Consider the following 57,182-nt stretch of genomic DNA (forward strand, 5'->3'; position numbering starts at 1 on the left):
CGTTGCGGCGTGAGTGTGGCCAAACCGACGGAAACGGCCTGGGGGACGACCTTCAATACTATCGGCGAACGCTCCGCCAACGTACCGATCTGGTGGTTTCTAGTGCATGCCTTGAGCAAAGGGGTAACCGCCGCAGCCACCGCCTCCATTCCCTGCGCACCGGATATTCGGCAGATGCGCATGGAGATCGACAGCTCGCGTATCAACAGCCAGGTACTGCTGCAGGAAGTCGCCGACTTCACCCGCGACTGTTATGGCTATTCCCGTTCTCGGTTGTTTACCAATCGCCCGCAACTGGACAAGGCACAAAGTCACGACGCGTCCTGGATCGGCTCAAGCTATCTTCTCGACACGCCCGGCTACTACGACACGGATCGTTCACGCACACCGCGAATCAGTTGGCCGTATGACGAAAGCCGCGATGTTTCCTTGCCGCGGCTGGAGAATGGCGCGGGCTACCCCACTTGCAAGCAGTGGTGGAGCGACAGCGGTGTTGGCTTGCGCGAGCGGTTGATCCAGCAGGTTGATCCCTCTCTGCTGACTCAGCTGAAAGGTTGGCTGACTGGCCGCTCGAGCAACGAGATCGAGGATGCCACCCTGCGCGAACTGGTCAGTCCGCGCCAGCAATCGATGTCTATGTCGCCCGGACAGGTGTACCAGGACTATGGTTCCAGCGCTCGTGGCGGCTCGATCAATCAGGGGCTTAATAACCTGGCCACCAATACCGGCTTGGCCCTCGGCTCCTTCAGCAACTTCCCGGCGATGAATGCGCTACGCGCCGCCCTGCCGATGGTGCAGGCTTTCCTGATCATGGGCATCATCATCAGCTTGCCGCTGATCTTGCTGGTCAGTACCTATCAGTTGAAGACCGTCATGACCGTGACGTTCGCGCTGTTCACCTTACACATGCTGACCTTCTGGTGGGAACTAGCGCGTTGGGTCGACTCCAGCATGCTCGATACCCTGTACAACCAGGTTTCGGCTTCCAATCAGGTGCTGTTGTCGCTGCCCACATCCGGGTTTATGGATGGGACTGTCACCGCGCAGGTGATCGAGTACGTGATGGGGGCGATGTTCATCGTGCTGCCGTTGGTTTTTCTAGCCACCATGAGTTGGGCCGGATATAGCGTAGGTTCAGGCGTAGAAGGAATGCTCAGCAGGGGAACCCACGCAGCACAGACAGCGAGCTCTAACGGAACCTCTCAGTTGATGAACGGTGCAAGAATTGTTTCGGGTAAATCGAGCTCAAAATAACCAAGAGACTACTTCAGAGAACCCCATTTATCGTACCGCTCAGGCCAAGACGTTCTATGCATTGGATTATCGATATCGTCAATACCTGGAGTGTCTGAATCTTGAATTGGGATAGCTGCTAATACGACGATTGTGCACATCAGCACAAACAACCAGAAGCTAACAAAAATAAATGCTCCGAGCAGAGCCAACTTGGCAGCCAGAAAACTCCCGCGAACAAGAATTTTACCTGCGGGCATACCTACTGTCTCCGCACGCTCAACCACGCGGGATTCAAACGTTTTCAACCTGCGGTAACCACGCTTCACCGACATACCACAGACGTACGCCCAGCGGTGGGCACGTGAACGCTGAACAGGTTGCTGAATCGGCATGGTCTCGCCCTCTTCTGAGCGTTTTCATGGTTGAGACAAGAGCAATAGCGTACTACTGAAATCGGCCCGTGCCTGACCGTTTATCAGTTTGCCCCAGCCGAAAAATCTTCACTGGAAGACAGAAGACAAGCTCCGTGAAACAGCGTCTCTACAGTCATTGACCCATACAAATCGTCCAGTTAAATACAAGGTACGGATCGCTGTTATCGACAGCACTTTCCCAGGTAGTCAGAGCCTTCAAGGCTACGTCACTTCGATGATGGCTCTCCCCAAGTGCGATTAGCGTTCGGTAGCTCGCACGGTGACCGTTTCTACGGTGATGAACGCCTACTGCTCTCCTGAGCGCCTTTCGAGCTCTGCTCGTCAGGAAACCCCTCTTGATTTTCTTCAACCCACTGCGGGGAAATCTTTTCCCGCACGGGACAGGTTTCTTCGCGTTTTCAACGGAGACATACCATGCCCGACTCACTTACGCCGGAAACACTGAACACCCTTCGGTTGCCCATCGTGTTCACACCTGACGCGTGGCAACGCGCAGTACAGCTCGAGCGTTCCGATCACGCTGGGAAGCTGCAGGTCGATCGGTTGAGCCATGTATTGCGCGCAGCCTTCGAAGCCCACCTGGCCTATCCACAAAAGCCCTATGTGCTGTTCGAGGTAGTCCACATTGAACCAACCGATCACTTCGACCACGACCCGTTGCTGCAATTGAGTCTCAGCCTACTCCAAGAACCGGGTCAGCCTGGCGCCTTACTGATAGCGCTTGCAGGAGAACACCAGCGCTAAGCGCAATTGGCGGCGCCCACCTCCACATTCGGATGGCATGCAGGCCTGCATCAATCCAGCCCATCACCCACCGGGGAACCCTCCCCCGGCGGGCAAGGCGTTCCTCCATTTTTTTCTCGAGGAAATTGCCATGCGCGATATCTACCAAGACGTAACTGACAAGATCGTTACCGCGTTAGACCAAGGCGTTGCTCCCTGGATCAAACCCTGGTCCTCAAGTGGCTCCGCTTACATCGGCCATCAACCCTACCCCATCAATGCCATCACGCGACGTCCGTATTCGGGCATCAATTTACCGCTGCTCTGGGCCGAGGCCAGGTTGCAGGGGTTCACTCAAGATCGTTGGCTGACCTTCAACCAAGCTAAAAAGGCCGGTGGGCACATCCGTAAGGGTGAGCACAGCACTCTGGCTGTGCTCTACAAGCCGATGGAGCGCGAGGAACAGACTGAGTCAGGCCAACCCGTACTCGATGAAAACGGTCAGCCCAAGGTCGCTCACTTTGGCATTCTCAGGACGCATTTTTTGTTCAACATCGAGCAAACGGAAGGGCTCGAAACGTTCAACGAAACCTTGCTCGAAGCGGGCCCGACCGCCCCCTTCCTAGCCAACAGTGCTGCAGAAAATCTGCTCTTAAGTACTGGCGCAAACATCGTTCATCGATCTGCCGACGAAGCCTTTTACCACCCGATCAGGGATCTCATCCAACTGCCGACAAAAGCGCAATTCCACGATGAAGGTGGGTACTACGCCACCGCACTTCACGAGCTGACGCACTGGACCGGGCATCACGCTCGGTTGCAGCGCGAAGGCGTGACGTCATCCTGTCCGTTCGGCTCGCCAGGCTACGCGTTTGAGGAGTTGATCGCCGAGATGGGCGCTGCGTTTTTATGTGCTTACGCCGGCATTCAGGGAGAGCTGAGGCACGAGGGCTATATCGATTCCTGGCTCAGCCTGCTCAAGGCTGACAAGCGCGCGATCTTTCGTGCCAGTGGCCAGGCCCGAAGCGCCTCGGAGTATGTACTCAACCTGGAGCAGCAACTGAAGCAAGCGGTCTTGGATGACTCGCTGTGCATGAACGATGGAGCTTGATCGTTACCTCACCGCTGCAAACGCTTCACAGGGCCCAACGCGAGTTGAGCCCTTTTTTCTGTTTCCAGAAAACAGACGACATTACGCTGCGGGCCCCTCACGCAAAGAACAACAGAGGGGCGCACACGCGCAGCATGTCATTCCGTATCCAGGTTCTGCGCCAGAAAATCCACCAGCTCGAGCGGACTCCGGCTGTCGATCACCTTGTAGATCAGATCGCGTTTACTGCGTGGTAACTTCTTGACCACGCTCTTCGCCGAGGCCCTCACGGCTTCGTCGGTCCCATGGATACGTGCCGCGAGCAGCAGCACGAGCGTGGCATCAGTGAGGTTCATGACAAGACCCAAATAATATGCACCGCAGTGTACCGACTCTTGTCTTTGTCGTACTAGCCCCAACAAAACGATGCCTAGCCGTATCAATATTCCGATTGCCGCACAAAAGGACAGGCGCCAAAAGGATGGGTAAGGGTTGGAAGGGAATGGAGATTCAAGGGTAAGAGCCCTATCCGAAAAGGCTAAAAGGCCACTGACCCAGCCACCTCCCGGAGGTCACGATGCTCAGTCTGTTTCGCCACAAAAGGCAGAAGCTCCCTCCGCCACCGATCGTAAGCGTCGCGGAAGGCTACCTGCCTATAGAGTCGGCCCACAGCTTGTTAGCCGCGGAGCACCGCCGCCAGTTGCTCGATCGCATCTGGCAGTACACCGCCCTCTCCCACGCGCAGTTCAGCCAGCTCTATTTAAATCCGATCCATCGTTATGCCAAACAGGTCCAGCAACTCCCGGCCAGCGAAACACACCACCATGCGTATCTCGGCGGCATGCTCGACCATGGGCTGGAGCTGGTCGCTTGCAGTTTGAAACTGCGCCAATCCTATCTGCTTCCCACCGGCGCCGCGCCCGAAGACCAAGCCGCCCAGACCGATGCCTGGTCGGCTGGCATCGCCTATGGCGCCCTGCTGCATGACATCGGCAAGATCGCCGTGGACCTGCAGGTCGAGCGTCGGGATGGCCGTATTTGGCATCCTTGGCACGGTCCCCTGGATCAGCCCTACCGCTTTCGCTATGTCAAAGGTCGCGACTATCACCTGCACGGCGCCGCTGCAGGTTTGCTCTACACCCAGATTCTCGACCGTCCGATCTTCGATTGGCTTAGTGGATTTCCGTCGCTGTGGGCCTGCCTGCTGTATGTCCTGGCGGGTCAATACGAACGTGCCGGCGTGCTGGGCGAATTGGTCATTCAGGCCGACCGCGTCTCCACCGCGCAGAACATCGGTGGCAACCCGAGTAAGGCGCTGCAAGCGCCGATTCATTCGCTGCAACATCACTTGATCAGCGGACTGCGTCATCTGGCTCAGTACGAGCTGAAACTCAACCAGCCGGGTGCCGCGGGATGGCTCACTCAAGATGCACTCTGGCTGGTCAGTAAGACGGTCACCGACAAGCTGCGAGCCTATCTGCTGTCGCAAGCGATTGAGGGTATTCCCTCGTCCAACCTCGCGGTGTTCGACGAACTGCAGTCGCATGGGCTGGTCGAGTCCACGCCAGAAGGCAAAGCCATCTGGACTGCGCTTGTTGCGCAGGGGAACTGGCAGCAGAGCTTTACGTTTCTGCGTCTTCAACCGGCGTTGATCTGGGGGAACGAAGACCGTCCCGAAACTTTCAGCGGAACAGTGAGCATTGCAGTCCATGACCACCCGACTGACGCCCCGGCATCACCAGCAGCGTCAGAGACTGTCAGTACAGGATCGCGTCAAAGCCCATCGCAACCCGATCCCATGGCGATGGAGGATGCCGACTACCTCGACACGTTGTTGGATATGTTCGAGCTGAAAGAGTCTGAGGTCAGCAACGCATCGTCAGCTGGCACCCTCGAAATCTCAAATCCTTCATCGGACAACCCTGGTCAGGCATTCCTGAATTGGGTCAAGGAGGGCATCCTCAGCCATAAGCTGATCATCAATGACAGCAAGGCCAAAATCCACACGGTGTGTGGCAGCGTATTTCTAGTCACACCTGGCCTCTTCCAACGCTACGCGCAGGAGTTTCCCGGTATTTCTCAAGGCTCCTGCCAAGAGGCCGAAGAATGGCGTTGGGTGCAGAAGCAATTTGAGAAACTGAAGATTCACAGAAAACGTGACGATGGCTTGAACATATGGATCTGTAAGATCGAGGGTCCTCGGAAGAAAGCAAATCTCAAAGGTTATTTTCTCGATACTCCAGCGTTGTTATTCAACATTATGCCTTCCGACAATCCCTTTCTTAAAATCGAAAAAAAATAATTTCAATGGCCTCCCATGTTGAAGATCGGATCGCAGAGTTGGCTTTGGGCTTCACGCACGCTGCGTTATGGTTTTACTAGCTATCCTGAGGCGCTCCCCCTCTTTTCGTCGACAGCAATCCCGGATCGACCGCAGCCTTCGCGACAGGTAACAATCGGCCAAGAGCGACGTCTGGTTTGCCTCCTAACTGCAACTAGCCCACCAAGTTACGATGAATCTGATTATCAAAAATGCTGCGCAATGTGCAGTCTTGCTTCTAAGCCGAGTATCAGTGCACTTGCAAGCGCTCTGGCCCCAAAAAGCCATCGTGTGCCATTTGCGTCGGCTTTATCGATACAGGACGCCAATGATGGAAACAGCATCAAGCACTCTTCTCAGCCCAATATGTTCAGAGTCGATAGCAAGAACATCCGCTAAACCCAGCCCACCAATAGATTCAAATTGGCGAAGATGTTGCAGCGGTGCAGGGAGCTTGGCCCCTACCCGCTTAAATAGGCTGCTGCCATCGTCGAGGTGCAACGCAACATATTCGTCGAGATGCGCATCGAACTCGTCCATGGCAATGGCTGCACCACCCAGTGCGATTTGATCAGGGAGTGCGAGGGGTACAGCGCTATCCTCTTTGATACGGTACGCAGACTGGATTTTCTGAATCTGAGGAACCGCAGGAACCTGCACTGCTTCATTTTTGGAGCTGGGCACGAAGTCTAGGCTACCGAAGAACATTCCTACAATCGGATGCAGCAGCAACTGGTTTTCGTGTAGCAACTGAGTCGGCGGACTTTTGCGTGGATCAGGCGTTTCGGCGGCTAGAGCGACAAATTCTGAGTGCTGGGGCTTCAGCAACCGGCGAGCAAAAACATCTTTCCCCATGCGTGCAATGACAATTTGTCGATCCGTTGGGGCAGAGGCCTCTATCTCAACAATCGCCACGCTGCCCTGTGGCCCCGCGAACCCTAATGTGTTCGACCTGATGTAGAAGAACGCTTTGGACTGGAACCAGTCGGAGGTAATTTCCTCAAACTCAACTTCCTGAGAGTCGCCCACCGTGGCACCTCGCACAAACGCTTTCAGGGAGGCTCTGATGGAAACTCGAAACTCCGATACTTCAGCAGGACATAAAGCGGCCATAGTGGTGGAAGGTATGGCTAATGGCTCGCGGCGGTTGAAGGTTCGAAACTCCTCATGCGCACGTTCTACGCCCTTACGTAGTCGCTCAAGATGCTCCTTGATATCAGACACGTCCTTTGGGCGAATTCTTTCTTTATCTCTGTGATGGGATTTATTGAGCAGTCCTAGAGTTGGGGAACCCTCGTTCAGCGCGTGATCGTTGACGAAGCCCTTGATGATCGGGCTCTTGAACAACTCATTAGGTGGGTTCTTGATCAGGCCGCGCAATCGGCTTAGATGGTCGCCGAGCGTAGGCGCAAAGCTGACCGTCGCGGCTGCGGGGTACGCACGGTCATCAAACAGGTCCCCCATACGCCCCTCCAGAAATACACGACATTCTGCTAGATAGTCCTGCGCCGCCCTAGGATCGTCGGGGTGAGCCTTAAACTGTTCAAATGCCGTCTGAACTCTGGAAACGCTGGGTGTCAGGAAGATAGTGCCTCTGGTGGCCGTAGCAGGGTGTACATACTGATGGTTAAAGGGGACTGACTTGCCCTGCAGACGTCTGGCTACTGCGATGGCGAAGCGCGTGTCATGTGTGGTGATGATCAATTGCGCACGAGCTTTGTATATTTCATATAAAGCTTCAGCAAGCCTATCGCGGTTATCCCCATCAAGCAGTTCTTGGGGATCATCCAGCAGGAGCAACTGCAAGCCTCCGCGTTCGCTGAGCATGTACTGCCAGTAAGCAAGATAAAAGCCCAGGAGGCTTGCGCGTAGAGCTGACGCGTTCGACACGTGCTGCGCGGGTGCGGCGAGCCTGTTAGCACCGACTAGCAGTTGCAATTCACCGTTGCTGCTCATTCGGGTGTCGACAAGCTCCAAGCTGGTTGAGGGAAAGGAACTGGCATAAATCTTCTGGCGCCAAGCGGTAGCGCTGCTACGTAGCTTCCGTTGCAGCAACAGAACTTGCTGCTCTGCCAACTCACCTACGGTGACACACTCTTTCAGCGCCAAGCTTGCTTCGCCATAGGCTTTCAGTCGTTGTTCAAAACTCCGACGTTTCTTGAGCTCAGCCACCAGCCGCTTTTGCTTTACGGCGGCCTCGTCGACAGGGGCTATCGCTGCGACCACAGCTTGCAAATTTTGCAGTAGTCCCATGAGTGAACTTGGTACTGTCTCGCGCTCGGCAGTCGCCTCTTGGCCAACGACCTCCGACATGAAGCTGTTCGTCGCCAACGTGGCATGTTTGCGCCATGCGGGATAGGCCAACGCGCGCTCAACCCGATAGATAAGTTGATTGAGCGTTTTGAGTTCAGCGCGCCCCCCTCCCAGTTCCGGCGAAGCAGTAAAATTAAATTTAGGAAACGACGCTAAGCTATGATCGCAGGCTTCGGCAACGCTCTGTTTAAGCGGCGCTAGACTTTCGATAAAGGCTGTATCAAGAAACAGCTCGTCCACAATCGCTTGACGTAGTAGTGAAGCCGGGCTTTCTGAAAGGTCGCGCCTTACCTCTGCTGCGATAGCAACCGGGAGTCGCGTCGTGATTTGACCGATGACGTGATTCGCCCAAGCAGTAAAGGTTTGCCCTGCATAGTCCCCCTCCTTGGCCGCTCCATTTATGTGGTCTTTAATCTTTAGCCCTGTGAGCTCATCCACGACGTCGATTAAGCTGTGGCCACAGATCGCACAACTGTTCTCGTCGTGCAGTCCGGGGTGTTCCCGTATCCAAGTTGCAACCCGCGCGTAGAGCCGCACACGCGCTGCCTTGTTTGGCTCGGCAGCAATCTCAACAAGTTCCTCTGCTTCTTTGCGCACTGCAGCGATGAAATCCCTAACGGGCGCCGCTTCATCATCCGAGAGCTTGGTCAATCCACCCAGCCGCGCAATTGAGGGAAGCGTGCCCAGTTTGCCAACCGCACTCAGTGCCGGTGCGATGCTTTTCATCAAGTCGCTCCGTTGTCTCTCATCCTGAGCATCGAATGTGCCGCCTAATACCTGTTTCGCGTGATCAAGGCCGGACGTCTTGAGCATTTCAAGCTCAGAGGCAAGGTGATCGAGCTTGGTCGCAAGGCTCGCATCGTCTGAAGGTAGTGGAACGGCTTCTTCGTCAATGGCTAACGTGTGTTGATGGATCAAATCTATTAGGTCGCTACGGGTGACGATGTAGGCCTCATCAGAACCCTCTAGTTCGCTGCGTTTAATTTTTGTCAGGTCGCCATCAATTTTCTTTTTGGCTTTATTAGCGTGGTTAGCCAATTGGACCAGAGGCGCCATACCCGTGAGCTCTGATACCGCCTTGCCCAATGCGGAGGTAGAGCCAACCTGCACATAGGGAAGGATACCGGGAATCGTCGTACCAACCCGCGTGCTGATTGGGTCGAGGCCCATTTCGTCCAGACCAGAGACTTCTTCCTTCAAGGTATTTCGCGCGACGCGCCTGAGGCTCCTACGAACTCGGTAACGCTGCTTATCTTGGTCTTCAAACACCAACTCCACCCAGGTATCGACCGGAATCGCCTGCGCGGTTAGCGACTCAAGCGTCGGGTCAGGCAGCGGTACTACTGGTGGAGCTGCATGTGTGGCGACTTCATCAACTTCAAAATCAAAATCCTTGCTGCCGGACTCTGGTGGTCGCTGTGGTCGTAATACCTCCCCAGTCAACGCCCAGATGATGGAGTTGATCAGGGATGTCTTGCCGCAGCCGTTGTAGCCTTCGAAGAGCGTCACACCACTTTCGATGTCAAAGGCGAAGTCGTTTGGTTTGGCTTGGGTGGTTCCAGCATGATGGAGACCGGCGAACTGGTGCGCTTGGATCGAGGCGAGCGAAAATATGCGTGGAGAGTCTGGTCGGCTGACATGTACAGCCGTGTGCTGGGAAGCCGGCAAAGCAAGAGCGGCGTCGACTATGGCCTCCACGTCAGTGGTTTGAACGTTGGCCGCCCATCGTGTTTTATTTTTGGTGTACCAAAAAAGCACGCCACGCGCCGTGCTGGATTTAAGCTGGAAGGTACTTCCATCATCGCCCACACCGACAGATAAACCTGCTATTAGGTCTGCGCAAAGGCTATCCAAGGTATGTAGGTGAAGTGGGCGAGTCGCCGTCGTCATGTCCTATTCCCGTTTTTTTGTGCGGTGAGAATAGACCTGATAGTAGCTATACGCCACGTCCTACCCATCCGTGCAGTTGCAGCCGTCTCTCGCGACAGGGTCCTACTAGAGTAGCGCGGTCTATAGCACTCACACCTCAAAATATCGGTTAGGAAGTTCGTCTGTCATAGAAGAAGGCGAACTTACAGCGCCAATGGCTGCTTCTGCCCGACTTCTGCCGATCAAGGTCACCCAATGCTGATCAAATCCGATGCAAACGCCTGGGTCAGTTCGAGGAAATTGACTGAGTGGCAATGCAATCAGGTGGTCAAGTGGAGTGCAGTTACGCGCCTGCGCTCAGCCGGTGTGTCGTTACAGCCAATGAGCTAATCGGAGATTGCCGACAACGCACTGTTTGAGAAGCGGGCATCCCAACAATCAGGCTTGATCCAAGGTATCCTGCCCAATATTGCGGGCAGCTTGAGGGGAGCATCCGCCCTGACCGGAGAGAAAAATGTACCTCCCAGAGATAGAGCTGTGGCTAGATCAATTCAACAAAGACCCTGCCGACCGCCCGCTGGCAGAACTATTGCTCTCTAAAGTCAATTACATGAATCACACCGACGTAAGAGTGGCCTTGAGGAAAAGGATCACCCGTGTGTGCAAAAACAGCCCCTCCTCCGCTATTTACGTCGAGCGAGAGCTTCAGCGCACAAGACATAAAAAGGGTCTACCGCCTCCCATGTACAGGGAGGAGAAAGTACCGAGCCAGAAACCCAGGAGGCGAGTTGCCCTGAGAGCCGTAGGCGCGGCAAAACCTGCAGTACAGTCATTGAAGAACAAGCGCCAGGTGATTGGCAGCGAAGGGGTATTGGCACAGGCCCTTTCTTCCTTATGCGTCCAGCATGCTCGTAAACTTATGTTCCATCCGTCAGCGGATGAGATACGGGACAATGGTGTGAGAAAACTCATCATCGTGACCGATTTCATTGGCAGCGGTGACCGGATCAAAAGGATGCTGAGTTCTTTCTGGCGAGTCAGGAGCATCCGTAGCTGGAGGTCGTATGGGCTTGCTGAGCTAGTCGTAGTCGCCGTCAGCGGCTCGAAGCCCGGCATTGACGCGGTGAAGCGCCACCCCAGCAAGCCAACCGTCCTAACTTGTTACCCTTGCCCCACGATTTTCGATTCATTCGACCCGAGTGAAAGCGATCAGATACTGACGCTTTGCGCTGACTACGGAAGCTTCTCTGGAGATCCTCTCGGTTACGGGGAGGTAGGGGCGCTGATGGCCTTTGAACATTCCGCGCCGAACAATATGCCCGCGATCTTTACGGAACAAAACATTAGCAATGTCAGACCTTGGAGCCCTTTGTTTATCAATCGCTCTACAGAAGCGTTTTGGTTGAATCCACCGTACGATGAGAAATCAGTAGATCTGAAATTTGAGACACTGGGGTTGCCCACCATCCACCAGTCAATGACTTACAGACAGTTCAATAATGCACAACGCGCAGCTGTCTTGATTACTGCTGCGGTTTCTAAGGGCAGAAGAAGTCACATTGAGTTGATTGCCGTCACAGATTTCCCTGTGAAAGTTCTGTTCCAGTCAATGGAGATGGCTGAAGAGCTCGGCTTGATCAACCACAGAACACGCCTCACACAAAAAGGGCGTGCATTGCTCGACAGTTTGAGTCCACCCCGAAGCGAGACGCCCCTAGTCTATGGATCGAAAACCCACTACTATCCAACTCAGCTGAGAGCTCCGATTTAGCGGAATCTAGAATCCTCTGCAATTGGTAGAGGCTGTAGGAAGCAGGCTATGCTGTCCGATGGAAGAACATTCGCATTACAGGAGGTTGGGTACCTCGCATCTTCGCCGGCGAAGTCTTGCGGGCTTCGAGGCACCCATCCGCCAGAGCGGAATCTAAGGTAGATGAATCGCTGGAGCTCTCAGCACTACATTCGAATTGGCAACGATCAAGGCGTTGCTCCGGCCATCCTCAAAACGGCGGTCGAAACAGCTAAGCATTTGCATAAATGCAGCCCGAATCTCCCCCCGATTTTTACACTACGGCATTTGGCGCATTACACAGGTGTACCTTACGGTTTCCTGCGAATGGTAGTGGCGAGAAACAAGCAGGTAGAACCTTACCGGGTCTTCAAGCTGAAGAAGCAGGTGAGGAGTTTTGGCCGTGAACGGTTTCGCTTCGTGTGCGCCCCTCACCCCTACCTTCTGAAAGCTCAGCGGTGGATTAACAGGGAGATCCTGGCAAAGATCCCTGGCCACGAAGCAAGCTATGCCTACAGCCCAGGGAGTAGTGTCTACGACGCTGCCAGCATGCACGCTGGCTGTAGATGGCTTATCAAGCTGGACGCCACGAACTTTTTTGAGTCAATTCTAGAGCCAAAGATTTACGAGATATTTAGAACCATTGGGTACCAGCCTTTAGTGGCTTTCGAACTGGCTAGGGTATGCACGCGTACACGCCCTTCTGGCAATCCGGTGTACTTGAACCGGGCAGATCCAAATAAGAAAGGCTTGCCATACAACTCTGTGCAGATAGGCCATCTGCCGCAGGGCGCGGCCACAAGCCCCCACCTGTCTAACCTGGCAGCCCGTGACCTAGATGAGAGCCTGAAAAATTTCGCACTTCTCAACCAGCTCATATACACCAGGTATGCTGATGACCTTACGTTCTCTTCAATTGAAGAGTTTGTCAGAGAAGATGTTGTAAAAAAAATCCATAAGATCTATGGATTCATGCGTGCTAATGGCTTGTGGCCGAACAAAAGCAAAACGCAGATCGTACCGCCAGGTGCGCGGAAGATCGTTTTGGGACTCTTGGTCGACGGAGCCCAACCCAGGCTAACCAAGGAGTTCAAACAAGAAATTCGCACCCACCTCCATTTCCTCCAAAGATCCGATATAGGTGTCCGAAAACATCTGAAAGCCCGAGGCTTCGATTCCTTTTGGGGATTGCGAAACTTCCTGATCGGCAAACTCTCGTATGCAAAATCGGTTGAGCCGGAATGGGAATCTAAAATGAATAGGCTGTTCGTTAAAATCAACTGGGACACTTGAAGCGTTCAGTGACCGCTTTTAGCGACCGACAGAAATATTCTGGCACAGCCACTCATGACGGGCTGCAACGGGTCCTTTACCAACCTTCAGCATAGGCAGCAATCGGCCAACAACTGCCGCGGATGGAGGTGACGCTCTCGTTGAAGGGCGTCGGTCAGTCATTTAATATCTCCCGTAAGTCTTCCGGCTGTAAGCGTCCGCCGAAGTCACCTTGCATGACTCAGGCAGATACCCACTGATGCGGCAGCAGTTGGTCGATCTCACTCGCCCGCTGCGTCGGCAGCCGCGTCAGCACATCTTTGAGATAGGCATACGGATCGTGCCCATTCATACGTGCCGACTGGATCAAACTCATAATCGCCGCTGCCCGTTTGCCGCTGCGAAGCGATCCAGCAAACAACCAGTTCGAGCGTCCAAGTGCCCACGGCCTGATCTGGTTTTCGACTGGATTGTTGTCTATGGGCACCGCCCCATCGACCAGGTAGCGCGTCAGCGCTACCCAGCGTTTAAGGCTGTAATCCAAGGCTTTGGCCGTTGCTGATCCATTGGGCACAAGATCGCGCTGGGCCAACATCCAGTCGTGCAGTGCTTTGGCCAGCGGCGCTGCTTTTTCTTGCCGTATTCGACAGCGATCTTCGTCACTCATGTCTCGCACTTGCCGCTCAACTTCGTACAAACCGCCAATCGAGTGCAGCGCCTGTTCTGCCAACTGACTTTTATTCGCGACATGCAGATCGAAAAACTTGCGGCGGGCGTGAGCCATGCAGCCGATTTCGATCATGTCTTTCTCAAACCCAGCTTTGTAACCAGCAAAGTCGTCGCACACCAGCTTGCCATTCCACGCGCCGAGGAAGTTACGCGCATGCTCACCGGCGCGGCTCGGGCTGAAGTCATAAACCACTGCCTTAAGCGCCGAAAACGGCGTGGTGCAGTAAGCCCAGACATAAGCGCGGTGAGTTTTCTTCTCTCCGGGCGCAAGCATCTGCACCGGCGTCTCATCGGCGTGGACAACTTGCTGCGCCAGGACGGCTTCTCGCAAGGCATCAACTAATGGCTGAAGCTGTACACCTGTTTGTCCAACCCATTGAGCTAGTGTGGAGCGTGGGATCGCTAAACCAGCGCGCCCGAAGATTTTCTCCTGCCGATACAGCGGCAAGTGGTCAGCGAACTTCGCCACCAACACATGCGCGATCAGGCCCGCAGTTGGGATGCCCTTGTCGATCACTTGGGCCGGTACCGGTGCCTGGATCAGTGTTTCGCACTGACGGCAGGCCCACTTCCCACGCACATGCTGTTCAACGGTGAACACGCCCGGCGTGTAATCGAGCTTCTCGCTGACGTCCTCGCCGATGCGCTGGAGTTGGCAGCCGCAAGTGCACAGGGTGGTGTCGGGCTCGTGATAAATCACGGTACGCGGAAACTGCGCAGGCAAGGAAACACGCTTGGGCTGCTGGCGTGGTTCGGCCGGCGCAGCCGGCGGATTCAACGCCTTCAGCTCGGCTTCGATGGCCACGATGTCGGTGTCGAGCAGGTCGTCGAGCAGGCTGCCTTGGGCAGGGCTCAATTGCTCACTGCGCTTGGCAAACTTGTTACGTTTGAACCAGGCGATTTCGTGGGTGAGCTGCTCGATGATGGTTTGGTCGCGGTCGTTCTTCTTGCCCATCCGGTCGACCTGCTGCCCGAGAGAATCAATCTGGGACAGCAACTGCGCCGCGAGGGCGCGCAGTTGGTCAGGGGACATTTGGTCGAGATTGGGCGATGAAGTCATACTGCGAATTTTGCCAGAGCAAGCCGTTTGCGGCGATAGACCAATGGGCTAATGGCGGGCGTTAAAGCAGTGTGATTGCACCGCCAGCCCCAACGCGTTGCCAAGGCAGACCGAGCACCAAGGCCTGAAGTTGCTCGGTATCCAGCTCCATCTCGCAGCCATTGCGAATACCGGGCCAGTGAAACTTGCCTTGGTTCAACCGCCGTGCCGCCAGCCAAACACCAATTCCGTCATGAACCAGGACTTTCATTCGGTTAGCCCTGCGATTGGCAAACAGATAAGCACAGTGCGGCTTCGCCGCACCGAATACTGCGATCACTCTGGCCAGCGCAGTCTCGGTACCCGCGCGCATATCCATGGGCTCGGTGGCGAGCCAGATGGCGTTTATGCGGATCACTTGGCAAGCTCTCGAATAAATCGAGCGCACCTGGGCAATTGCATGAACTTGACCAGCCATTTGCATTCGACTTGACCAGTCGTTTGCATCCGACTTGACCAGTGCGCATGATGCCAGTGTGAATCCTGCCCGGGTGGCAATGACGGCTGCCGGGCTTCTGTCCTATCAAATAATCAGCACGCGCTTAGGAGAGGAACATGAAAGGTTTTCTGGTCACTTTCTTTACTCAACAGAATCGTCGCTATCAGGGAAAGATGCTCGGCGACTGGATCGTTGATTTGGCGAAAGAAATGGGACTGCGGGGTGCGACTCTGTCCACAGGTATCGAAGGCTTTGGGCATACCGGCCGGCTGCATTCCTCGCATTTTTTTGAACTAGCGGATCAGCCTACCGAAATTCGTATGGCCATTACCGAGGACGAATCTGTGCAGTTATTCAAGCGATTGGAGCTTGAAGATATCTCGTTATTTTACATAAAAACCCCAGTTGAGATGGGCTTCGCCGGAACAGAAGTCACCTAGTCTGGCCTGCTTTCATAAGCGGTGACTCGAAGACGCCTACGCTTGCCTCGTGCTCCGAAACACGATTTTACATTTTGGACAGAGCTCGCTAAGATCGGCTCATTGGAGATGGCATTCCTCCATTAACCAACCGCTGTGCCCGTAGCAGCTGATGATGCCTACAGAAACCTGATCAACCAGGTCTGTAGGCGTTCGCGCCCAGAATCCCCTTTTTGGTCAGGCCCACTTACATTTTTGTGGCTGGCCAAATGTCTAAATTTCGACGACCTGAACAACTCGACTTACTGCCCTATATTGCGAAATGGCTTGCGCTTGCTGGTCTTGTAGCTCTTTTGGCAGGCTCTGCCTCTGCGTTATTCCTCCTTTCTTTGGATCATGCCACCCAGTGGCGAGAAGCCCATCCCTGGGTGCTCTGGCTCCTGCCAGTTGCTGGCTTTGCCGTGGGACTTGCGTATCACCTGATAGGCAAACCAGTTGATGCCGGAAACAACCTGATCATCGATGAGATCCACGATCCTAAAAAGACTATTCCCTTGCGCATGGTGCCGATGGTGCTAATCGGAACCGTGGTTTCCCACCTCTTCGGTGCATCTGTGGGACGTGAGGGAACGGCGGTGCAGATGGGCGGCGCTCTTGCGGATCAATTGACGCATGTCTTTCGGCTACGCCGCGAAGATCGCCGGGTGATTCTCATGGCCGGTATCAGTGCTGGCTTTGCGTCCGTCTTCGGCACCCCTCTTGCCGGGGCTTTGTTCGGACTTGAAGTGTTGGCCATCGGACGCATGCGTTACGACGCGCTTTTCCCTTGCGTGGTTGCGGCAATCGTTGCTGACCAGGTGGGGAAAGCCTGGGGAGTGGTTCATACGCATTACGTCATTGGCGAAGTGGTTCCCGTGCAGCTCTGGAGCGTCATGGCTGTGGTCGCCGCTGGGATTATCTTCGGCCTCACTGGCCTGCTATTCGCGACGACCACCCATAAGCTAGGGGCTTTCGTTAAACGACTTATCTCCTATTCGCCATTACGACCATTCGCCGGCGGCCTTCTGATCGCAGTGGCAGTGTGGGCGCTTGGTAGCAACCATTACACCGATGTCGATAAGTACATCGGACTGGGGATTCCGAGCATCGTCCAATCCTTTCAAATGCCAATGGCTCCTTGGGACTGGCTTGGAAAGATGTTGTTCACCGTTGTCTCCCTGGGGACTGGATTCAAGGGCGGCGAAGTCACTCCGCTGTTTTACATTGGAGCCACCTTGGGGAACGCGCTAGCGCCCCTCTTACATCTTCCCTTCGGCATGCTGGCTGGTATCGGTTTTGTCGCTGTCTTCGCTGGTGCAGCTAATACGCCACTGGCAACCATTGTCATGGCCATGGAGCTCTTCGGGCCTGAAATTGCTCCGCTTGCAGCCATTGCCTGTATCGCAAGTTACCTCGTATCCGGGCATACCGGGATCTATCACGCCCAGCGCGTCGGTCACAGCAAGCATCACCGTCCTCTGCCGAAGGAAATCCGGCTCTCCGATATCAAGCAATTTCATGCTCAAAGTGAATCCGCCAGCGAGCGCAAAGTGACTTTTATTGGGGAAGAGAAATGACCGAACATCGCCAAGATCGCCTGACAGCTTTGCAGCTCTATTTCCCTGGCGCTAGTCGGGCTCGAGTTACAAATTTCTGGCATCACCTGAGTGCGCCCGCACTTGCCCAACACCTTCTTAAAGTCGCGCAGAAAGCCAAGATTGATCAGGTCATGCTCAAACCGATTTCTGCGGGCTATTTGACGGGCCATCGCATTTCCCATCATCACCCGGAGCTTGGTGATATGCGTCATCCGCAGTGTCTGGAATTGCTGGATACAGAGGTCAAGCTGCGCACCTTCCTGCGCGACCACGCTGACGAGTTGCGCAAGGTGCGAGCAGTTCTTCTCTTATGCGAGTTACCGCTCAGTGAAGCCTTGTAATTCAGTTCGAAGAAACAGTTCGCAAATGAAGAGGCATAGCCGACTAACCGTTGGTCGCTCTCGCCACATTAGAGGATGTTGCCATGAATGGCTTTCAACTGACGTTTTTCACTGAACAGAGTACCAACTACCAGCATCTTCCACTCGGGGAGTGGCTGGTTGAGTTCGCCAAACGAGAGGGCATGTTGGGAGCGACGCTGGTGAGCGGTACGGAAGGCCTGGATCATTTAGGACATTTGCATACCGCGCATTTCCTCAGCGGTGCTGATCATCCGGTCACAGTGACGATATCCACTGATGAGCCCGGGTGCGAGAAGTTGCTGGAAGCATTGGCCAAGGAGGCGTTTTCGCTGAGCTTTATCAAATTGCCCATCGAGTACGGTCGAGTGGGCCAGGCGAAAAGCTGAAAACCACGGTTTGTTGGACAACCAGTAAAAAGGATAAACGCCATGTACCGAATTTATAACCTGCGTCCACAGCCAGCCCCCGTCAACTGGGCTCGTGACAACAGGCCGCTCCTCGTAGGACTGGTTTTTTGGGCGCTTTTTTTGGCGGGCATTGCAGGCAGCCAAAAGGTATCGAGCGAGGGTTGGTACATCGTCACCTCGCTCGAAGGCGCCTTGGTCACGATGCGCATGCCCAGTGAGAAATCCTGCAAGGCAGACGTGACCATCACCTGCGTACCTGGCTACGAGCTGAGAGCACAGCAACGTTGAACGTTACGAGCGCGATGGTGGTGGGCAATCCAAAGATGAGATTGCGAAATGGAACTCACCGACGTCGGCTCATCAAAACCACTTTAGAGAAATGGGATACCACATGAGCGCAGTGATGCTGAGCATCGTATTCGGGCTTGTGATGGGCAGGCTTTTTACAGGATCCGTCTATGAATTCGTCGCGCTTTTCATCGTAAGCATTGGAGTGTCGTTGCTGACGTTTCATCTGCTAGATCAAAGGCGGGCCATGCTACAAGCCCAGACTGCGTACTGCTGTTCTGTGATGGTTGCGTCAAACCAAATGCTGGAGCTTTTCCAGATGGCAAAGGGAGGGCAATTCATGCCCTTGGTGGGAGAGATTCCTGAGCTAATTATTGGAGGCTTCTTGGTTCCCGCAATTGCGGTGTCGGCAGTGCAGCTGTTCAGAATACTCATGGAGAGCTGACTTCCGAAATCGAGGCCTCTCGACTTATTCACATGGTTAATGACGTTCCCGAATCGTCCCTTGGAGAAAATCAATGAAAACGCAAATCCAGGCTATTCATGCACGTGAAATTCTCGATTCACGCGGTAACCCTACCGTTGAAGTCGACGTCACCTTGGAGTGCGGAACACTGGGCCGGGCTTCAGTCCCGTCCGGTGCCTCTACAGGCGCTCACGAAGCTGTTGAGTTGCGTGACCATGATCCAAAGAGGTATTCCGGCAGAGGAGTGTTAAAGGCCGTTAGCAATGTGAATACCGAAATACTTGAGTCTCTGAGAGGCCAGGATGCAGTTGACCAGGAACAGATTGATCATCTGATGATTAAGCTGGATGGAACACCTGATAAGTCTAGGCTTGGAGGAAACGCCATCTTGGGCGTCAGCCTCGCCGTAGCCAGAGCGTCGGCTTCTGCGATGAAAGTGCCCTTGTTCCAATATCTGGGCGGCGAGCAAGCAGCAAGAATGCCCGTCCCAATGTTCAATATTCTCAATGGCGGTGTTCACGCAAACTGGCAAGGCCCTGACTTCCAAGAATTTATGATTGCACCTACAGGGGCTGGCAGTTTCAAGGAAGCCTTGCGTTGGGGCGCTGAGGTGTACCACGAGCTGAAAGCGGTGCTTAAGGACGCCGGCTACTCAACAGCGGTCGGAGATGAAGGCGGCTTTGCGCCGACGCTCAAGAAAAACTCAGATGCCATTGAGCTGATCATTAAGGCAATTGAAAGGGCCGGTTATACCCCTGGATCTCAGATCGAGATCGCTATCGACCCAGCATCCAGCGGTTTCTATGAGAACGGTCTTTACCATCTGCGCTCTGAAGGTCGTAAGGTCGATGCTCAAGAGCTGATTAGTCTCTATTCCTCCTGGGTCGACAAGTACCCGATTGCGGTACTGGAAGATGGCCTCGCGGAAGACGATTGGTCGGGCTGGAAGCAATTGAATGCTGCGCTGGGTAACCGGATCGAGTTGGTTGGAGATGACCTGTTTGTCACCAACGTCGAACGGATTCAACGAGGCATCAAAGAAAACGTCGCCAATGCTGTACTGATTAAACCCAATCAAATCGGAACCCTGACTGAGACCAAAGCCGCCATCGTAATGGCTTACGGGGCAAATTGGGGAGCTATGGTTTCTCATCGTAGCGGGGAGACTGTAGACAGCTTCATCGCAGATCTGACTGTTGCCATGGGTACTGGCCATCTCAAGACGGGCGCTCCATGTCGAGGGGAGCGGGTCGAGAAATACAATCAGTTTCTGAGAATAGAAGAGCATCTTGGCAGCCATGCGTTTTATGCAGGACATGATGCATTCGTGCGCTGACGGCCTATAGCCGGTAAACCTGTTGTACTGGTTACCGTAAAAAACGAACCACATATCGCTGTTGGCAAAAACGTCAGTGGCATTGGCCTTTCCTAGACGCTTGGAGATATGAGCATGAGCTACACGGATATTCCAGCTGGTAACGCGATCCCCGATGACTTCTTCACCGTTATCGAGATTCCTGCAAACCACTCGCCGATCAAGTACGAGGTGGACAAGCCGAGTGGACAAATTTTCGTAGACCGCTTCCTCAGCACGCCCATGTTCTATCCGGCCAACTACGGGTTCATTCCAAATACGTTGAGCGATGACGGAGACCCGTTGGACGTCTTGGTGATTTGCCCTTACCCGGTATCGCCTGGCGTTGTCATTCGTAGTCGCCCGGTTGGCGTGATGTACATGACGGACGAAGCTGGAGCGGATGCCAAGGTGATCGCGGTGCCTCATGAAAAACTAAGCTCTGTGTACAGCAACATAAAGGAATTCTCTGACCTCCCTGCATTACTCCTCGCACAGATCCAGCACTTCTTCGAAAGCTACAAGGCATTGGAGCCGGGTAAGTGGGTAAAGATGGGCCGTTGGGGGAGCGCAGATGAGGCCCGAGAAGAGATTCGCAAATCGGTAGCTACGTATAAACCAAAAAAGGGGGACCACTCGCCACATTAAAGGATGTGGCCACCTGTGTACCGAGCTACGCTCCAAGCACTGCAATAATGTCACTGATGGCGAAGTAACCCAAGGACTGCATTCCTGAACGGACTAGAGATTCCCGAGGCATTTAAAGGGTGTCAGTTCACTCAATGATAGCCTGCCTGATCGTTAACCTTTCCTCGGAACACGGAGTAGCTCCAAATGGTGTAGCCCAGAATGATCGGGATAATGAGCAGAGCACCTACAAGCATAAAACCTTGGCTTTGCGGGGGGGCTGCGGCATCCCAGATCGACGTCAACGGTGGGACGATGTTCGGCCACAGGCTGATGCCGAGGCCGCTGTAACCCAGAAAGATCAATACCAGGGTCAAGATAAAAGGCGCGTAGTGAGCACTGCTCGCCACGGCCCTGAACAACCCCCACATAGTCACCAACACTAGGACTGGCACCGGCAGGAACCAGAACAGGTTCGGTAGGCAGAACCAGCGTGCAGCGATATCGCCATGGGCGAGCGGCGTCCATAAGCTGACCACGGCGATCACAGCCAGCAGTGCCAACGTCAAAGGACGGGCCAGGTTATGCATGGCTTTTTGCAGCACGCCTTCAGTTTTCATGATCAGCCAGGTGCAGCCAAGCAAGGCATACGCAACTATCAGCGCAGCGCCGCAGAACAGACTGAACGGCGTCAGCCAGTCTAGGCCGCCCCCGGCGTACTGGCGATCGACCACCGGGAGGCCGTCGATGTAGGCGCCCAACGCCACGCCCTGGAAGAAGGTCGCCACCAGGGAGCCGCCGATAAAGGCCTTGTCCCAGATGTGGCGCTTCTCGTCAGTGGCCTTGAAACGGAACTCGAAGGCCACGCCGCGGAAAATCAGCCCGAACAGCATGAAAATCAGCGGCAGGTACAGGGCCGACAGGACCACCGAATAGGCCAGCGGGAAGGCGCCGAACAACGCCGCGCCGCCAAGCACGAGCCAGGTTTCGTTGCCGTCCCAGACAGGCGCGACCGTGTTCATCATTACGTCGCGATCGCCCGAGCCCTTCATGAAAGGAAAAAGAATGCCAATCCCTAGGTCAAAGCCGTCCATAATTACGTACATCATGATGCCGAAGATGATGATCACGGCCCAAATCAGCGGAAGATCAATGCCCATGAGTCAATGCCCCTTGTGATGGCTATCAGCATCGCCACCGTGGGCGGCAGATAGAGGACGGGCAGGTGTTCGCAGATGGCCAGGCCCACCGTGGCTAAGCGCGTCGCCTTCGTGATTTTGGGGTCCTTTACGTACCAGGCGCATCATGTAGCCCAAGCCGGTTCCGAAAAGCGCGAAATAAACCAGGACAAACAGCACTAAGGTAATGCTCATCTGCGCCACGCTATGGTTCGACGAAGCATCGGCAGTGCGCAGCAGTCCATACACTACCCAAGGCTGACGACCGATTTCAGTGGTAAACCAGCCGGCCAATAGGGCGATCAGCCCTGACGGCCCCATAAGCATCAGGAAGTATAAGAACGAGCGGCACCGGTAGAGCGTGCCGCGCTTTCGCAACCATAGACTCCACAGTCCAGTGAAAATCATCAGCATTCCCAAGCCAACCATGATACGGAACGACCAGAACACGATAGTCGAGTTGGGGCGATCCTCCGGCGCAAAGGATGCCAAGGCAGGAATCTGACGATCCAGGCTGTGGGTAAGGATCAAACTGCCCAAGTAGGGAATCTCGACGGAAAACCGGGTCTTCTCAGCCTTCATATCGGGCCAGCCAAACAGGATCAACGGCGTCGGCTCATTGCCCACGTTTTCCCAGTGGCCCTCTATTGCCGCAATTTTTGCCGGCTGATGCTCCAAAGTGTTCAACCCGTGAGCATCGCCCACCACGGCTTGTATCGGCGCCACAATCAACGCCATCCACATCGCCATTGATAACATTCGACGGACGGCCGGGTTATCGCGACCTCCCAACAGGTGCCAGGCTGCTGAAGCGCCGACAAAGAACGCCGTTGCCACGAAGGCAGCAATCGACATGTGCACCAGGCGGTAAGGAAAAGACGGATTGAAGATAATCTTCAGCCAGTCCATCGGAATCACTTGACCATGATCAATTTTGAAGCCCTGTGGGGTTTGCATCCAGCTATTAGAGGCGAGAATCCAGAACGAGGAAACCAAGGTGCCAACGGCCACCATCACGGTAGAAAAGAAATGTAGGCCACGGCCGACTCTACTCCAACCAAAAAGCATCACACCCAAGAATCCAGCTTCAAGAAAGAAAGCCGTCAGTACCTCGTAGGTCAGTAGGGTCCCCGTTATAGGGCCGGCGAAATACGAAAATCTGCTCCAATTGGTACCGAACTCATACGCCATGACCAATCCTGACACCACACCCATACCGAAGTTGACTGCGAAGATTTTGATCCAAAAGTGGTATAAGGTCCGATAGGTATTGTCATGCGTCCTCAACCAAAGACCTTCCAACACTGCTAGATAAGCAGCCAGCCCGACGGTAACTGCCGGGAACAGGATGTGGAATGAAACGGTGAAAGCGAACTGCATTCGCGCGAGGTCAAGAGCTTGAAGATCGAACATATCGTGGCCTCCTAATGGCAATTTCGTATCAATAGAGGAAGCGTCTTGTCAGTGTCGACTCACCAAGGCACCGCCCCCCTCGGGATTTCGCTTGAAGCGCGAGAAATTTTTCTGCTGATGCCGAACGTTGCGCAACTGACGCGCTGGGTGATTTCCCAGTCCACGGGCGACAAAACCTTGCCGTATTTCGATCCGTTGGATGGCGGCGTCTACGCCAAAATATTGATATTGCTAGAGTCACCCGCGCGAACGGTCAGTCGTGCACGGTATGTCTCACGAGACAATCCGGGGCCTGCACAACGCAACCTCAAAAGTTTCATGGAACAGGTTGGGTTGGAACGCCGAGAGACCGTTATCTGGAATCTATATCCTTGGCTGCCCGATCTTGAAAAGCCCAAGGCGTCGCTCCGCAGGGCGCAAATTGAGGAGGGAATTGAGAAGCTAATCACGCTGCTTCCGCATTTTCCTGATCTCGCGACTGTCGTATTTGCCGGACGTGTCGCTCAGCAGGCGATGCTGCGGGTTCGACACGCCTTTCCCGATATCTCATTGCTCGAGATGCCACACCCCAGCCCGCTTTCTGTTTGCACTCACCCGAGTGTTCGGCAACGCATCCTATCCACGCTGCGTGACGCCAAACAGTCGATTGAGTAGCCAAAGGTTCAGGGTTTGCTCATCTTGTTCAGCGAGGCGATGCAGGGCGAGATGAACAAGTTGCCGCGATACGCGCCTACCAAAGTTTTGGCCGCGACGATGATCCACATGATCGCAAGCAGCAATACCAGTACCACGCCCACAAAATTGAAGAACGCGAGGTGCAACATGGAGCCCAATTTAAGGGTAGTCACCGCATACACGCCTAGCGGAAAGGTGAAACCCCACCAGCCGAGGTTGAAAGGAATACCCTCCCTGAAGTAGCGACCGGTAATCAGCAGCGCCAAAACCATCCACCACAATCCAAGCCCCCAAAACAGCACACCACCGATCAAGCCAATGCCCTCGGCAACGCCTCCGATGCCGGCCATTCCATGAGCGGCGAAGATCGCCGGAGCGTCGCTGCCGAGTACCAGCATCCCCAACGCACCAGTACCAATGGGCCCTAATGAAAGCCAGCTCGATGCCGCCATGCTCTCATGAGGCAATTTATGCAATGCCATGCGCAGCAGCAGAATCACCAGAATACTCAAGGCAACGGGCACTGAGTATGCCCATAGCACGTAGCTGGTGATCAACAGGGTGAACTGTGCACTCGCATCAGCAAGGTGCGGCGCCAGTAGCCCACCACTGGCGGCGGCTACCTCGGCCGCAACCACAGGTAGCAGCCATACTGCTGTCATCTGGTCGATACTGTGCTGCTGGCGGGTAAACATCATGAACGGGATCAGAACCCCGCACGCCAACGCCATGGCGACATCGATCCACCACAGGACTTCAGCTAAAGCGACAACCCCATCCCCCCAGCGTGGCAAGCCATAAAGGAGAAATCCGTTGATGATTGTCGCCAGCCCCATGGGGATGGTTCCAAAAAACATCGACACGGTGGAGTGACCGAAGATCTGTTTGGCTTCATTAAAGAACAGGGCCCAGCGGCTTGCGTACAACACCGTAAAGAGGCAAAACAACGCGATATTGAAAAACCACAAGGCTTCACCTAACACTTTGGGCCACTGCGCGGCAAATGGCAGTTGGCCCAAAGCCAGAGCCAGAATCCCGGTGCCCATCGTGGCGGCGAACCAGTTAGGTGTGAACTGCCGGATCGCTTCTCGTGGATTGGACAATGCTGCCAGTGGATGGCTGCCGCCCATAATCGCTGCGAGTCGTGTATCACTCATTTTCGCGCTCCCGCTTCAGTGTTCATTCAATGTGACTTGCCTGAAGTATAGCTTGATGAGGTTAGCGGCTAAACGGATAGTATAGGTTTACGTTACCTGTTAAAGAGGTAGAAAATTGAAGTTAAGCCTACGTCAATTGCAAATCTTCTGCGCCATTGCGCAACAGGGCAGCACCACCAGCGCGGCCATCGCTGTGTCACTTTCGCAATCGGCCACCAGCGCCGCACTCAACGAGTTGGAAAGCGCCTTGGATACCCGGCTTTTCGATCGCGTAGGCAAACGCTTGGTGTTAAACAATAACGGCCAAGCATTACTGCCCCAGGCCAGAAGCATGCTTGAGAACGCGTTGCAGATAGAAAACAGCTTCCTTCCAGGGCATGCAGAGCTGAAGACTCGCTTGCGGGTAGGCTGTAGTACCACTATAGGCAACTATGTTTTGCCATTGATACTTGGCGAGTTACGCCAATCGGCTCCGCACCTGCGGGTCGATGTTGATATGGCCAACAGCATGGCTATCGCCCGGAAGGTCGCAGATTTCGAGATTGATATGGGACTGATTGAGGGACCGTGCCACTTGCCCGAACTGAGTGCCGAACCTTGGCTTGTAGATGAACTGCTCATTGTAGCGGGCCAACGTCACCCTTTAGCACTCAAGTCGCAGGTCACCCTTGATGACCTGCGTACTGCTGAGTGGCTTCTCCGCGAACCTGGCTCGGGCACTCGGGAGGAAGTCGAACAGTTGCTGTTGCGTCACCTGCACGACCTCGCTGAAACCCGCCAGATCGGCAGCTCAGAAGCCATCAAACACGTCCTTGCACAAGGCATCGGCATCAGTTGCCTGTCGAGCAGGGTCGTTCGGGATCTGCTGACTTCTCAAGACCTGATTGAACTGCCGCATGCGTTGCCTGGGCTGAGCCGGCGCTTTTTTCTGATCCGCCACCGGGAAAAATTCATCTCGTCCGGACTTGAACGGTTCTGGCAAAGTTGCACTCAGTTTGCGAGCCAAAGCTAACGAAATCTATTTGAAAAGTAGGTAACTACTACCACAACAACTTGTTTTCGGAATTTATCCCAAGCGCTTAAGGTCAACTCATTGTCTAGCAGCAATCAGCGAGCTGCATTTGCCAAGGCGCAATCTCACGCCTGGCTGCCCCTTGTGAGGAACCTCTGATGAATGTGATCAAGAAAACAGTGACTGCACTGGCGTTGGGTATCGCGCTCGCCGCATCAATGAGTGCGTCGGCAGCGGAAGATCGCTGGACCTTCGATGGTGATATTCATAACAACTCACTGGCTGTCAGCCCTGACGAATCGACAGCCGTAGTCTCCTACAGTCAGCGTCCTGACGTGGTGGTCTACGACTTGAAAACCGGCAAGGTTCGTCAGGTTCTCACCGGCTATATCACGCCACGCAACATTGTCTTTTCTCCAAACGGCGATGTGTTCTACCTTTCCGACAGCAGCTTAGGGGTCGTTCGTAAGATCGACACCAAAACATTAAAAGTCATCGCAGATCTTCCGTTAGGTGCAGGTGCTTTTGGTACCACGCTCAGCAAGGATGGGAGCCTGCTCTACGTCAACAACGAGGCCGCCAGCACCTTGTCGGTTATTGACCTTGATCACCAACGACCAGTAGCTGTGGTACCTGGCTTCTCCCAACCGCGCCAAGGCATCCGAGTAAGCCCTGACGGCAAAACCGTCTATGTCACCAACTTTCTTGGCGACAAAATCACCCTGGTCGACAGCAAGACCAATAAGATCGAAGGTGAGATCACTGGCTTCAACAAGTTGCGCGCCATCTCCATATCGGCCGACGGCAATACGCTGTACGCGGCTAACAGCGGCAGTAACAGCATCGCAGTTGTCGACACTCAAAAACGCGCTATCACAACCACCGTTATGGTGGGCAAAGACCCCTACGGTGCAGCCCTGACTCCAGACGGACTGCACGTCTACTCGGGTAACCTGGGTGACAACACCCTGTCAGTGATAGACACCAAAACGCTGAAAGTGACGACCACTGTGACCGGTTTGAAGGCACCCCGCCAGGCCATTGTCTTCACCAAAGACAAGTCGAAGGCTTATGTCCTCAACGAGGACCTGAGCATCTCCACCGTCGATCTCGCCAGCAACAAGGTGGTATCGACGCTCAAGGCTGACTGATCGAAACAACGCAGGCCTTCTCGAGGCCCTGCTGATACTCCACGACCTGGTGAATAATAATGAATGGAAGTGATGAGTTCTGGATGATGAATCGCCGTCGTTTACTCGGGTTGGCCACTAGCGCTGGTCTCGCTAGCCTGCTTCCGCGCCAAGCCCTTTCTGGAACGGACTTGGCGCAACTAGATAGGATCGAATCCGCAGAGTCCGAACGACGCCTTGTACGTTTTCCAGAGAAAACGGGACTGATTCTGATTACTGATCGTCCGCCGCAGTTGGAAACGCCGCTGCATTATTTTCGCCAGGACCTGACGCCTAACGAAGCCTATTTTGTTCGGTGGCATCTGTCGGGGTATCCAACTCAGGTCGATACGCGAACCTTTCGACTGCGTCTCGATGGCCAGGTTGCCAATCCTCAGTCTTTTTCTCTTGATGCCTTGGTCAACGAGTTCGAGCCCGTGACACTGGTGGCCATGAACCAATGTTCAGGCAATGCCAGAAGCTTGTTTGGTCCTAAACCTCCTGGTGGGCAATGGCAATTTGGCGCGATGGGAAATGCACAGTGGACAGGCGTTCGCCTCAAGGACCTCCTTGATCGTGCAGGTGTTAAAGCAGGAGCAGTCGAGGTGGCAATTTCTGGGCTGGATGAGTCGCCAATGCCAGGCTTGCCAAAGATCGTGAAGTCATTGAAGTTTGACCATGCCAATGATGGTGATGTGATGGTTGCATACGCAATGAATGGCGCACCACTGCCGATGCTCAATGGCTTTCCATTGCGCTTAGTGGTACCCGGTTGGTACGCGACTTACTGGATTAAATCATTGGCTCACATTGAGGTGCTAGATAAACCTTTAAGCAATATTTGGATGAACCAAGCCTACCGAATTCCTGATAATCCAGAGATCAACGAGGAGCCAGGAAACCTCTCCAAGAAAACGGTACCCATCAACCGCTTTGTCACTCACTCCGTATTCGTACGTCCAGAACCCGAAGAACTATTGCTTGTAAATCATCCATACATGCTAGAGGGCTTAGCCAATGATGGCGGCGATGGTATCGCTCGGGTTGAGGTTTCAGTTGACGGCGGGCGTACTTGGGCAGATGCGACGCTCGACCCCGAGATCGGCCGGTTCTCTTGGCGTCGGTGGCGCTTCGTATGGACCCCCCTTGACAAAGGCCGATACACGTTCAAGGTCCGCGCCACCAACCGCGCCGGGCAAGGTCAACTGACCACCCAGTGGAATCGGGGAGGCTATGCGCGCCGGGTTATCGAACAAACCACTGGAATGGTGGTGTGAGATGACGACATTTCTCCAGCCTAGAATGCTCTTTTTTGCCTTGATGTGTAGCCTACCTATTTGGATACCAAGCGCCTTTGCGGCCGAGGAACCGAAGGTCGATTTTGGTGCTCCCGTGCACTCAATCACTGTTCCCCACGACGAGCCCTACTTGCCGGACGGTCCGGGGCGCAGCGAATTTCTGGCACAATGCGTGATCTGCCATTCTCCTCGTTACGTTACCAACCAACCTGCATTTCCGCGTAAAACCTGGGCGGCTGAGGTCGCCAAAATGCGCGACGAATATGGAGCGCCCATCCCCGACGAAGCCGTACAACCAATCATCGATTATCTGATGTTCTTCAATGGCAAGGAGACACCATGAGTGATCCTGTTCGCGACACATCGGCCCATGGGATTTCCCGAACTGCATTGGCTATGTTGATTGGTGTATTGGCGCTCGGCACGTTGATATCTTGGAAGGTCATCGGCACCCACGGCGCCTCGGATATCACCCGACGAGGAGATGCTCTCCCGTCGCGAGTGGACTCAACAGATAAGGTCGAGTTGACCACTGCATTGGTCGGCGCAGGCGCAATTGTGGTCCAACAGCGTTGCGCAGGGTGTCATGACGCGACTCAACGTTCGGTAGGTCCTAGCTGGAATGCAGTCCTTGCACGATATAAATCTGTAATTGGGACGAAGCCGCTTAATCACGAAGCATTGGCTGTCATGGTCGCTGCCATTTCCCATCCCCAACCAGGATGGGATGGTTATTCTGCAGGGCCTACGGACATAACACTGACGCCGGAGGAGCGATCAGGAACGGCAGCATGGATTCTAAGCCGCTCCAAAACCGTTTCGTTGAAGGAGCTAAGCCATGAGTAGACTGATAGCTGGAACAGAGCATGCTCTAGACGCGAATCAACCCTCGGATATTTTGCCGCGCATTGATTACGATCTTATCAAAGCCCACGGTTATGCAGCAGTGATCACACTGTTTCTATCAGCTCTTGCGGGCCTGCTTGTTGCTCTGAAGCTGACAATGCCCGATCTGCTGAGTAGCCACGCAGCGCTGACCTGGGGTCGCCTGAGGTTCGATCACACACAAGGTATTTTTTTTGGTTGGCTTGCCAATGCTTTCTTTGCGTTCTGTTACCACATGGTCCCGCGCCTGGCTGATCGCCCGGTGTTCAGTCGCAGATTGGGCTGGGTCATTTTCTATATTTGGAATCTTGGTGTCCTTTTGCCCGGATGGTTACTTATTTCCCTCGGGCTCGATAGCCCATGGTTCGCAATACAGTCTTTAGAATGGGCGGAGTTCCCAATGATCGTGGACCTAGTGGTAGTACTCGGTCTGATTTTGGTATGTGCCCAATTCGCGGGGCCTTTCTTGCTTAAGCGGCAACGAGGAGGCTTGTATATTTCGGCTTGGTACCTGATCGGCGGAGCCGTATTTACGCTGCTTGCATATCCAGTAGGAAATTTCGCGCCTGCATTTATCCCCGGCGCGCAAGGTGCTGCATTCAGCGGGCTTTGGATTCACGACGCAGTGGGTTTGTTCGTTACGCCATTTGTACTTGCGATCTCTTACTACATTATTCCGGCCGCCACCAATCGACCTATCTATAGCCACTTTTTGTCAATGATCGGTTTCTGGTTTCTATTCTTTTTTTATCCGCTCAATGGCACTCACCATTACGTCTATTCGGCTATCCCCATGGACGCGCAGAAGGCGGCCATTATCGCCTCCGTGTATTTGGGCATGGACGTGATACTAGTTGTATTCAACCAACTGATGTCACTGCGAGGCCAAGCTTCGACAGTCGCAAGCGATGTCCCTCTGAGGTTTGTCTGGACGGGCACGGTGTTCTATTTAATCGTCAGTTTGCAGGGCGCGTTCCAGGCTCTGATGCCGGTCAACCGATTGACTCACTTTTCCGATTGGGTAATTGGCCATTCGCATCTCGCGATGCTGGGTTTTGCAACCTTCGTTGCCGCTGGCGGGATTGCCCATGCCTGGCAGCGTATACCAAACAACCGCTACAGCGCAGCGGCGATGAATTGGGCTTACTGGCTGATAACTATCGGCCTACTGGCCATGTTCACCACACTAACGGCCGGCGGTTTGGTACAGGCACAAATATGGGAAACCACCGCGCCGTGGATGGACTCTGTACGCGCATCTCTGGCGTACTGGTGGATCAGAGACCTAAGCGGATTGCCGATTCTGGCAGGCTTCATCGCGTTTTTCCTGGGCCTAACTACAGGAGCCCGAAACAACGGTGCTGCCGTAAGTACCTCTCCCGTCATTCACCCTACGTTAGCGGGAGTTTAAGGTATGCAAACGGTTACCAAGCATCGCCTGTTCAATAGCGCCTATCTGATCATATTTGTAGCCGGTATCGGCTTCTTTATCTTGTCGTTTATGCTGCTCGGGATATTGCCTGGGAAGCAACTGCAAAAGGAAATCGAGGCCCGTGCACCTGCCAACATGCAACAGTATTCCGCGAAAGAAGAACGAGGGCGCATTGTATATGCCCGCGAAGGGTGCGGTTATTGTCATACTCAACAAGTACGATTCGTAGCTCAGGACGTCAGTCGCTGGGGGGCGCCCACTGAAGCATGGGAAACGAAATACGACTACCCACAACTCTGGGGGACTCGCCGCATTGGTCCTGATTTAGCTCGGGAAACCGAGGTACGAAGTAATGATTGGCATCTGACCCACCTATTCAATCCTCGATATGTCGTTCGTGACTCTGTAATGCCTGGCTATCCCTGGTTGTTTAAAGGTGATGCCAACAAACCGACATCGGATGGAATTGACCTCGTTGCCTACTTACAGACGCTTGGTAGAGCTAGAAAAGTTTCGGGTTATGACGATCCGCTTCAGGCGCAGGTTGACGCTCAACAATCAACCCAGAAGAGCAGTAACGCGATGTCGCACGACAGCATGGCAGATGAAGAAATGTCGGCGTCACTCAATGTAAGCCAAGATGCAATCGCCGCGCGACCTCGCTTGGATGGGCCAGTGCCTGGCTTTGTGATACCTACTAACGCAAATGACCGCTCGATCGCATTACGTCTGGGACAAGCGGCTTTCGCGGAGAACTGCGCCGGGTGCCATGGTCCGAGTGGAACAGGTGATGGCTTAGCGGCGCCGACGTTGCTGCCACGTCCGGCTAACCTGCGCGATGCACAATTTACAACCCGGCATTTAGCCGATGTTTTGTGGAACGGCAGGCCCGGGACAGCAATGCCCGCTTGGAGAGACCTTGATAACTCAACGCTGGTGGCACTCACGCTTTATGTGCAAAGCCTGCATACAGCGGACGAGCGCGCCTTGCCGTCTAGCGACGTAGCGCTTGGGCAGTCTCTATTTTCCACCAATTGTGCTAGCTGCCACGGTGCCAGTGGCCAGGGCAATGGGCCTGCATCTCGCGGGCTCTCCCCACGCCCCGCGAACTTCTGGGAGAAGAAAGGCAACACGGCGTATCTGGAGAACGTCTTGCGTGAAGGCATACCAGGTACGGCAATGCCTCCCTGGAAAGCAGTGCTCTCGGACGAACAACGAACTGCTGTAGTTACCTATTTGCGTACGCTATACCAACCTACCGAGCAGGAGTGAATCATGTTTGCTTCAATGGTAATTGTGATGACCCTGATCGTTTCTGCATTCGTTGTAGCTTGGTGGGTCAGCCCTGAACTTCGGCTGTGGAGTGAGGCGCCCAAGCTCGTGATGCTTGAGCGTGAACGTCGTTTTGCTCAAATAAGAACGCCATTGGATCAACAGGGGGGGAAAGATCAGGGTTCCGGTAAAACATAATATTGGGAAGTTTTTTACGGAACTGGAATAGAACTGTCTGGCGTTCGTCTACTGTCTGGTCGCGTACTATTTCAAATAGCAGGCGAGCCTACAAAAATTCACAAAAACCAAAGGAATACGTATGTTCAAAAAAATGATCCTCACCGCTGCTGTTGCCGTCTGCTGCATATCTGGTTTTGCGTTCGCCGACGCGCCAGTCAAGGTTGCTGAAACAGACAAGGGAAAAGTACTCGTAGACGCGAAAGGAATGACTCTGTACACGTTCGGTAAGGACACCTCGGGCAAGTCGGTCTGCACTGGGCCATGCGCTGCAAACTGGCCACCTCTGGCAGTGTCGGCAAACGCCAAAGCGGATCATGATTATTCTGTCGTCACTCGAGACGATGGCACAAAACAATGGGCTTACAAAGGCATGCCACTTTACAGCTGGGTCAAAGATACCAAGCCAGGGGATACAACCGGCGACGGTGTCAACCAAGTCTGGCACGTTGCTAAACCGTAACCTCATTAATTAACAGGCTAGCATGCGCCCTGGCTTTGTCAGTGGCGCAAACTAGAAGTTTAACTACCTGATAGTTCCGCCAACGTGCGGCCGCTGCGCCTCACAAAGCATGATGGATCAGATCAACGTAAAATGGGGCCGAGGCACCGTACGCTCTTGAGATGTTCCCATAACGCCATACTGGGGTATGAAGCGCCAGATGCTAAGCCCCATTTGCACAACCCAGCTGGATCACCTCTGGACTGTTAAATTTAAATAGGGCTAGCACTGGGGCTGGGACTTACTAAAGGTTTCAACCCTCAGATCTGATTAAGGTAGGATGATTCAAAGAGCATAGCAAAAATCTTAATCCCGCCAATTATACATTATTGAAAAAACAGGTGATTGCGTTGCATTTGACCAACTGCTTGCATTCAATTTGACCAATTGCATTCGTATTGCCCACCTGGATAAACACCGGATCCTATTGCAACCGTTTGCGACTTTTGATCCTTCGCATTGATTCGCCTTTCAGTTCTATAACGTGGGACTTGTGAACGATACGGTCAAGAATTGCATCGGCAATCGTGGGGTCGGAGAACAGGTCATACCATTTTTCTTTAGGGTACTGACTTGTAATCAACAATGAGCCGTTCTGTGACTGCTCGTCGATAACGTCCAGGAGGAACGGGCCCAACTGGGCGTCAATGCCACCGATGCCCAAATCATCTATGACTAATAATTCTGCGCGGATCAAATGCCGACGTAGTTTAGGCGTGGTGTGGTCAGCGTAAGAAAGTGAGATTTCTTCAAAAAGCTTCGTGGCAGTGCGATACAGCGTCGCTCGCCCAAGGCGGCAGGCTTGGTTTCCGAGTGCGCAAGCGAGCCAGGTTTTGCCAGTGCCCGTAGCGCCCGTGATGATCACATTCTGACGTCGCGCTAACCACTCGCACTCACCAAGGGACATGACCGTATTGCGGTCTATGCCTCGAGACGCCTTGAATTCAATGCTGTCTATTGTGGCTTCATTCTCACGAAGCCTTGCGTTCTTTAGCAAACGTCCAACCTTTCTGCTCTCACGCTCGCTATTTTCGGCATCCATCATTAAACCAAGCCTTGTTTCGAATGGTTCTTTCAGCAGCGCCGGTGTTTCAAGCTGACGCTCGTAGGCTGCTGCCATCCCGTGCAGACCAAGAGACATAAGGTTTTGGGCAGTATCGAGGATTGACTTCATAGCGGCTCATCTCCCTGTGAGGCGTAGTATTCAGCACCACGTATGTTGGCGTGTTCGACCAAGGGGGCGGATCTTCGGTAGTTGGGGCGCAGGTCAGATTCGTTCCGAAGGATCGAACGCAGCCGCTCAGAACTTAGGATGTTCAAGCTATTCGCATAGCCGCACGCGGACTCAAGGCGTGACGGTGTGATTGCCCCTTTGCGAACGTCACGTTTCAGGCCAACAACGACCTTCAAACCGGTCGAGAAATCTTTCCGCAGGTTGAGGTTGTCCTTCACGAAACGGAGCGTTTCCGGCCCAATAGTCTCAGCCCAGACAATCAGAGCTTCCGGCTGGGAGTCCTGGAAATATCTGTGATTCGGGGCCAAGTGCTCTTTGAGAGTGCTAGTGCCCCGCTGACGATTGAGCTTGTGCGAGCCGATGAGACGGCGCTGATGAATGATTTCGAGCCAATCGTCTCGCACGCGCAAATCGACAAGAAGATTCGCGAAGTGGTAAGGAACCGAGTAGCTGTGCTCTTCAAATTGTACGTGGTAGTCGCTGCCTACCCTAACCTGATACACCCACTTGCTGTAGCTGTACTTATGTTCTGGGAGCGGCTTGAGGGCTGGATAGTCAAGCTCAAGGAAGCGGCTGGTTCGGCTCTTAGGGTACGTTCGAGTGATTCGACTGTTTAGCTCATCAACCCAGTAGCTGATTTTCTCGTTGAGCTCTTCTAAGGAAAAAAAGGTGCTCGCTCTCAGCCTTGCGAGAACGAATCTTTGTACCAGTTGAACAGCAATCTCACCTAGCGACTTGTCTTGCGGTTTACGCGGTCTGGCGGGGTAAATTTGAAATCCGTAGTGCTCAGAAAACTCGGCGTAGGCACGATTTAGGGTCACCACATCTCTCGTGTTTTTCGTCACTGCTGACTTCAAATTATCAGGCACAACGAACCGTGGAACCCCGTCGAAGAACTCCAGGGCCAGAATGTTGCATCTGAGCCAGTCTGGGATCGTTTGACTTCTCACGGCGGTGGCAAAAATGTATCCCGAGGCACCTAGCGTTGCCACGAACACCTGAGCTTGGCTGATTGCTCCAGTATCCGGGTTGGTCACAGGCATTGTCCTGCCACAAAAGTCCACGAAGCACTTGTCTCCGGGGAGGTGAGTCTGTCGCATGCTCAGCTTTTGCCTATTGACCCATTCACGATAAATCCGTGTGAACTGAGCATAAGACACGCCTTCTGGCTCGCTTGTACGAAACTCTTGCCATAGGAGTTCCAAGGTGATGTCAGGAAGTTTTAGCTGTTCATGGATGGCAGGCCATGACGGGTAAGCCTTCCTTTGAGATGAGACTTTTGGCTGGGTATGCAGACGCTCCGCCAGCGCTTTGTCGTCAAGGTGCTTCAGTTCTTCCCAGCTTTGTCCACACTGTGCCAACTGATCCCGAATGGTGCGAACAGTGTTATGGGACACTTTGGCTAATAGGCCAATAGCCCTATTCGACAGCTTGGGGTCGCTCGTAAGGCGTAGCACCTCGCGCTGCGTACTTATTGGCAGCCTCATATGTTCTCCTCGCGACAGGTGTGTGAACACCTCACAGGTCGCGCCGTGTGAAAATTGCAGACAAACGGAATGTGATCGACTTGACGCCGAACGCGAGGGAACACAGAATGACGGCGCGTAGGGCTGAAACCTAACACCATCAAAAAAGCCTAGGGCTCCACCCCTGGGCTTTTTTGTGCTCCAAATCCACCGGCTAGCTCCTATCCTGATCTCATTGTGATACTCCTCATATGCTTAGTTCATACGGCCTGCTGCCGTGCGCAGCGCTGCGTAGCAATCCACCAAGCGACCTCTTTGGACAGAGCAAAGAACCCCCGACGATTAGGCACTTCAAATAGCGGCACCTCAATTGTCCCTCGCTGTTTAGCTTTACGAAACGCGTCGTACGATGTGTAACCCAACTCTCTCCACAGCGCGCTGCCACCCACCATCAGGCCATATCGCTGTTTGAGGTCGAGCTCTAATTCGAATGACAGAAATTGGATTTCAAGGGGCTCGCGCATCGCACTTAATGTCCGGTTTGGTCACAGTTGATAGTAATAAACCGCCCCCTTGCGCTCCAGCCGTAAGACTTCTACATTTTTTACGGTACAAAGATCGTTCGGGGATTTTTAAGTGTCTGATTTTAAGAGAATTGCAAACATTTATTCGGAGTTCGCAGGCAGCTTGCGCGAACAAATTCCGGAAAATAGCCGCCCCCGAAGCAACACAGTGGAAATGCTCGCAGTGGGCTACTGGTTCGAAGGACTGAGGCAGCGGACAGGCCTCAAAACTGCCTATGCCCTTGAGCTGTATTTCGAAAAAGAGTCATTTCGAAGAAATACGAATGGCACGATCCGGCATTACCGAAGCAAGTGGTCTAGGTACGAACAGAAAATGATCTCCCCCAAGGCCAAGACCTTGAGTAGGGTGGAACTGCTAGCACCTGGATCGTCCCGCGACCTGAATCATCCCATATGGACTTTGATGAAGCTGATCTCCCGGCAACAGAAAATCAGCTTCGACAGCTACTTCCGTGCGTTAAATACCGATGTCCAACTGGTGCTTTATCGCAGCACCAGCAACATGATTTGGGACAGTGTTCAGCGCGAACCAATCACTCAAGTTCTACTCGAAAAACTCGAACGCAGGGCAAGCTTGGATGCCCTCGCTGCGTTGATCGCGATAGTGGTCGAAGCAGATCTCCTAGGTCGAAAAACCGTTGCTATCAAGGCAGCAGGCACCTTGCACAAAGTACTTCTGATGCTGGCAATGGAGCTTCAAGCGCGCGGTGTTGCCGTTGGCCTAATCGATTGGCTCGTGTTCAACGTCCTACCCCTTGGAGTGCCTGCCCATCTGCATATCTGGATGAGCAGCGCTGACTACATCCACGCGTCGGCGCATTTGAACACCATGGTTTACCAGCATCCGGAAAGGCGCGGAAAAGCCCTACCTTGGAAGCTTCGTAATAAGCTGATGTGCAAGCTGCTTGCCGGGGACATGGGAATTGACGTTTTGCACGCAATGCGCCCTCAGTTCGAGTTGCGGACGGACATAGGGGAAATTGCGGCCGAGCTGGTCGAGGAGTTTAAGAAGACGTCGGCACTGAGAACTTGGGGATGGATGTGCATCATCGATGGCGCGCCACAGACAGTGCCACCAGTACCGCTGCTTTAGCCTTTCAAATGACTCGCTAGGCGAGTGGTCAAGTCCAATGCAAATGCCTGGTCACTTCCGATGCAAACGACTGGTCAAGTCGAATGCAAATGGCTGGTCAAATGGGTTGCAATTTCCCAGCACCCATCAGGATCGGAAACTGGCCACTTCACTGCGATGGCTTGTTCGCCAACGGGTATCTCGATGATCGCCGATGCCTCCGACGGCCGCTTAGGCGGAGCCTTCAACGGGACAAACGCAGGCAACGCGGCAACTGAGGTATGCCGGTAAAGCGGCAGCCATTTACGAATGACGTTGGCGTTGATGCCGTGAGCGATGGCAACGCTTGAAACGGTGGCCCCGGGCTGAAGGCATTCCTGAACGACCTGGGCTTTGAACGGTTTGGGATAAGAGCTTCGTTGGCGCATGGAAATCCTGGCGATTAAGGGTGATCGCGTCCGCTTAAAAATACGCGGACACCATCGCCCTTAATGCTGGAGTTTTGAAGGTGACATGGCCGGACGCTTACTTCCGGCTTACACACCACCTTCAACAAAGCGCCAAGGTTAGGGAAGCCCAAAGAAAATCCGGGCTCTGACCAGTTCCCTTCGAGAAGTTGACAAACCTAAAAACTCGATCCATCTGGAAACTAGTCATCGCGAGTCAGAAATCTCAATGCTCCTCGGATTTGGTTTGACCATGGATCGGGGATAAGTAATAGATCGCGTTTAATCTCTAAAATTCGCTGTCCCCCACCAGCTTGTTCTGCGATACGATGAAGTATCTTGTCGAGATCTCCTGCACGTGCGGCAGCCAGCGCTATGTCCGTAGCGCGCCAATTTGAATGCATGAATGCATCTACCAAGTGATGTCGGGCAGTTTTGCATTTGTCCCAATCTACGAAAAGAAAGAACTTCAGGAAATCAGGTGCGTTATTGTCCTTCATCAACAGCTTGTAAACTGGAGGAAATGCAGCGGCTATCAGAGGCGAAACAGGATCGTGTCTCGCTTGTAGTAGGAATGGCATTAACGCCGCAGAAGCATCGAGAAATCCGCGTTGGTAGCGGGTCCCAGAATCCCAAAGCAAGTTGGCCGCGTCCGATACTGCCGACTCCGGATAATCAATTCGCCCTCTCGCGATAATTGCCGTAGCAAGTTCGGGAATTGCCGACATTATGCGCTGGCGAACTTCACTCGACGAGCGATTGAAGGCTGATAAATGCGCAGCAAATACCTCAGCCGATGCCTTCCTGTTCAGCCCAACGAAGATAGCTCTGCGCCCGTCCAGGCAATCACCAGCAGTCTGAAGCAGCAATTCCAACGCAGCACTGTCAACCTCACCCGCTTCGCGCCCCAGAACGACCTCCACCGCGCGCGATGCCAGCCTTGCGACGTCATCACCACCTGCATAGGGCAGCAGACGCAGCGTCATATCGATCGTTAAAGACGCAGATAGAACATTGGCGCCCAAGACCCGTTTAACAGTATCGACGTTTCCACCAGGATCCTTCATCAGCAGGTCGAACACATCAGTTTCGTTGACACCTCCAACCATGGACTTTAGTTGACTTGAACTGGCTGACTGCAGCAATCGGCATACATAGTGAAGCCGTCTCTGATCCGTGATCAAACTATGAGTCATTACCCATTCGAGGTCTTCCCTGACTGGAGCTATAAGATGAGTAAGGAGCGCATCGGCTCCAGCGCTCTCTGGAAAACTAACGGTCAGGGTGCGTAACGGTGATAGCGCGCCTATTTCCTTTGCCCTTTCGGCCAGAGGCCGGTGCAGGCTCTCAGCAGCGAGACTGTTTGCCTCAAAGAGTAGGCTGGTCTCTGCCAACAGTTCCTCTTCATCAAGTTCAGCGATCAAGGGTCGTGCAGCCGGAGCATATAGCTCTTCGACTAAGTACTTCAAAATACGCCGCGTCGCTAAATCACGAGTTGATTTCGACGCGTCAGCGATGGCCGACGCAAGCGGTTCTGAGAGGCTCGGAAATTCTTTTAGGGCCACTTTAGAGAGCGGGGAGCTTAGCAATAGGAGTTGAAGTACATTCGCCGGCTGAAGCGCGGCAATCCCTTCAGCAACATCAGCGTCAAACCGCTGGGCTAGTCCATCTCCAATCGCACCAATGAGCAGCTTACGACCTCGACCATTAGCAAGCATTTCGACACTGCGAATAGCCTCACTCGGGGACTTCGTGGCTAAGTTCATCGCCGCATTGCGGATAGCCTTGGCCGATGAAAGTTTTAGCCGTACGCCATTCAGCTTTTCCGTAAGGGCTAATAAAAAGCGCCACGCGTCGGTGGATGGGAGCGATTCAGCGGCACGTATTGCCGCATGACCGAGTTCCGGCTCAAGCCGCTTAATTGCCTTAATATTGCGAGGAGATCGGCTATTGGCGATGTCCAACAGCCCCAATGCTGCGTTCGGTGAAACTTCAAGCTTGTCGTACAGCTCGTTCCAGAGAAGAGAGATCCTCAAATCCGCCTCAGTTCCTCCTTGCGCTGTCGATAGCTCACCCAACACGTCGTCGCTCAGCAGAACAGGCGGCTGATCCTGAAATACACTCTGCACGATTTTTCGAGACCAGCGGTGACGGCCTTCAGCAGAATTGCGCCCATCAATGCGACGGCCCGGCCAATCGCTGAAGCGAGACCTGGCATCCTTAGGTGCGAACACCAGGTCAAAGCTCATGCTGCCGATGGACCGAGGTGATAGAGCAAAAGTGGAGACAGCGAACCTTGTTCGCAAGGAAGGCCATAACGCTGTCAGAAGCCGAAGCGTAATTCCTTCCGGCTTAGAGGCGTCGAAAACGACAATCGATTTACGATCCTCAAGGAACAACGCTTCGACCAACTCGATGCATTGAGCGGCGTCCACTGGCGCAAACGTACCAGTTTCTCTAGCAAGATGAACCCGCTTAGCGGGCGCGGTGGGACCTTCGTGAGTAAGTGATCTAGCCAGTGCTAGGACATCAACGCTGCTAGTCCAATCCAGCATCGGAATGAAATAACTGCGGGTTCGAACACAACCCGCTCTCGGCGCATCCAAGTCCTGCCACGTTCGTGCAATGACGTAGTACGATCCCGAGGGAAGTGGATAGCAGGTGAGGTAGGGTTCAAAATGCTCGCCAGGTCGAAGCGGTCCGGCCACGTCAGATAGACGATCAACCAAATCCTGATCGGTCTTGGACAGCTTGGCCGAGGAAGAGAGGAGCTGGTGCCCGTTTCGGTAGCCATGTAGCTGCTGATCTAAAATTGTCATGATTCCATTAGACGCCGATGGCCCAAGCTACAGGTATTGTGACATCAGCATCTTGATACCAGGCGCCATCACGCTCGAGAGTAACAGAACCACTCTCAGCCATGATCATACTCTGATACTTTTCCTGAAACTCAAGATCGTACTGCAGATCACCGCCCACGATGGTGACCCCGTAAACTCGCGCCTCGACTCGCTGAACATCCTCCAGCGCCCCTGCAAACAATGGAAATTGTCTACGTAAATAGGCCTGTGGACCAGCTTCTTGGCTGGCAGCGTCTAACTTATCCCATGCAGTTACAACAACAGCCACTCGTGGTTTCTCACCACCAGGTCTAACAGAGAGACGTTGCTGCAAGAGACGTAAGAGTTCGCAGAGAATCACTTGCGTAGGCAGCTCTACCTCCTCGTTCCCCTCTCCGATGAAGCTAAGGGCACCTCGTGTGGCCACCCAGTCTAGCGGCTGCACGTTCAGGGGCGACAGTACTCGCACAAAGAGCAGAGCACCCTCAGCGCTCTCCAACGTGTCCAACCATTCACGTGGGATGTCTGAGTTTTTCACCGCGTCTCGCCAGAGCTCACCTGTGAAATCCGGGACGATTAATTCAGTAGGGTTATTACTCTGCTCGAGTTTGAGCGGTACACAAAAATCCTGGCGCTCAGTATTGGTATCCGTTCGACCAGCGAATTCTCCTTGAAGCAAGTTTTCGCATATGCTTTCGACATACTCAATATTTTGCGGCATGCCTGCGCGTTTCAGTTGCCCTTTACCAGCTTTCAGCGCGGCCCAAAGCCTCCCGACGTAATTACTCTTGCCGGAGTCAGGCCCACCTACAAGAATTATAGACTTCCGGTTCATAAATCCTTTCCGAAGTTGAGAAACGCCCGATGCGAATGCGAAACTTGGTCCACAGGCCATGGATCTGGAGCTTGCTCTGAGGGTTTAAGCGACAGACTAATTAGCTCAGCGAAACCAGAACCCGGTGCTACTTCGTGGCTCTCAGAAAAAGATGCGATCGAAGCGAGTTCAATCTTAAAACCAAATTCTCCCCCCGAGTCCTGCACGCGTTTTAATACCTGCTCAGGGATGCTTCCGCTGTCTCGCCAACTGGCGACAAGAATTATTTTTGGCCGTGAGACTGGGAGCACTAAAGAAAGACGTTCGAATAGATTCGTCGTCCTATGGATGGCCAGTTCGCGAGTTTTACCGTCAAGGAAGTCTCGACCGTTCACCATAATCCAAAGGACCTCGGCGGCCTTGAGAAAGGCGAACCTTTCTGAATCACCATTATGAATCAGGCTCCGCGACCATTCGCCTGGAAGGTCAGGCATCAAGACATCGAATTTGTAAGCGTCCGAATTGCGCCGCAACCTTAGATGTAAAAAACCCGCCTGCCTGTCGTCAGGCAGTTCTGTATGGACCGTCATCTGTCGGGGAGGACTGCCATCATTCCAGCGTCGTGAGCCGCGGGAAATCTCCTCAAACGCCATGAGGGTCATGCTGTCTGCATAACTGAAGCCCTCAAGGGAGTCATGGGCCAGCTGCAAATAAAGACTTGCAATGCAGGCTGTCTTACCGGCGTCGGGTAGACCAACAATGCCGATCAGGTTGACGTATCTCTCGCTCATCAGCAGATCAGCCTCTGCTAGCCCAAGTGTGCCACTGCGTGGCAACTGAGCCTTGTTCGTCGGCGCATCTAGGACGGCCTCACCGAGACCAGAGCCTGCCTTATCTCCAGAGACCGCCCGCCCCTCATAATCGGTGCTCGTCTCATCCCTCAGGAGATCCAGATCATCAGTCAAAGACAACAACGCGTGATGAGCTGGGCACTCCTCAAGCGTGGCATAGCTCTGCATGCATACCCCAGTCTGTGAGTATGTGCATTCAGGGACTGTACACACTGGCTCGGTCATAGTCCGTTAGCCGTCCCTTTACGCAAATGCTGAATTGCCCCCTCCAGTAACGCGCGGGCGCCCCACTCCCAAGCGGTCTTCTTTTCATCCGAGGCGCAAGCATCAGTACTCCCGGTTTTAATCGCCGCCATAAGCGGAAATACTGCGGATTCATCAGCCTTAACCGAATCAAAATTTGTGGCTAATTTAGTACGGCGTTCACCTAAAAGCTCGATAAGCTCCATGAGTGACAACGGTTCGCCATTCTCAATATTACGCAGAACGATGTTGCGGTGAGCGTCCGCAGGAAGTCTTCTCAATTTGAGCGCCCCATCCAACCCGGCGGCGACGGCGCGAACTGCACCCGGCAAACTATCGAGCGGCTCGTCCAGCAACTCGCTCCGCCCGGAGAGGAGCCACCACATAAAGTCCAGCTCTTCACGGTCGAGTACAGCATTTTCACGCATCGCCGAGATCATTGGCTCTACGGCCTGGCTAAAGGCTTTATTGACTCTAGACGGCTGTGTTGAATCCTGACTGATGGACACGAGACCGATTGAAGGCACCGTCTGCCGCGCACGCGCGGCATCGGCAATTTTCAGCACATGTGTGCGGCTGGCTGTCAGCAAGTCTTGACGAAGGCGTTCAACCTTCTCCAATTCAAGAGGGCGCTGAAACGCAAGGGCTGACCAGAAGGCCGCCGCAAGAGCATCCACCGAAGTCCCGCCGCTTTTAGCAGTGACACTTTGAAAAACGTCGATTGCGGCGACTGCCAAAACCACCTTGATTTGCAGATCATCTGGATTAGCGGACCGAACAAATGAGACAGCATGCCGCTGAATTTTTTCTTCACCAATAGCTGCAATTTCATCGGGAAGACATGCGCTGGTGCCGAATGAGGAAGAAATACGACTCGCCGTACTAATGGCCAAATCCGGGGTGAGACTTTCAAACCACGCTTTGATTTCAGCTACAGCTTTTAATCGTTTCTCCACCAATCCGTCGTCAGTACCAGTATCAAAAATACGAGCATATTCGGCCATGTTGCTCATTGATTGTCCTTGTTGGTTTTACGCTTGGTGAGGGCTTCTTCCACCTTTTCGCGCAGTTGATCGAAACGATTCATTTTAGCGATATTTCGGAAAAGTTTACTTTCCGTCTCGTGAGTAAAATGATCCATATTTTCATTAGGTACGGCGTCAAGCCCCACCAAAATACGAAGTCGTTCGCCCTCTGTAAGATCGCGGAAGAAACGCAAATGGAGATTCTGATACTCCGTCTCATCAACGCGCGAGCTGCCGGTCATCTCTTCCTCTGGCGGTAAGATAATCTCGACCGACGCCGGCTCCACGTCCTGGCCTGTTTTGACCCTGGTGCCGATGGAAGGCCTTGTTGCCTTAAGAAAATTGGGCGAACCTAAAACGGTTCGTTGCCCATGCCCACCAAGACGCACATCGTCTGACTCGAACCGCTTCATGTCGTCGTTCCATGCTCGGGCGTACAGTGTCACGGCAAGAGCATCGTCGTTCTCATCCCAGTCAAACTGGATAATGTTGTAAGCATAAGTGTAGGTGTCATCGAAGCTATCAGGTGTCGTAGCTCCAGCAGCAAGCATCATGAGGTCGCGCCCAGGTTCTACGTTTTGGACATCTACTGCTGCCAGGTGCTCATGGCCGGAAATGAAAACTCGAGCTCGGCTTCTTAAGAACCTCTTGGTCTCAGCCGAGTCGGCGTACCAATCAAGGGGATGATGAGTTAGCACCACCAGCTCTTCGCCGATCGCCTCATTCATAACCCGCTGGCGGGCTCCCAGAAGCAAATTTCCCTTTTCGTCTTTACGCTTCGAACAAATCAAAGCGGAGTTTAGTCGGACAAAGCGAATCGCTCGTCCATCAGCGAGCTCCACCCTACGCTCTGCACTGCTATTGCCGCTGCAGTCGAGCGGACACTGGTAAGCGTCGGCGAAGCGTCGGTACTCTTCAAAGCGAAGATAAAGGACCTCTCTTGCCACCGCCTCTTCAAGAAAGTCATCCAGCTTCGCTTCACCTTCGTTACCGATCGCCGCGAGCATCATTTCAGTCAATCCTTTGATCTGATCTCGATCGACATCGTGATTTCCTGGGACCATTTGAATATCAGCCGCCGTACAACCAACCCGGGAGGCAAGTTCATCAAGCCACAATCCAGCTGCGTCATACTCATGACGTTTGCCCGCATATGCGATGTCTCCGGTCACTAAGATGCCCGAAGCCGTTCTGGTAGGTAGTGTTGCCACGTGTGCGGCCGCATCTTCGATCAACTGCCTGCGAGCGTCCTCGTTGACTATTCGAATGCTGCTAGCTTTTTCTTGTCCGAAGTGAATATCGGAGAGGTGGATAAATACGGCCGCCAAACTGAACTCCTTGTTTGCCTCACGCAACTGATGTGAAAGGGGCTGGAAGACTGTCCTTGCGCGCGACCTCGACCCTGGGCGGTACTTGCTTGTACCCAACAGAGCGGTAAAACGAGTCAGTCGACGCCGAAAAGGCCACTCAGGGAATAACGGGAAATGAATCGAAGCTAGCAAAATGCTATACCCACGTCCACCCGTGGTTGCTGCTGATGGTTGCGGCTCCCTGAGTGGGATCACGCTTGATCAGCCCTCTCCCCGTCACGCCACTGAAACCGCGTGATACCTAATGCCTCTGCCGGAACCTGAGCGATTGTCTGAATCACCTCAGCAGCAACCGAGACTATCACCCCGCCAATACCCATCCTCCGGTGCTCGCCTCGCGGACCTTCGATATGGGCAATACAGTTGACGAACGCACTTGTCACTTCAGAGCATTGCCTTGGCACGGGGAGCCTCCGGACACGAGATCAGAACACAATTGCGCCTTCCGGATGGCAACGCTACCCAGATCCAAAATATTCGTGGGAGTAAATGTGGGAGTATTTGTTTAGACATGAAAAAGCCCAATCTTTTCAGATTGGGCTAAGTCATTGAAATATATGGTCGGGACGGAGTGATTCGAACACTCGACCCCTAGCACCCCATACTACTAATTAGCAGATTCCCGCTGCGTTCTCAGAAAATCCGTTGGAGCTCGGCCGATCTGCGGCATGTATGCTCCGGGCGTAGGCGGCGGAACACCGACCTCTAGTGCATCTAATAAATCCGCCCAGTATTGCATCATCCTACGTCTCGGCTCGACGTATTCTGCATGATTGTACGCAGCCCGAATTTGGTTCGAATCAGCGTGGGAAAGCTGCGCCTCAATCCATTCTTCTACAAAGCCAACCTCGTTGAGCGCCGTTGAGATGGTGGCCCTGATGCCATGACCGGTGAGCCTCCCTTTGTAACCCATCCGGCTAATCGCGGTGTTAAGGGTATTTTCACTGATCATTTCCTGCGGTTCGTATCGGTGAACCAGCAGATACCGTGCACCGCGCGTCCTTAACTGCATCAGCCGTTGCACAATTGCAATTGCTTGAGTAGACAGCGGAATCACATAAGGTGGAATCTCATTTCCCTGTGTTCGCACACGATTTCGGAGCTGCTTCACACCCTCCGGCGGCACCCGCCAGATCCCCTTGTCGAAGTCGAATTGGTCTGGCGTCGCCGCCCGTAGCTCTCCTGTACGCACGCCCGTCAGCAGCAGTAGACGAATACCAAGCCGTGTCTTTTCTGCACCCTCATAGTGGGTGACGGTCCTGAGCAATCCTGGAAGTTCATTTACTTGGAGGAAGGGATTATGGCGGACTGGCCGCGGCGTCTCGGCAACGATATCAAGGTCTGCTGCTGGGTTCACATCAATAAGCCCTTCCGCCATAGCGAAACGAAAGATCTGGTTGAGCCAGGTGCGCACCTTTCGAGCAGAGACTAGCGCGCCTCTGCGCTCAATTCGTCTAATGAGCTCCAGCACGTCACCACGAGAAATATCCGCGATCGGAAGATCGCCCAAACACGGCAGCATGTCCTTCTTCAGGTATTTGCTGGCTTGCCCTGCACTGCCCTTCTTACTTTTCGTTAGCTTTTTACTTCGGAACTCATGCCAGCGATCAGCAACCGCTTCAAACGTGTTTTTGACGGCGCGAGAGGCTTTCTGGCGCTCGGCGCGACGATGCGATCGGGGATCGATATTGCTGGCCACCAGCGCACGCGCAGCCTCTCTCCGCCGACGAGCCTCCTTGAGACTCACGTCGGGATAGGTGCCAAGGGAAATACGCAATTGTTTGTCATGCCAATAGAAACGGAAATGCCAGCGCTTCGAACCCGTCGTGGGCACCTGCAGCGATAAGCCATCCCCATCAGTTAACGTATAAGGCTTGCTGGCGGGCTTGGCTTGCTTGATCGCTGTATCTGTCAGAGCCATCAGACACCTCCTTTTGCATCAAGGAGGGGAATACAACCCAGCGGTAGACGAACCAATACGAAAGTTGATGCGCAAGGAATCGTAAAAGGCTGTGCAAGCGGTGTACTTAAATGTGTACTTAAAAACCGTGGCTGGAGATGGATTCCAGTGGAACTCAGAAAACGAAAAAAGCGGCTCAAGGCCGCTATTTCCGTGGCTTCCAGGCGTTCAGTGGGCCTTAGTGGAAGCAAATATGGCGCAGCGGACGGGACTCGAACCCGCGACCCCCGGCGTGACAGGCCGGTATTCTAACCGACTGAACTACCGCTGCGCGTAACACGTGAAGCGAATGGTGGGTGATGACGGGATCGAACCGCCGACCCTCTGCTTGTAAGGCAGATGCTCTCCCAGCTGAGCTAATCACCCTTCGTTTCGGTGTGGGCGCATCATACACCAAAAAATCGTAATGTCTTGATTTAAATGTACTTTATTTAAAAAAAGTTTACCGCGCGATTTTTTCCATATCCCGGACAGCAAAAAGCCCGCTCATTGAGCGGGCTTTCTGTGGTGACCTGGCGTTCAGCGTTCCAGGTAACCGAATATGGCGCAGCGGACGGGACTCGAACCCGCGACCCCCGGCGTGACAGGCCGGTATTCTAACCGACTGAACTACCGCTGCGCGTAACACATGAAGCGAATGGTGGGTGATGACGGGATCGAACCGCCGACCCTCTGCTTGTAAGGCAGATGCTCTCCCAGCTGAGCTAATCACCCTTCGTTTCGGTGTGGCGCGCATTCTACGGAGCGACCCAGGGTCTGGCAAGCACTTTCTTAAATCTTTTTTTTGATAGCTTCCAATGGCTTAGGCAGGGTTGGCCTGGGGCGTGATCAAGAGAATAATGCCCCCCTTTGTATAAAGGAGAGACTCACCCCATGTGGTTCAAGAACCTGCTTATCTATCGCCTGACCCAAGATCTGCCTGTTGATGCCGAGGCGTTGGAAGCGGCCATGGCCACCAAACTGGCGCGCCCTTGTGCAAGCCAGGAGTTGACCACTTACGGTTTCGTCGCACCTTTTGGTAAAGGTGAAGACGCTCCCCTGGTTCACGTCAGCGGTGACTTCCTGCTGATCGCCGCGCGCAAGGAAGAACGCATCCTGCCGGGCAGCGTGGTGCGTGACGCACTCAAAGAGAAAGTCGAAGAGATCGAGGCCGAGCAAATGCGCAAGGTCTATAAGAAGGAACGCGACCAGATCAAGGATGAAATCATCCAGGCCTTCCTGCCGCGCGCCTTTATCCGTCGTTCGTCGACCTTCGCCGCCATCGCGCCGAAACAAGGCCTGATCCTGGTCAACTCCGCCAGCCCGAAACGCGCCGAAGACCTGCTGTCGACCCTGCGTGAAGTGATCGGCACCCTGCCGGTTCGCCCACTGACGGTGAAAACCGCACCGACAGCGATCATGACCGACTGGGTCACCACCCAGAAACCGGCCGATGACTTCTTCGTCCTCGACGAATGCGAACTGCGCGACACCCACGAAGACGGCGGCATCGTGCGTTGCAAGCGCCAGGACCTGACCAGCGAAGAAATCCAGCTGCACCTGACCACCGGCAAAGTCGTGACCCAACTGTCCCTGGCCTGGCAGGACAAGCTGTCCTTCATGCTCGACGACAAGATGACCGTCAAGCGCCTGAAGTTCGAAGACCTGCTGCAAGACCAGGCGGAACAGGACGGCGGTGAAGAAGCCCTGGGCCAACTGGACGCGAGCTTTACCCTGATGATGCTGACGTTCGGCGACTTCCTGCCGGCGTTGGTTGAAGCGCTGGGCGGTGAAGAGACGCCGCAGGGCATCTAAACCATGTGAAAATCAAAATGTGGGAGGGGGCTTGCTCCCGATAGCGTTCTGTCAGTTAAAACACCTATGACTGACAGACTGCAATCGGGGGCAAGCCCCCTCCCACATTTGATTCAATCCAACAACAAAGGACACCCCCATGCGTGCACTCGCCGCCTTGAGCCGCTTCGTCGGCAACACCTTCGCCTACTGGGTGTTGATTTTCGCCGTCGTCGCCTTCCTCGAACCCGGTTGGTTCATCGGCCTCAAAAGCGCCATCGTCCCGTTGCTGGGCCTGGTGATGTTCGGCATGGGGCTGACGCTCAAACTCGATGACTTCGCCGAAGTCGCCCGCCATCCATGGCGCGTGGCGCTGGGCGTGGTCGCACATTTTGTGATCATGCCGGGCGTGGCCTGGTTGCTGTGCCAGGCCTTTCACTTGCCGCCGGAAATTGCCGTCGGTGTGATCCTGGTCGGTTGCTGCCCAAGCGGCACCTCGTCCAACGTGATGACCTGGCTGGCCCGGGGCGACCTGGCGCTGTCGGTGGCCATCGCCGCCGTCACCACCCTCCTCGCCCCGCTGCTCACCCCGGCGTTGATCTGGCTGCTGGCCTCGGCCTGGCTGCCGGTGTCGTTCATGGAGTTGTTCTGGTCGATCCTGCAAGTGGTGCTGCTGCCGATCGTGCTCGGTGTACTGGCACAACGCGTGCTCGGTGATCGGGTTCGCCACGCGGTAGACGTGCTGCCACTGGTGTCGGTGGTGAGCATCGTGATCATCGTCGCGGCGGTAGTCGCCGCCAGCCAGGCGAAGATCGCCGAGTCGGGCCTGTTGATCATGGCCGTGGTGATGCTGCACAACAGCTTCGGTTACCTGCTGGGTTACTTCACCGGCCGCGTGTTCAAGCTGCCGTTGGCGCAGCGCAAGTCGCTGGCACTGGAAGTGGGCATGCAGAACTCCGGGCTGGGCGCCGCGCTGGCCAGTGCGCACTTTTCACCGCTGGCGGCGGTGCCGAGTGCGTTGTTCAGCGTCTGGCACAATATTTCCGGGGCGTTGCTGTCGACCTACTTCCGTCGCATGAGCGAAAAGGAAGACCGTCGGGCCCTGGAGAACACGCCACAAACTTGATCAGCCGAGCACTTTTCGGCACTCTACCGGGCTTCGCGGGGACGACCCCGCGACGCTCTCAAGCGCCTAATCCGGGGACGACCCCACCTAATATTAGGAGGTCATCATGTCCTGGATCATTCTGTTTTTTGCGGGTCTGTTTGAAGTCGGCTGGGCCGTCGGCCTGAAGTACACCGACGGTTTCAGCAAGCCGCTGCCCACCGCCCTGACGATTGCCGCCATGGCCGTCAGCCTCGGCCTGCTCGGGCTGGCCATGAAGGAACTGCCACTCGGCACCGCCTATGCCATCTGGACCGGCGTGGGCGCGGTAGGCACCGTGATTGCCGGGATTATCCTGTTTGGCGAGTCTATGGCGTTGTTTCGACTGGCCAGTGTGGCGTTGATCATTTGTGGGCTGATAGGGCTCAAGATCAGCACCTGAGCCACTACCGCCATCGGGGGCAAGCCCTCTCCCACCGTTTGAATGTATTCACAGATCAAAATGTGGGAGGGGGCTTGCCCCCGATGAGGCCGGTATAGCCAAAACCAACACTACCTGACACTCCCCCGCAACCCACCGACCAACTCCTGCAACCTGGCAGGTGTCGGCCCATCCACCGGCTCACCCGCCACCAACACCACCCGCGACCAGATGCGATGGAAGAAGCCCTTCTTCGGATCGCGACTGAAGAAACTTCCCCACAACCCCTGCAACGCCATCGGAATCACCGGCACCGCCGTCTCTTCCAGAATCCGCGTTACGCCACCGCGAAACTCGTTGATCTCGCCATCGGCGGTCAATTTGCCCTCCGGGAAGATGCACACCAACTCCCCTTCCTTCAGATACTGCGCGATACGCATGAAGGCTTTTTCGTAGATCTGGATGTCTTCGTTGCGCCCCGCAATCGGAATCGCCCCAGCGGTGCGGAAGATGAAGTTAAGCACCGGCAAACGATAGATCTTGTAGTACGTCACAAAGCGAATCGGCCGACGCACCGCGCCGCCAATCAGCAATGCATCGACAAACGACACATGGTTGCACACCAGCAACGCCGCGCCTTCGTCCGGGATTGCCTGCAGGTTGCGATGCTCCACGCGGTACATGGAGTGGCTGAGCAGCCAGATCATGAAACGCATGGTGAACTCGGGGACGATCTTGAAGATGTAGGTGTTGACCGCGATGTTGAGCAGCGACACCACCAGGAACAATTCCGGGATCGACAGCTTGGCCACGCTCAGCAACAGGATCGACACGATGGCCGAGACCACCATGAACAGCGCATTGAGAATGTTGTTGGCGGCGATCACGCGCGCGCGTTCGTTCTCGGCGGTACGCGACTGGATCAGCGCATACAGCGGCACGATATAGAAACCGCCGAACACACCGAGGCCGAGGATATCGAACAACACCCACCAGGCCTGACCGTAGCTGAGCACGGCGAGCCAGTCGTTGGCCTGCACGTTCTGCGGGAAACCGCCGGAGTGCCACCACAGCAACAGACCGAACACGGTCAGGCCGAATGAACCGAACGGTACCAGGCCGATTTCGACCTTACGGCCGGAGAGTTTTTCGCAGAGCATCGAACCCAGCGCGATACCCACCGAGAACACGGTAAGGATCAGCGTCACCACCGTCTCGTCGCCGTACAACCACTCTTTGGCGTACGCCGGGATCTGCGTCAGGTAGATCGCGCCGACAAACCAGAACCACGAGTTGCCGACGATGGAGCGCGAAACGGCTGGCGTCTGCCCCAGGCCCAGACGCAGGGTGGCCCAGGATTCGCTGAAGATATTCCAGTTCAGGCGCAGTTGCGGGGTCGACGCCGCCGCGCGCGGAATGCTGCGACTGGCCAGGTAACCCAACACCGCCACGCCGACAATCGCCACGGACACCACCGGTGCGTAATGAGTGGACGACATCATGATCCCGGCGCCGATGGTGCCGGCCAGGATCGCCAGGAACGTGCCCATTTCCACCAGGCCGTTGCCACCGACCAGCTCATCGTCGTGCAACGCCTGGGGCATGATCGAGTACTTCACCGGGCCGAACAGTGCCGAGTGCGTGCCCATGGCAAACAGCGCCAGCAGCATCAGTTCCAGGTGGTTGGTCAGGAAGCCCGTCGCGCCGACGGCCATGATCACGATCTCGCCGATCTTGATCGCGCGGATCAACGCATCCTTGTTGAACTTCTCGCCAAACTGCCCGGCCAGGGCCGAGAACAGGAAGAACGGCAGGATGAACAGCAACGCACAGAGGTTGACCCAGATCGAGCGGTCACCGTCGAGGGTGAGCTTGTAGAGAATGGCGAGGATCAGCGATTGCTTGAAGATGTTGTCGTTGAAAGCCCCCAGCAACTGGGTGATGAAGAACGGCAGGAAACGCCGTGTGCGCAGCAAAGTGAATTGCGAGGGGTGGCTCATCGTCCGTGTTCCTGCGTGGCCTATTTTTTTGTAAAAGCATTCAGGCCACGACTTTACCTAATCCTGCTTACTTATTCGCTAGTCCCGCAATGCACGGTGAAACAAAAAGCTCACCTTTATAGGCGCCCTGCACGGTGCGCTTGGCGACGATCAGCCACATCAGCGCCAACGCCACCACCAGCACGCTGCCGAACACACTGAAAAACGCCAGGTGCAACAGGCTCGCCAGTTTGAGCGTGGCCAGGGCATACACCCCGAGTGGGAAGGTAAACCCCCACCAGCCGAGGTTGAACGGGATACCGGCGCGCAGGTAACGCAGGGTGATCAATACCGCGATCAGCATCCACCACAGGCCAAAGCCCCACAGCGCAATGCCCGCCACCAGCCCGAGGCCGTTGGCTATTTCACCGACACCCGGCAGGCCATTGGCCGCGAAGATCGCCGGCGCATCGCCCCCCAGCAGCAACATGCCCAGCGCCCCCGTGCCGATGGGACCCAGCGCCAACCAGCTCGACGCGGCCATATTGGCGTGAGGCAGTTTATGCAAGGCCATGCGCAGCATCAGGATGGTCAGGATGCTGAACGCCACCGGCAGGGAAAACGCCCACAGCACGTAGCTGGTCACCAGCATCACCAGCTGCGAATGCGCGTCCGCCAAGTGCGGTGCCAGCAGCCCACCGCTGGCGGCGGCGACTTCGGCGGCGACCACGGGCAGCAGCCAGACGGCGGTCATCTGGTCGATGCTGTGTTCCTGGCGGGTGAACATCATGAACGGGATGAGCACGCCGCAGGCCACGGCCATGGCCACGTCCAACCACCATAGCGCCTCGGCCAGCGGTATCACATCGGTACCCCAGCGCGGCAGGCCGAATAACAGCAAGCCGTTGAGGATCGTCGCGAGCCCCATGGGGATAGTGCCGAAGAACATCGACACCGTGGAGTGCCCGAAAATCCGCCGCGCCTCGTGGAAAAACATCACCCAACGGGCTGCGTACAACCCGCTGAACAGCACAAACAGGCCTAGGGTGAAAAACCACAGCGCTTCGGCGATGGCGTGCACGCCTGGCAGAGGGACCGGCAGTTGCGCCAGGGCCAGCGCCAGCACGCCGGTGCCCATGGTGGCGGCAAACCAGTTCGGTGTGAACTGGCGGATCACTTCCCGTGGACGGGTGAGGTGACTGAAAGGCTTATAGCTGAGGGTATTCGAGCAGGTCATGATGGCAATCCTCTTCCTCGCATGAGGTTGAGACCATGGTAGAACCGTATCGAATATCTATATAACGGGTAATATCTCTATCTGTTATCTACTTTGCCAATATAGCGTCAAACACTGCCTTCGCATTCGATCACCAGAATGCGCGCCTGCCCTTGGGGATGGGCCACATGCTCGGTGCCGACACTGGCATAGAAGATGTCTCCGACTTCTAACTCCGCCACCCGTTCGAAGCCATTATCGCGGTAATGCATGTGCACCCGGCCATCCAGCACCACAAACACTTCTTCGCCGTCATTGATATGCCAGCGATAGGGCTGGTCGGTCCAGTGCAGGCGCGTGGTGATGCCATTCATAGTGGCGATGTCCAGCGCTTCCCAGGCACGGCTGCCGGTGAAGTCCTTGCTGCGGATGATCTTCATGCTTGAATCTCGATCAGGCCAATACGGAGCACCGATTATTACCCATCAGCCGCCTGTCGTCGCCCTGACCCGCGCCGAATCCTGCAGCAGCAATGCGATCAACGCACCGAGGGACAACAGGATCAGGACTGCGCCGTAGCCGTCGGTGGTCGCGATCAGGCCAAAGCTGCGAATCAGGTTCCCCGCCAACAATGAGGGCAGGCAGAACGCCAGGTAGCTCAGCACATAGAACGCCGACATCAAGCCTGCCCGCTCATGGGGTAACGCCAGCGGCACCACACTGCGCAAGGCGCCGAGGAAACCCGCGCCAAAGCCACTGCCGGCGATCAGGGTGGCGATGAAGAACAATGGCAGGCTGGCGCTGTGCACCGCCGTGAGGATCAGCGTTACCCCGATGGCCAGCAACCCGGCGCCGAGCCGTAATACCTTATCGGCCGGGCGATTGCGCAGGGTAAAAATCATCAGTGCGCCGCTCAGGGTCAACACCGCCACCAGGCCGCCACCGATCAGGTTGGAGGTCGACCCGGTGGCCGCCCGCACCAGCGACGGCGCGAGGGACAGGTAGAACCCGCCCATCGCCCACACCGCCACATCCACCGGCAACGACAACCACAACGCCCGGCGCGCCTGGGGCGGTACATGCAAGGTCGGACGCAGCGACGCCAGAGCACCGGGGATACGGCCCACGGTTTCCGGCAGGCGCCATACATAGAGGGCCTGCAACAGCATCAAGGCCAGCAACGTCCAATAGATCAACTGGGTCGGCAATGGCGCGAACTCCACCAACAAACTGCTGCCCATCGCCCCGCACGCCATACCCAGAAGCGGTGCCACGCTGTTGACCAGCGGGCCTTGCTGGCGATCGGTGTCGAGCAGTGCCGCGCCCAACACGGCGGTGGCCATGCCGGTGGCAAACCCTTGCAAGGTCCGCGCGGCAATCAGCCAGGCCACGCTGTCTTCGTGGATAAACAGCAGCATCGCCAGCATATCCAGGACCAGTGCGGCAAAAATCACCGGCTTGCGCCCCAGGTGGTCCGACAATGAACCGACGGTCAACAGCGCCGCCAGCAGACTCAAGGCGTAGACACCGAAAATCAGCGTGAGCATGCCCGCCGAAAAATGCAGGCCTTCCTGATACAGGTGGTACAACGGCGTCGGCGCGCTGGAAGCGGCCAGGAAGGTCAGCAAGGTGATCGCGAGGAACACCAGGCTGGAACGATGGGAAACAGGACTGGACATGCACACGCTCCGCTAAAGCTAAGATTTTGCTTTTGCAGAGTGTGCTACCCGTCAGCGCTTAAAGCAAATTCTTTGTGTTAAGGTCACAAACATGGCGATAAAAGAAGGCCTTCGCCCGGGGGGCCGCAGTGCCCGGGTACAAGAATCCGTCCATTCGGCGGTGCGTGAACTGCTGGAAACCCATGAGCGTTCCAGCGTCACCGTGCCGATGATTGCCGCGCGCGCAGGCGTCACACCGTCGACCATCTACCGACGCTGGGGCGACCTCTCGGTGCTGCTCGCGGACGTGGCCCTGGCACGCATGCGACCCGACAGCGAGCCGGCCAACACCGGCAGCCTGCGCGGCGATTTGCAGGCCTGGGCCGAGCAATACCTAGATGAAATGAGTTCGGAGCCGGGGCGCAACATGATGCGCGACCTGCAGTGCATGATCACGCCGGGGTACTGCGTGAGCATCTTGAGTGGGCAGTTGCAGGCGATTGTCGATCGCTATCCGGAGCCGGCGCCACCGAACGTGGACCATTTGATCAACCTGATCGCAGCGCCCACAGTGTTTCGCATTCTGTTCTCGACCGAGCCGCTGACGGTGGAAGCGCTGCATGGGCTGATCGAACTGGCACTCAATTCCTGACGTTACGCCAATACAAATGTGGGAGGGGGCTTGCCCCCGATAGCGATCTGTCAGTCACTCATGCACTGACTGATCCACTGCTATCGGGAGCAAGCCCACTCCCACATTTTTGACCGCGTACATCCGTTGAGTCAGGTACGCATCCCGCGCCCGCTCACCAGCAGCTTCGCACAGCCGATGTACAGCACCACGGTCGCCACCAACATGAACGTGATCGCCACGCTGATCTTGATGTCCGACACGCCCAGGATGCCGTAGCGGAAGGCGTTGACCATGTGCAACACCGGGTTGGCCAGCGACACGGTCTGCCAGAACGGTGGCAGCAGGGTGATGGAGTAGAACACCCCGCCCAGGTAGGTCAGCGGCGTCAGCACGAACGTCGGGATGATCGAAATATCATCGAAGTTGCGGGCAAACACGGCGTTGATGAAGCCCAGCAACGAGAAGATCGTCGCCGTCAGCACCACCACCAGAATGGTGACCCCGAGGTGATGCACCTGCAGGTGCGTGAAGAACAGCGACAGCAGGGTCACGATCACGCCGACCATCAAACCACGCAGCACGCCACCCAAGGTGTAGCCGATCAGGATGGTGTGAGGCGAGACCGGCGACACCATCAGTTCTTCGATGGAGCGCTGGAACTTGCTGCCGAAGAAGCTGGAGACCACGTTGCCGTAGGAGTTGGTGATCACCGACATCATGATCAGGCCCGGCACGATGTACTCCATGTAGGTGAAGCCACCCATGTCGCCGATCTGCCGGCCGATCAGGTTACCGAAGATCACGAAGTACAAGACCATGGTGATCGCGGGCGGCAGCAGGGTCTGCGGCCAGATCCGGGTAAAGCGTTTCACTTCGCGGTAAACGATGGTTTGCAGCGCGACGAGGTTGGGTTGCAGTTCGGAACTCATACCGCCACCTTCGCCAGATTTTTCTCCACCAGGGACACGAACAACTCCTCAAGGCGATTGGTTTTATTACGCAGGCTCAGCACTTCGATGTTCTGGGTCGCCAACTGCGTAAACAACGCGGTGATGCCCATGGCTTTGTCCACCTGCACTTCCAGGGTGTGGCTGTCGACAAGACGGCTCGGGTAGCCGAGCAATTGCGGCGGCACCGACAGGTTGTTCTTCAGGTCGAGCAAAAAGGTTTCCACATGCAACTGGCCCAGCAGGTTACGCATGCTGGTGTTCTCGACGATGGTGCCGTGGTCGATGATGCCGATGTTGCGGCACAGCTGCTCAGCCTCTTCCAGGTAATGGGTGGTGAGGATGATGGTGATGCCCTTCTCGTTCAACTCGGTGAGGAAGGTCCACATCGAACGGCGCAGCTCGATGTCCACGCCGGCGGTGGGCTCATCGAGGATCAAC

The 57,182-nt window shown here is 54.9% G+C and carries 54 protein-coding genes, 4 tRNA genes and 1 riboswitch (2 of these 59 running past the window's edge); of the genes, 30 read left to right on the plus strand and 28 right to left on the minus strand.

All coding sequences use genetic code 11. The features are described from left to right. Positions 1–1,254: the 3' portion of a conjugal transfer protein TraG N-terminal domain-containing protein gene (locus tag K7431_RS11740; RefSeq protein WP_012723183.1), read on the plus strand. The gene continues 303 nt to the left of window position 1, outside the view; only the last 1,254 of its 1,557 coding nucleotides appear in the window; its start codon lies beyond the left edge, outside the window; its stop codon occupies positions 1,252–1,254. An 8-nt stretch (positions 1,255–1,262) separates the two neighbouring features. On the opposite strand, the gene K7431_RS11745 is transcribed toward K7431_RS11740, so the two are convergent. Next, entirely contained in the window at positions 1,263–1,628 is a 366-nt protein-coding gene (locus K7431_RS11745; RefSeq protein ID WP_012723182.1) for a DUF3742 family protein, read from the minus strand. A 456-nt stretch (positions 1,629–2,084) separates the two neighbouring features. Between K7431_RS11745 and K7431_RS11750 the strand changes: the two genes are divergently transcribed. Together K7431_RS11750 and K7431_RS11755 are read left to right on the plus strand one after the other, a co-directional pair. Next, complete coding sequence (locus K7431_RS11750) at positions 2,085–2,414, plus strand: hypothetical protein (RefSeq protein WP_043205061.1); 330 nt, start codon at positions 2,085–2,087, stop codon at positions 2,412–2,414. Positions 2,415–2,544: 130 nt separating this feature from the next. Beyond that, positions 2,545–3,504 carry an ArdC family protein gene (locus K7431_RS11755; RefSeq protein ID WP_043205059.1) on the plus strand — a complete coding sequence of 320 codons (960 nt, stop codon included), beginning with the start codon at positions 2,545–2,547 and terminating at the stop codon, positions 3,502–3,504. Between the two features lie 137 nt (positions 3,505–3,641). Here the strand turns inward: K7431_RS11755 and K7431_RS11760 are convergent, their stop codons facing one another. Then, complete coding sequence (locus tag K7431_RS11760; RefSeq protein WP_032803416.1) at positions 3,642–3,839, minus strand: DUF7740 domain-containing protein; 198 nt, start codon at positions 3,837–3,839, stop codon at positions 3,642–3,644. A gap of 221 nt (positions 3,840–4,060) precedes the next feature. Between K7431_RS11760 and mobH the strand changes: the two genes are divergently transcribed. After that, complete coding sequence (gene mobH, locus K7431_RS11765; RefSeq protein ID WP_012723178.1) at positions 4,061–5,785, plus strand: MobH family relaxase; 1,725 nt, start codon at positions 4,061–4,063, stop codon at positions 5,783–5,785. 327 nt (positions 5,786–6,112) lie between these two features. Here the strand turns inward: mobH and K7431_RS11770 are convergent, their stop codons facing one another. Next, the gene (locus tag K7431_RS11770; RefSeq protein WP_012723177.1) at positions 6,113–10,006 is read right to left on the minus strand and encodes an ATP-binding protein; all 3,894 of its coding nucleotides are present in this window, start codon (positions 10,004–10,006) and stop codon (positions 6,113–6,115) included. Positions 10,007–10,499: 493 nt separating this feature from the next. Between K7431_RS11770 and K7431_RS11775 the strand changes: the two genes are divergently transcribed. Both K7431_RS11775 and K7431_RS11780 read left to right on the plus strand, forming a co-directional pair. Continuing rightward, a complete protein-coding gene (locus K7431_RS11775) occupies positions 10,500–11,756 on the plus strand; it encodes a phosphoribosyltransferase-like protein (protein WP_012723176.1) in 1,257 nt (418 codons plus the stop codon). Between the two features lie 162 nt (positions 11,757–11,918). Continuing rightward, on the plus strand, positions 11,919–13,067 hold the full coding sequence (locus K7431_RS11780; RefSeq protein WP_012723175.1) for a reverse transcriptase family protein: 1,149 nt from the start codon (positions 11,919–11,921) through the stop codon (positions 13,065–13,067). A 220-nt stretch (positions 13,068–13,287) separates the two neighbouring features. Here the strand turns inward: K7431_RS11780 and tnpC are convergent, their stop codons facing one another. After that, positions 13,288–14,835, minus strand: coding sequence for an IS66 family transposase (gene tnpC, locus K7431_RS11785; protein WP_012723174.1), 1,548 nt, complete (start codon positions 14,833–14,835; stop codon positions 13,288–13,290). Positions 14,836–14,896: 61 nt separating this feature from the next. After that, positions 14,897–15,292, minus strand: coding sequence for an IS66 family insertion sequence element accessory protein TnpB (gene tnpB / locus K7431_RS11790; RefSeq protein ID WP_158309467.1), 396 nt, complete (start codon positions 15,290–15,292; stop codon positions 14,897–14,899). Between the two features lie 137 nt (positions 15,293–15,429). Here tnpB and K7431_RS11795 point away from each other — a divergent pair, with 137 nt between their 5' ends. The 8 genes from K7431_RS11795 to ppa all read left to right on the plus strand — a co-directional run bounded on the left by K7431_RS11795 (position 15,430) and on the right by ppa (position 20,894). After that, entirely contained in the window at positions 15,430–15,753 is a 324-nt protein-coding gene (locus K7431_RS11795) for a DUF190 domain-containing protein (protein WP_012723172.1), read from the plus strand. A gap of 95 nt (positions 15,754–15,848) precedes the next feature. After that, positions 15,849–15,921, plus strand: a riboswitch (Fluoride riboswitch). 80 nt (positions 15,922–16,001) lie between these two features. Then, a complete protein-coding gene (locus tag K7431_RS11800; RefSeq protein ID WP_012723171.1) occupies positions 16,002–17,348 on the plus strand; it encodes a voltage-gated chloride channel family protein in 1,347 nt (448 codons plus the stop codon). Then, complete coding sequence (locus tag K7431_RS11805; protein WP_012723170.1) at positions 17,345–17,710, plus strand: hypothetical protein; 366 nt, start codon at positions 17,345–17,347, stop codon at positions 17,708–17,710. The genes K7431_RS11800 and K7431_RS11805 overlap by 4 nt, the downstream gene beginning before the upstream one ends. A gap of 83 nt (positions 17,711–17,793) precedes the next feature. Continuing rightward, the gene (locus tag K7431_RS11810) at positions 17,794–18,117 is read left to right on the plus strand and encodes a DUF190 domain-containing protein (protein ID WP_012723169.1); all 324 of its coding nucleotides are present in this window, start codon (positions 17,794–17,796) and stop codon (positions 18,115–18,117) included. Positions 18,118–18,159: 42 nt separating this feature from the next. Further along, entirely contained in the window at positions 18,160–18,426 is a 267-nt protein-coding gene (locus tag K7431_RS11815; RefSeq protein ID WP_012723168.1) for a hypothetical protein, read from the plus strand. A 103-nt stretch (positions 18,427–18,529) separates the two neighbouring features. Beyond that, positions 18,530–18,871, plus strand: a complete 342-nt coding sequence (locus tag K7431_RS11820) for a hypothetical protein (RefSeq protein WP_032657050.1) — start codon at positions 18,530–18,532, stop codon at positions 18,869–18,871. A 73-nt stretch (positions 18,872–18,944) separates the two neighbouring features. Then, the gene (eno, locus tag K7431_RS11825) at positions 18,945–20,228 is read left to right on the plus strand and encodes a phosphopyruvate hydratase (RefSeq protein ID WP_012723166.1); all 1,284 of its coding nucleotides are present in this window, start codon (positions 18,945–18,947) and stop codon (positions 20,226–20,228) included. A 114-nt stretch (positions 20,229–20,342) separates the two neighbouring features. Continuing rightward, a complete protein-coding gene (gene ppa / locus K7431_RS11830; RefSeq protein WP_012723165.1) occupies positions 20,343–20,894 on the plus strand; it encodes an inorganic diphosphatase in 552 nt (183 codons plus the stop codon). Between the two features lie 131 nt (positions 20,895–21,025). Here the strand turns inward: ppa and cydB are convergent, their stop codons facing one another. Both cydB and K7431_RS11840 read right to left on the minus strand, forming a co-directional pair. Then, a complete protein-coding gene (cydB, locus tag K7431_RS11835; RefSeq protein WP_012723164.1) occupies positions 21,026–22,033 on the minus strand; it encodes a cytochrome d ubiquinol oxidase subunit II in 1,008 nt (335 codons plus the stop codon). A gap of 3 nt (positions 22,034–22,036) precedes the next feature. Then, positions 22,037–23,464 (minus strand): cytochrome ubiquinol oxidase subunit I, encoded by a 1,428-nt coding sequence (locus K7431_RS11840; RefSeq protein WP_012723163.1) that lies wholly within the window; start codon positions 23,462–23,464, stop codon positions 22,037–22,039. 45 nt (positions 23,465–23,509) lie between these two features. Here K7431_RS11840 and K7431_RS11845 point away from each other — a divergent pair, with 45 nt between their 5' ends. Further along, a complete protein-coding gene (locus tag K7431_RS11845) occupies positions 23,510–24,118 on the plus strand; it encodes a uracil-DNA glycosylase (protein WP_012723162.1) in 609 nt (202 codons plus the stop codon). 8 nt (positions 24,119–24,126) lie between these two features. Here K7431_RS11845 and K7431_RS11850 read toward each other — a convergent pair whose 3' ends face one another. Then, positions 24,127–25,296: a TDT family transporter gene (locus K7431_RS11850; RefSeq protein WP_012723161.1), complete on the minus strand. Its 1,170-nt coding sequence runs from the start codon at positions 25,294–25,296 to the stop codon at positions 24,127–24,129. 115 nt (positions 25,297–25,411) lie between these two features. Between K7431_RS11850 and K7431_RS11855 the strand changes: the two genes are divergently transcribed. The 10 genes from K7431_RS11855 to K7431_RS31110 all read left to right on the plus strand — a co-directional run bounded on the left by K7431_RS11855 (position 25,412) and on the right by K7431_RS31110 (position 33,323). After that, positions 25,412–26,308, plus strand: coding sequence for a LysR family transcriptional regulator (locus tag K7431_RS11855; protein ID WP_012723160.1), 897 nt, complete (start codon positions 25,412–25,414; stop codon positions 26,306–26,308). A 158-nt stretch (positions 26,309–26,466) separates the two neighbouring features. After that, positions 26,467–27,459, plus strand: a complete 993-nt coding sequence (locus K7431_RS11860; protein ID WP_012723159.1) for a YVTN family beta-propeller repeat protein — start codon at positions 26,467–26,469, stop codon at positions 27,457–27,459. A 59-nt stretch (positions 27,460–27,518) separates the two neighbouring features. Next, a complete protein-coding gene (locus K7431_RS11865; RefSeq protein WP_103388956.1) occupies positions 27,519–28,754 on the plus strand; it encodes a molybdopterin-dependent oxidoreductase in 1,236 nt (411 codons plus the stop codon). A gap of 1 nt (position 28,755) precedes the next feature. Beyond that, the gene (locus K7431_RS11870; RefSeq protein WP_224265906.1) at positions 28,756–29,118 is read left to right on the plus strand and encodes a hypothetical protein; all 363 of its coding nucleotides are present in this window, start codon (positions 28,756–28,758) and stop codon (positions 29,116–29,118) included. Then, positions 29,115–29,621 carry a c-type cytochrome gene (locus K7431_RS11875; protein ID WP_012723156.1) on the plus strand — a complete coding sequence of 169 codons (507 nt, stop codon included), beginning with the start codon at positions 29,115–29,117 and terminating at the stop codon, positions 29,619–29,621. Before K7431_RS11870 ends, K7431_RS11875 begins: the two co-directional genes overlap by 4 nt. Next, positions 29,614–31,071 (plus strand): cbb3-type cytochrome c oxidase subunit I, encoded by a 1,458-nt coding sequence (locus K7431_RS11880; RefSeq protein ID WP_046722265.1) that lies wholly within the window; start codon positions 29,614–29,616, stop codon positions 31,069–31,071. Before K7431_RS11875 ends, K7431_RS11880 begins: the two co-directional genes overlap by 8 nt. A gap of 3 nt (positions 31,072–31,074) precedes the next feature. After that, the gene (locus K7431_RS11885; protein WP_012723154.1) at positions 31,075–32,364 is read left to right on the plus strand and encodes a cbb3-type cytochrome c oxidase subunit II; all 1,290 of its coding nucleotides are present in this window, start codon (positions 31,075–31,077) and stop codon (positions 32,362–32,364) included. A 3-nt stretch (positions 32,365–32,367) separates the two neighbouring features. Beyond that, a complete protein-coding gene (locus K7431_RS11890) occupies positions 32,368–32,562 on the plus strand; it encodes a hypothetical protein (protein WP_032657047.1) in 195 nt (64 codons plus the stop codon). Between the two features lie 121 nt (positions 32,563–32,683). After that, positions 32,684–33,064 carry a COG4315 family predicted lipoprotein gene (locus tag K7431_RS11895; RefSeq protein ID WP_012723153.1) on the plus strand — a complete coding sequence of 127 codons (381 nt, stop codon included), beginning with the start codon at positions 32,684–32,686 and terminating at the stop codon, positions 33,062–33,064. A 169-nt stretch (positions 33,065–33,233) separates the two neighbouring features. Then, positions 33,234–33,323 carry a DUF4113 domain-containing protein gene (locus K7431_RS31110; protein ID WP_311138688.1) on the plus strand — a complete coding sequence of 30 codons (90 nt, stop codon included), beginning with the start codon at positions 33,234–33,236 and terminating at the stop codon, positions 33,321–33,323. A gap of 204 nt (positions 33,324–33,527) precedes the next feature. On the opposite strand, the gene istB is transcribed toward K7431_RS31110, so the two are convergent. The 3 genes from istB to K7431_RS11915 form a co-directional block, all read right to left on the minus strand. Beyond that, the gene (gene istB, locus K7431_RS11905) at positions 33,528–34,277 is read right to left on the minus strand and encodes an IS21-like element helper ATPase IstB (protein ID WP_012723152.1); all 750 of its coding nucleotides are present in this window, start codon (positions 34,275–34,277) and stop codon (positions 33,528–33,530) included. Next, a complete protein-coding gene (istA, locus tag K7431_RS11910) occupies positions 34,274–35,824 on the minus strand; it encodes an IS21 family transposase (RefSeq protein WP_032657045.1) in 1,551 nt (516 codons plus the stop codon). The genes istB and istA overlap by 4 nt, the downstream gene beginning before the upstream one ends. Before the next feature lie 239 nt (positions 35,825–36,063). Continuing rightward, positions 36,064–36,327: a hypothetical protein gene (locus K7431_RS11915; RefSeq protein WP_012723150.1), complete on the minus strand. Its 264-nt coding sequence runs from the start codon at positions 36,325–36,327 to the stop codon at positions 36,064–36,066. Positions 36,328–36,439: 112 nt separating this feature from the next. Between K7431_RS11915 and K7431_RS11920 the strand changes: the two genes are divergently transcribed. Continuing rightward, entirely contained in the window at positions 36,440–37,480 is a 1,041-nt protein-coding gene (locus K7431_RS11920) for a hypothetical protein (RefSeq protein ID WP_012723149.1), read from the plus strand. 74 nt (positions 37,481–37,554) lie between these two features. Here the strand turns inward: K7431_RS11920 and tnpA are convergent, their stop codons facing one another. The 11 genes from tnpA to K7431_RS11975 form a co-directional block, all read right to left on the minus strand. Then, positions 37,555–37,887 (minus strand): IS66-like element accessory protein TnpA, encoded by a 333-nt coding sequence (gene tnpA / locus K7431_RS11925; protein WP_012723148.1) that lies wholly within the window; start codon positions 37,885–37,887, stop codon positions 37,555–37,557. A gap of 221 nt (positions 37,888–38,108) precedes the next feature. Next, entirely contained in the window at positions 38,109–40,724 is a 2,616-nt protein-coding gene (locus tag K7431_RS11930) for a GAP1-N1 domain-containing protein (protein ID WP_012723147.1), read from the minus strand. A 7-nt stretch (positions 40,725–40,731) separates the two neighbouring features. After that, positions 40,732–41,580 carry a TRAFAC clade GTPase domain-containing protein gene (locus tag K7431_RS11935; RefSeq protein WP_012723146.1) on the minus strand — a complete coding sequence of 283 codons (849 nt, stop codon included), beginning with the start codon at positions 41,578–41,580 and terminating at the stop codon, positions 40,732–40,734. After that, entirely contained in the window at positions 41,577–42,578 is a 1,002-nt protein-coding gene (locus K7431_RS11940) for a TRAFAC clade GTPase domain-containing protein (RefSeq protein ID WP_043205044.1), read from the minus strand. Before K7431_RS11940 ends, K7431_RS11935 begins: the two co-directional genes overlap by 4 nt. A gap of 53 nt (positions 42,579–42,631) precedes the next feature. Next, on the minus strand, positions 42,632–43,666 hold the full coding sequence (locus K7431_RS11945; RefSeq protein ID WP_012723144.1) for a GTPase-associated system all-helical protein GASH: 1,035 nt from the start codon (positions 43,664–43,666) through the stop codon (positions 42,632–42,634). Then, on the minus strand, positions 43,663–45,006 hold the full coding sequence (locus K7431_RS11950) for a metallophosphoesterase (protein ID WP_043205043.1): 1,344 nt from the start codon (positions 45,004–45,006) through the stop codon (positions 43,663–43,665). Before K7431_RS11950 ends, K7431_RS11945 begins: the two co-directional genes overlap by 4 nt. A gap of 649 nt (positions 45,007–45,655) precedes the next feature. Further along, positions 45,656–46,969: a tyrosine-type recombinase/integrase gene (locus K7431_RS11955; RefSeq protein ID WP_012723142.1), complete on the minus strand. Its 1,314-nt coding sequence runs from the start codon at positions 46,967–46,969 to the stop codon at positions 45,656–45,658. 233 nt (positions 46,970–47,202) lie between these two features. Continuing rightward, a tRNA-Asp gene (locus K7431_RS11960) sits at positions 47,203–47,279 on the minus strand. A 19-nt stretch (positions 47,280–47,298) separates the two neighbouring features. Beyond that, positions 47,299–47,374, minus strand: a tRNA-Val gene (locus tag K7431_RS11965). A gap of 176 nt (positions 47,375–47,550) precedes the next feature. Next, positions 47,551–47,627: transfer RNA gene (locus K7431_RS11970), tRNA-Asp, on the minus strand. A gap of 19 nt (positions 47,628–47,646) precedes the next feature. Continuing rightward, positions 47,647–47,722, minus strand: a tRNA-Val gene (locus K7431_RS11975). A gap of 159 nt (positions 47,723–47,881) precedes the next feature. On the opposite strand from K7431_RS11975, the gene rdgC reads away from it, so the two are divergent. The 3 genes from rdgC (at position 47,882) to sugE (ending at position 50,328) form a co-directional block, all read left to right on the plus strand. Beyond that, positions 47,882–48,802 (plus strand): recombination-associated protein RdgC, encoded by a 921-nt coding sequence (rdgC, locus tag K7431_RS11980; protein WP_012723141.1) that lies wholly within the window; start codon positions 47,882–47,884, stop codon positions 48,800–48,802. A 139-nt stretch (positions 48,803–48,941) separates the two neighbouring features. Beyond that, the gene (locus K7431_RS11985) at positions 48,942–49,907 is read left to right on the plus strand and encodes a bile acid:sodium symporter family protein (protein ID WP_012723140.1); all 966 of its coding nucleotides are present in this window, start codon (positions 48,942–48,944) and stop codon (positions 49,905–49,907) included. A gap of 106 nt (positions 49,908–50,013) precedes the next feature. Then, positions 50,014–50,328, plus strand: coding sequence for a quaternary ammonium compound efflux SMR transporter SugE (sugE, locus tag K7431_RS11990; RefSeq protein ID WP_010211634.1), 315 nt, complete (start codon positions 50,014–50,016; stop codon positions 50,326–50,328). A gap of 110 nt (positions 50,329–50,438) precedes the next feature. Here the strand turns inward: sugE and K7431_RS11995 are convergent, their stop codons facing one another. The 4 genes from K7431_RS11995 to K7431_RS12010 form a co-directional block, all read right to left on the minus strand. After that, complete coding sequence (locus tag K7431_RS11995; protein ID WP_012723139.1) at positions 50,439–52,307, minus strand: MFS transporter; 1,869 nt, start codon at positions 52,305–52,307, stop codon at positions 50,439–50,441. Between the two features lie 67 nt (positions 52,308–52,374). Beyond that, entirely contained in the window at positions 52,375–53,523 is a 1,149-nt protein-coding gene (locus K7431_RS12000; RefSeq protein ID WP_012723138.1) for a TDT family transporter, read from the minus strand. A 107-nt stretch (positions 53,524–53,630) separates the two neighbouring features. After that, complete coding sequence (locus K7431_RS12005) at positions 53,631–53,942, minus strand: cupin domain-containing protein (protein ID WP_012723137.1); 312 nt, start codon at positions 53,940–53,942, stop codon at positions 53,631–53,633. A 45-nt stretch (positions 53,943–53,987) separates the two neighbouring features. Further along, complete coding sequence (locus K7431_RS12010) at positions 53,988–55,181, minus strand: MFS transporter (protein ID WP_043205041.1); 1,194 nt, start codon at positions 55,179–55,181, stop codon at positions 53,988–53,990. 91 nt (positions 55,182–55,272) lie between these two features. On the opposite strand from K7431_RS12010, the gene K7431_RS12015 reads away from it, so the two are divergent. Beyond that, entirely contained in the window at positions 55,273–55,812 is a 540-nt protein-coding gene (locus tag K7431_RS12015; protein ID WP_012723135.1) for a TetR/AcrR family transcriptional regulator, read from the plus strand. Between the two features lie 131 nt (positions 55,813–55,943). Here the strand turns inward: K7431_RS12015 and K7431_RS12020 are convergent, their stop codons facing one another. Continuing rightward, positions 55,944–56,723, minus strand: a complete 780-nt coding sequence (locus K7431_RS12020; protein ID WP_012723134.1) for an ABC transporter permease — start codon at positions 56,721–56,723, stop codon at positions 55,944–55,946. Beyond that, positions 56,720–57,182, minus strand: partial view of an ABC transporter ATP-binding protein gene (locus K7431_RS12025; RefSeq protein ID WP_012723133.1) — the end only. The gene runs 470 nt beyond the window's last position; 463 of the gene's 933 nt are visible here — the last part of the coding sequence; the start codon falls outside the window, past its right edge; the stop codon is at positions 56,720–56,722. The genes K7431_RS12020 and K7431_RS12025 overlap by 4 nt, the downstream gene beginning before the upstream one ends.

It is taken from the genome of Pseudomonas fluorescens group sp. (genome assembly GCF_020093335.1).
GTDB classification, from domain to species: Bacteria; Pseudomonadota; Gammaproteobacteria; order Pseudomonadales; family Pseudomonadaceae; genus Aquipseudomonas; species Aquipseudomonas petroselini.

Bases quoted from the DNA above. Each gene is read 5' to 3' on its own strand.
- K7431_RS11745 (WP_012723182.1), bottom strand. From the start codon at position 1,628: ATGCCGATTCAGCAACCTGTTCAGCGTTCACGTGCCCACCGCTGGGCG.
- K7431_RS11750 (WP_043205061.1), top strand. From the start codon at position 2,085: ATGCCCGACTCACTTACGCCGGAAACACTGAACACCCTTCGGTTGCCC.
- K7431_RS11755 (WP_043205059.1), top strand. From the start codon at position 2,545: ATGCGCGATATCTACCAAGACGTAACTGACAAGATCGTTACCGCGTTA.
- K7431_RS11760 (WP_032803416.1), bottom strand. From the start codon at position 3,839: ATGAACCTCACTGATGCCACGCTCGTGCTGCTGCTCGCGGCACGTATC.
- mobH (WP_012723178.1), top strand. From the start codon at position 4,061: ATGCTCAGTCTGTTTCGCCACAAAAGGCAGAAGCTCCCTCCGCCACCG.
- K7431_RS11770 (WP_012723177.1), bottom strand. From the start codon at position 10,006: ATGACGACGGCGACTCGCCCACTTCACCTACATACCTTGGATAGCCTT.
- K7431_RS11775 (WP_012723176.1), top strand. From the start codon at position 10,500: ATGTACCTCCCAGAGATAGAGCTGTGGCTAGATCAATTCAACAAAGAC.
- K7431_RS11780 (WP_012723175.1), top strand. From the start codon at position 11,919: ATGAATCGCTGGAGCTCTCAGCACTACATTCGAATTGGCAACGATCAA.
- tnpC (WP_012723174.1), bottom strand. From the start codon at position 14,835: ATGACTTCATCGCCCAATCTCGACCAAATGTCCCCTGACCAACTGCGC.
- tnpB (WP_158309467.1), bottom strand. From the start codon at position 15,292: ATGGCTGGTCAAGTTCATGCAATTGCCCAGGTGCGCTCGATTTATTCG.
- K7431_RS11795 (WP_012723172.1), top strand. From the start codon at position 15,430: ATGAAAGGTTTTCTGGTCACTTTCTTTACTCAACAGAATCGTCGCTAT.
- K7431_RS11800 (WP_012723171.1), top strand. From the start codon at position 16,002: ATGTCTAAATTTCGACGACCTGAACAACTCGACTTACTGCCCTATATT.
- K7431_RS11805 (WP_012723170.1), top strand. From the start codon at position 17,345: ATGACCGAACATCGCCAAGATCGCCTGACAGCTTTGCAGCTCTATTTC.
- K7431_RS11810 (WP_012723169.1), top strand. From the start codon at position 17,794: ATGAATGGCTTTCAACTGACGTTTTTCACTGAACAGAGTACCAACTAC.
- K7431_RS11815 (WP_012723168.1), top strand. From the start codon at position 18,160: ATGTACCGAATTTATAACCTGCGTCCACAGCCAGCCCCCGTCAACTGG.
- K7431_RS11820 (WP_032657050.1), top strand. From the start codon at position 18,530: ATGAGCGCAGTGATGCTGAGCATCGTATTCGGGCTTGTGATGGGCAGG.
- eno (WP_012723166.1), top strand. From the start codon at position 18,945: ATGAAAACGCAAATCCAGGCTATTCATGCACGTGAAATTCTCGATTCA.
- ppa (WP_012723165.1), top strand. From the start codon at position 20,343: ATGAGCTACACGGATATTCCAGCTGGTAACGCGATCCCCGATGACTTC.
- cydB (WP_012723164.1), bottom strand. From the start codon at position 22,033: ATGGGCATTGATCTTCCGCTGATTTGGGCCGTGATCATCATCTTCGGC.
- K7431_RS11840 (WP_012723163.1), bottom strand. From the start codon at position 23,464: ATGTTCGATCTTCAAGCTCTTGACCTCGCGCGAATGCAGTTCGCTTTC.
- K7431_RS11850 (WP_012723161.1), bottom strand. From the start codon at position 25,296: ATGAGTGATACACGACTCGCAGCGATTATGGGCGGCAGCCATCCACTG.
- K7431_RS11860 (WP_012723159.1), top strand. From the start codon at position 26,467: ATGAATGTGATCAAGAAAACAGTGACTGCACTGGCGTTGGGTATCGCG.
- K7431_RS11865 (WP_103388956.1), top strand. From the start codon at position 27,519: ATGAATGGAAGTGATGAGTTCTGGATGATGAATCGCCGTCGTTTACTC.
- K7431_RS11870 (WP_224265906.1), top strand. From the start codon at position 28,756: ATGACGACATTTCTCCAGCCTAGAATGCTCTTTTTTGCCTTGATGTGT.
- K7431_RS11875 (WP_012723156.1), top strand. From the start codon at position 29,115: ATGAGTGATCCTGTTCGCGACACATCGGCCCATGGGATTTCCCGAACT.
- K7431_RS11880 (WP_046722265.1), top strand. From the start codon at position 29,614: ATGAGTAGACTGATAGCTGGAACAGAGCATGCTCTAGACGCGAATCAA.
- K7431_RS11885 (WP_012723154.1), top strand. From the start codon at position 31,075: ATGCAAACGGTTACCAAGCATCGCCTGTTCAATAGCGCCTATCTGATC.
- K7431_RS11890 (WP_032657047.1), top strand. From the start codon at position 32,368: ATGTTTGCTTCAATGGTAATTGTGATGACCCTGATCGTTTCTGCATTC.
- K7431_RS11895 (WP_012723153.1), top strand. From the start codon at position 32,684: ATGTTCAAAAAAATGATCCTCACCGCTGCTGTTGCCGTCTGCTGCATA.
- istB (WP_012723152.1), bottom strand. From the start codon at position 34,277: ATGAAGTCAATCCTCGATACTGCCCAAAACCTTATGTCTCTTGGTCTG.
- istA (WP_032657045.1), bottom strand. From the start codon at position 35,824: ATGAGGCTGCCAATAAGTACGCAGCGCGAGGTGCTACGCCTTACGAGC.
- K7431_RS11915 (WP_012723150.1), bottom strand. From the start codon at position 36,327: ATGCGCGAGCCCCTTGAAATCCAATTTCTGTCATTCGAATTAGAGCTC.
- tnpA (WP_012723148.1), bottom strand. From the start codon at position 37,887: ATGCGCCAACGAAGCTCTTATCCCAAACCGTTCAAAGCCCAGGTCGTT.
- K7431_RS11930 (WP_012723147.1), bottom strand. From the start codon at position 40,724: ATGACAATTTTAGATCAGCAGCTACATGGCTACCGAAACGGGCACCAG.
- K7431_RS11935 (WP_012723146.1), bottom strand. From the start codon at position 41,580: ATGAACCGGAAGTCTATAATTCTTGTAGGTGGGCCTGACTCCGGCAAG.
- K7431_RS11940 (WP_043205044.1), bottom strand. From the start codon at position 42,578: ATGCAGAGCTATGCCACGCTTGAGGAGTGCCCAGCTCATCACGCGTTG.
- K7431_RS11945 (WP_012723144.1), bottom strand. From the start codon at position 43,666: ATGAGCAACATGGCCGAATATGCTCGTATTTTTGATACTGGTACTGAC.
- K7431_RS11955 (WP_012723142.1), bottom strand. From the start codon at position 46,969: ATGGCTCTGACAGATACAGCGATCAAGCAAGCCAAGCCCGCCAGCAAG.
- rdgC (WP_012723141.1), top strand. From the start codon at position 47,882: ATGTGGTTCAAGAACCTGCTTATCTATCGCCTGACCCAAGATCTGCCT.
- K7431_RS11985 (WP_012723140.1), top strand. From the start codon at position 48,942: ATGCGTGCACTCGCCGCCTTGAGCCGCTTCGTCGGCAACACCTTCGCC.
- sugE (WP_010211634.1), top strand. From the start codon at position 50,014: ATGTCCTGGATCATTCTGTTTTTTGCGGGTCTGTTTGAAGTCGGCTGG.
- K7431_RS11995 (WP_012723139.1), bottom strand. From the start codon at position 52,307: ATGAGCCACCCCTCGCAATTCACTTTGCTGCGCACACGGCGTTTCCTG.
- K7431_RS12000 (WP_012723138.1), bottom strand. From the start codon at position 53,523: ATGACCTGCTCGAATACCCTCAGCTATAAGCCTTTCAGTCACCTCACC.
- K7431_RS12005 (WP_012723137.1), bottom strand. From the start codon at position 53,942: ATGAAGATCATCCGCAGCAAGGACTTCACCGGCAGCCGTGCCTGGGAA.
- K7431_RS12010 (WP_043205041.1), bottom strand. From the start codon at position 55,181: ATGTCCAGTCCTGTTTCCCATCGTTCCAGCCTGGTGTTCCTCGCGATC.
- K7431_RS12015 (WP_012723135.1), top strand. From the start codon at position 55,273: ATGGCGATAAAAGAAGGCCTTCGCCCGGGGGGCCGCAGTGCCCGGGTA.
- K7431_RS12020 (WP_012723134.1), bottom strand. From the start codon at position 56,723: ATGAGTTCCGAACTGCAACCCAACCTCGTCGCGCTGCAAACCATCGTT.